General features: G+C 60.4%; 51 protein-coding genes, 1 tRNA gene, 2 pseudogenes and 1 CRISPR repeat array (1 of these 55 cut by a window edge). Of the genes and pseudogenes, 19 read left to right on the top strand and 35 right to left on the bottom strand.

The genetic code is table 11. The features are described 5' to 3' along the window. The first annotated feature begins 146 nt into the window (after positions 1-146). Positions 147-1,194: direct repeats of the CRISPR family, unit length 28 nt; unit sequence TTTCTGAGCTGCCTATGCGGCAGCGAAC. 64 nt (positions 1,195-1,258) lie between these two features. The 3 genes and pseudogenes from cas1f to P8014_RS09080 all read right to left on the bottom strand — a co-directional run. After that, positions 1,259-2,158 (bottom strand): annotated as a pseudogene (gene cas1f, locus P8014_RS09070) (type I-F CRISPR-associated endonuclease Cas1f); the annotation flags it as partial. Positions 2,159-2,225: 67 nt separating this feature from the next. Then, entirely contained in the window at positions 2,226-2,894 is a 669-nt protein-coding gene (locus P8014_RS09075) for a GNAT family N-acetyltransferase (protein WP_337816993.1), read from the bottom strand. Positions 2,895-3,014: 120 nt separating this feature from the next. Next, the gene (locus P8014_RS09080; protein WP_337816994.1) at positions 3,015-4,340 is read right to left on the bottom strand and encodes a cytosine permease; all 1,326 of its coding nucleotides are present in this window, start codon (positions 4,338-4,340) and stop codon (positions 3,015-3,017) included. A 327-nt stretch (positions 4,341-4,667) separates the two neighbouring features. Here P8014_RS09080 and P8014_RS09085 point away from each other — a divergent pair, with 327 nt between their 5' ends. After that, complete coding sequence (locus P8014_RS09085) at positions 4,668-7,499, top strand: DUF2339 domain-containing protein (protein ID WP_337816995.1); 2,832 nt, start codon at positions 4,668-4,670, stop codon at positions 7,497-7,499. A gap of 15 nt (positions 7,500-7,514) precedes the next feature. On the opposite strand, the gene P8014_RS09090 is transcribed toward P8014_RS09085, so the two are convergent. The 3 genes from P8014_RS09090 to P8014_RS09100 all read right to left on the bottom strand — a co-directional run bounded on the left by P8014_RS09090 (position 7,515) and on the right by P8014_RS09100 (position 9,841). Next, a complete protein-coding gene (locus P8014_RS09090; protein WP_337816996.1) occupies positions 7,515-8,099 on the bottom strand; it encodes an SIS domain-containing protein in 585 nt (194 codons plus the stop codon). A gap of 81 nt (positions 8,100-8,180) precedes the next feature. Further along, positions 8,181-9,170, bottom strand: coding sequence for a sensor domain-containing diguanylate cyclase (locus P8014_RS09095; RefSeq protein ID WP_337816997.1), 990 nt, complete (start codon positions 9,168-9,170; stop codon positions 8,181-8,183). A gap of 8 nt (positions 9,171-9,178) precedes the next feature. After that, a complete protein-coding gene (locus P8014_RS09100; protein WP_337816998.1) occupies positions 9,179-9,841 on the bottom strand; it encodes a hypothetical protein in 663 nt (220 codons plus the stop codon). Between the two features lie 287 nt (positions 9,842-10,128). Here P8014_RS09100 and P8014_RS09105 point away from each other — a divergent pair, with 287 nt between their 5' ends. Then, a complete protein-coding gene (locus tag P8014_RS09105; protein WP_337816999.1) occupies positions 10,129-13,290 on the top strand; it encodes an HD domain-containing phosphohydrolase in 3,162 nt (1,053 codons plus the stop codon). Here P8014_RS09105 and P8014_RS09110 read toward each other — a convergent pair. From P8014_RS09110 to P8014_RS09170, 13 genes are all read right to left on the bottom strand, one after another. Then, positions 13,278-13,877 carry an NTP transferase domain-containing protein gene (locus P8014_RS09110; protein ID WP_337817000.1) on the bottom strand — a complete coding sequence of 200 codons (600 nt, stop codon included), beginning with the start codon at positions 13,875-13,877 and terminating at the stop codon, positions 13,278-13,280. The two genes, P8014_RS09105 and P8014_RS09110, sit on opposite strands and share 13 nt — an antisense overlap. A 6-nt stretch (positions 13,878-13,883) precedes the next feature. After that, positions 13,884-14,264, bottom strand: a complete 381-nt coding sequence (hpxZ, locus tag P8014_RS09115) for an oxalurate catabolism protein HpxZ (RefSeq protein ID WP_337817001.1) — start codon at positions 14,262-14,264, stop codon at positions 13,884-13,886. Positions 14,265-14,278: 14 nt separating this feature from the next. Then, entirely contained in the window at positions 14,279-15,670 is a 1,392-nt protein-coding gene (locus P8014_RS09120; protein WP_337817002.1) for an AtzE family amidohydrolase, read from the bottom strand. Continuing rightward, positions 15,667-15,849 carry a DUF4089 domain-containing protein gene (locus tag P8014_RS09125; protein WP_337817003.1) on the bottom strand — a complete coding sequence of 61 codons (183 nt, stop codon included), beginning with the start codon at positions 15,847-15,849 and terminating at the stop codon, positions 15,667-15,669. Before P8014_RS09125 ends, P8014_RS09120 begins: the two co-directional genes overlap by 4 nt. A 9-nt stretch (positions 15,850-15,858) precedes the next feature. After that, positions 15,859-16,842: an XdhC family protein gene (locus P8014_RS09130; protein ID WP_337817004.1), complete on the bottom strand. Its 984-nt coding sequence runs from the start codon at positions 16,840-16,842 to the stop codon at positions 15,859-15,861. Then, positions 16,839-17,936, bottom strand: a complete 1,098-nt coding sequence (locus P8014_RS09135) for a ring-opening amidohydrolase (protein ID WP_337817005.1) — start codon at positions 17,934-17,936, stop codon at positions 16,839-16,841. The genes P8014_RS09130 and P8014_RS09135 overlap by 4 nt, the downstream gene beginning before the upstream one ends. Positions 17,937-17,946: 10 nt before the next feature. Further along, the gene (locus P8014_RS09140) at positions 17,947-18,375 is read right to left on the bottom strand and encodes a hypothetical protein (protein ID WP_337817006.1); all 429 of its coding nucleotides are present in this window, start codon (positions 18,373-18,375) and stop codon (positions 17,947-17,949) included. A gap of 47 nt (positions 18,376-18,422) precedes the next feature. Next, positions 18,423-19,004, bottom strand: a complete 582-nt coding sequence (locus P8014_RS09145) for an ureidoglycolate lyase (RefSeq protein WP_337817007.1) — start codon at positions 19,002-19,004, stop codon at positions 18,423-18,425. A gap of 9 nt (positions 19,005-19,013) precedes the next feature. Continuing rightward, a complete protein-coding gene (locus P8014_RS09150) occupies positions 19,014-19,862 on the bottom strand; it encodes an FAD binding domain-containing protein (protein WP_337817008.1) in 849 nt (282 codons plus the stop codon). A gap of 1 nt (position 19,863) precedes the next feature. After that, positions 19,864-20,316, bottom strand: a complete 453-nt coding sequence (locus P8014_RS09155; protein ID WP_337817009.1) for a (2Fe-2S)-binding protein — start codon at positions 20,314-20,316, stop codon at positions 19,864-19,866. Positions 20,317-20,320: 4 nt separating this feature from the next. After that, a complete protein-coding gene (locus P8014_RS09160; RefSeq protein WP_337817010.1) occupies positions 20,321-21,337 on the bottom strand; it encodes a hypothetical protein in 1,017 nt (338 codons plus the stop codon). Continuing rightward, entirely contained in the window at positions 21,334-23,583 is a 2,250-nt protein-coding gene (locus P8014_RS09165) for a xanthine dehydrogenase family protein molybdopterin-binding subunit (RefSeq protein ID WP_337817011.1), read from the bottom strand. Before P8014_RS09165 ends, P8014_RS09160 begins: the two co-directional genes overlap by 4 nt. A 376-nt stretch (positions 23,584-23,959) precedes the next feature. Further along, positions 23,960-24,823, bottom strand: coding sequence for a diiron oxygenase (locus tag P8014_RS09170; RefSeq protein ID WP_337817012.1), 864 nt, complete (start codon positions 24,821-24,823; stop codon positions 23,960-23,962). 118 nt (positions 24,824-24,941) lie between these two features. On the opposite strand from P8014_RS09170, the gene P8014_RS09175 reads away from it, so the two are divergent. Continuing rightward, positions 24,942-25,018: transfer RNA gene (locus tag P8014_RS09175), tRNA-Pro, on the top strand. A gap of 226 nt (positions 25,019-25,244) precedes the next feature. After that, positions 25,245-30,167, top strand: coding sequence for an ATP-binding protein (locus P8014_RS09180; RefSeq protein ID WP_337817013.1), 4,923 nt, complete (start codon positions 25,245-25,247; stop codon positions 30,165-30,167). A 223-nt stretch (positions 30,168-30,390) separates the two neighbouring features. On the opposite strand, the gene P8014_RS09185 is transcribed toward P8014_RS09180, so the two are convergent. The 14 genes from P8014_RS09185 to P8014_RS09250 all read right to left on the bottom strand — a co-directional run bounded on the left by P8014_RS09185 (position 30,391) and on the right by P8014_RS09250 (position 44,378). Then, on the bottom strand, positions 30,391-33,477 hold the full coding sequence (locus P8014_RS09185; RefSeq protein ID WP_337817014.1) for a phage tail tape measure protein: 3,087 nt from the start codon (positions 33,475-33,477) through the stop codon (positions 30,391-30,393). A 39-nt stretch (positions 33,478-33,516) separates the two neighbouring features. After that, positions 33,517-33,777, bottom strand: a complete 261-nt coding sequence (locus P8014_RS09190; RefSeq protein ID WP_337817015.1) for a hypothetical protein — start codon at positions 33,775-33,777, stop codon at positions 33,517-33,519. Positions 33,778-34,311: 534 nt separating this feature from the next. Then, positions 34,312-34,803: a hypothetical protein gene (locus P8014_RS09195; protein WP_337817016.1), complete on the bottom strand. Its 492-nt coding sequence runs from the start codon at positions 34,801-34,803 to the stop codon at positions 34,312-34,314. 182 nt (positions 34,804-34,985) lie between these two features. After that, complete coding sequence (locus P8014_RS09200; protein WP_337817017.1) at positions 34,986-35,618, bottom strand: hypothetical protein; 633 nt, start codon at positions 35,616-35,618, stop codon at positions 34,986-34,988. A 177-nt stretch (positions 35,619-35,795) separates the two neighbouring features. Next, entirely contained in the window at positions 35,796-37,418 is a 1,623-nt protein-coding gene (locus tag P8014_RS09205) for a hypothetical protein (RefSeq protein ID WP_337817018.1), read from the bottom strand. Further along, positions 37,415-38,437, bottom strand: coding sequence for a toprim domain-containing protein (locus P8014_RS09210; RefSeq protein ID WP_337817019.1), 1,023 nt, complete (start codon positions 38,435-38,437; stop codon positions 37,415-37,417). Before P8014_RS09210 ends, P8014_RS09205 begins: the two co-directional genes overlap by 4 nt. A 1-nt stretch (position 38,438) precedes the next feature. Further along, positions 38,439-38,663: a helix-turn-helix domain-containing protein gene (locus P8014_RS09215; protein WP_337817020.1), complete on the bottom strand. Its 225-nt coding sequence runs from the start codon at positions 38,661-38,663 to the stop codon at positions 38,439-38,441. 225 nt (positions 38,664-38,888) lie between these two features. Next, positions 38,889-39,179, bottom strand: coding sequence for a helix-turn-helix domain-containing protein (locus P8014_RS09220; RefSeq protein WP_337817021.1), 291 nt, complete (start codon positions 39,177-39,179; stop codon positions 38,889-38,891). A 203-nt stretch (positions 39,180-39,382) separates the two neighbouring features. Continuing rightward, positions 39,383-39,766: a hypothetical protein gene (locus tag P8014_RS09225; protein WP_337817022.1), complete on the bottom strand. Its 384-nt coding sequence runs from the start codon at positions 39,764-39,766 to the stop codon at positions 39,383-39,385. 96 nt (positions 39,767-39,862) lie between these two features. Further along, the gene (locus P8014_RS09230) at positions 39,863-41,149 is read right to left on the bottom strand and encodes an integrase arm-type DNA-binding domain-containing protein (RefSeq protein WP_337817023.1); all 1,287 of its coding nucleotides are present in this window, start codon (positions 41,147-41,149) and stop codon (positions 39,863-39,865) included. A 334-nt stretch (positions 41,150-41,483) separates the two neighbouring features. Continuing rightward, positions 41,484-42,245, bottom strand: coding sequence for a tyrosine-type recombinase/integrase (locus tag P8014_RS09235; RefSeq protein WP_337817024.1), 762 nt, complete (start codon positions 42,243-42,245; stop codon positions 41,484-41,486). 216 nt (positions 42,246-42,461) lie between these two features. Beyond that, entirely contained in the window at positions 42,462-42,659 is a 198-nt protein-coding gene (locus P8014_RS09240) for a DUF4224 domain-containing protein (RefSeq protein ID WP_337817025.1), read from the bottom strand. Positions 42,660-42,729: 70 nt separating this feature from the next. Then, positions 42,730-43,128 carry a hypothetical protein gene (locus P8014_RS09245; protein ID WP_337817026.1) on the bottom strand — a complete coding sequence of 133 codons (399 nt, stop codon included), beginning with the start codon at positions 43,126-43,128 and terminating at the stop codon, positions 42,730-42,732. Between the two features lie 32 nt (positions 43,129-43,160). Beyond that, a complete protein-coding gene (locus P8014_RS09250) occupies positions 43,161-44,378 on the bottom strand; it encodes a ParB N-terminal domain-containing protein (RefSeq protein WP_337817027.1) in 1,218 nt (405 codons plus the stop codon). 120 nt (positions 44,379-44,498) lie between these two features. On the opposite strand from P8014_RS09250, the gene P8014_RS09255 reads away from it, so the two are divergent. Continuing rightward, complete coding sequence (locus tag P8014_RS09255; RefSeq protein ID WP_337817028.1) at positions 44,499-44,924, top strand: hypothetical protein; 426 nt, start codon at positions 44,499-44,501, stop codon at positions 44,922-44,924. Positions 44,925-45,791: 867 nt separating this feature from the next. On the opposite strand, the pseudogene P8014_RS09260 reads toward P8014_RS09255, so the two are convergent. Then, a pseudogene (locus P8014_RS09260) lies at positions 45,792-46,388 on the bottom strand (plasmid pRiA4b ORF-3 family protein). Positions 46,389-46,635: 247 nt separating this feature from the next. Here P8014_RS09260 and P8014_RS09265 point away from each other — a divergent pair. The 7 genes from P8014_RS09265 (at position 46,636) to P8014_RS09295 (ending at position 52,520) form a co-directional block, all read left to right on the top strand. Then, on the top strand, positions 46,636-47,076 hold the full coding sequence (locus tag P8014_RS09265) for a lysophospholipid acyltransferase family protein (RefSeq protein ID WP_337817029.1): 441 nt from the start codon (positions 46,636-46,638) through the stop codon (positions 47,074-47,076). A gap of 101 nt (positions 47,077-47,177) precedes the next feature. Further along, positions 47,178-47,513, top strand: a complete 336-nt coding sequence (locus P8014_RS09270) for a helix-turn-helix transcriptional regulator (protein WP_337817030.1) — start codon at positions 47,178-47,180, stop codon at positions 47,511-47,513. After that, positions 47,503-48,753, top strand: a complete 1,251-nt coding sequence (locus P8014_RS09275; RefSeq protein ID WP_337817031.1) for a type II toxin-antitoxin system HipA family toxin — start codon at positions 47,503-47,505, stop codon at positions 48,751-48,753. The genes P8014_RS09270 and P8014_RS09275 overlap by 11 nt, the downstream gene beginning before the upstream one ends. 426 nt (positions 48,754-49,179) lie before the next feature. Further along, positions 49,180-49,596 (top strand): NUDIX domain-containing protein, encoded by a 417-nt coding sequence (locus P8014_RS09280; protein ID WP_337817032.1) that lies wholly within the window; start codon positions 49,180-49,182, stop codon positions 49,594-49,596. Positions 49,597-49,912: 316 nt separating this feature from the next. Further along, positions 49,913-50,422, top strand: coding sequence for a hypothetical protein (locus tag P8014_RS09285; RefSeq protein WP_337817033.1), 510 nt, complete (start codon positions 49,913-49,915; stop codon positions 50,420-50,422). 536 nt (positions 50,423-50,958) lie between these two features. Then, the gene (locus P8014_RS09290) at positions 50,959-51,309 is read left to right on the top strand and encodes a hypothetical protein (protein WP_337817034.1); all 351 of its coding nucleotides are present in this window, start codon (positions 50,959-50,961) and stop codon (positions 51,307-51,309) included. Next, the gene (locus P8014_RS09295; protein WP_337817035.1) at positions 51,306-52,520 is read left to right on the top strand and encodes a hypothetical protein; all 1,215 of its coding nucleotides are present in this window, start codon (positions 51,306-51,308) and stop codon (positions 52,518-52,520) included. Before P8014_RS09290 ends, P8014_RS09295 begins: the two co-directional genes overlap by 4 nt. Here the strand turns inward: P8014_RS09295 and P8014_RS09300 are convergent. After that, positions 52,501-52,884 carry a helix-turn-helix domain-containing protein gene (locus P8014_RS09300; protein WP_337817036.1) on the bottom strand — a complete coding sequence of 128 codons (384 nt, stop codon included), beginning with the start codon at positions 52,882-52,884 and terminating at the stop codon, positions 52,501-52,503. The two genes, P8014_RS09295 and P8014_RS09300, sit on opposite strands and share 20 nt — an antisense overlap. A 298-nt stretch (positions 52,885-53,182) precedes the next feature. On the opposite strand from P8014_RS09300, the gene P8014_RS09305 reads away from it, so the two are divergent. The 7 genes from P8014_RS09305 to P8014_RS09335 form a co-directional block, all read left to right on the top strand. Further along, positions 53,183-54,220 carry a phage/plasmid replication protein, II/X family gene (locus tag P8014_RS09305; protein ID WP_337817037.1) on the top strand — a complete coding sequence of 346 codons (1,038 nt, stop codon included), beginning with the start codon at positions 53,183-53,185 and terminating at the stop codon, positions 54,218-54,220. 12 nt (positions 54,221-54,232) lie between these two features. Next, a complete protein-coding gene (locus P8014_RS09310) occupies positions 54,233-54,502 on the top strand; it encodes a single-stranded DNA-binding protein (protein ID WP_337817038.1) in 270 nt (89 codons plus the stop codon). A gap of 3 nt (positions 54,503-54,505) precedes the next feature. Continuing rightward, positions 54,506-54,748, top strand: a complete 243-nt coding sequence (locus P8014_RS09315) for a hypothetical protein (RefSeq protein WP_337817039.1) — start codon at positions 54,506-54,508, stop codon at positions 54,746-54,748. Continuing rightward, complete coding sequence (locus tag P8014_RS09320; RefSeq protein ID WP_337817040.1) at positions 54,745-54,879, top strand: hypothetical protein; 135 nt, start codon at positions 54,745-54,747, stop codon at positions 54,877-54,879. The genes P8014_RS09315 and P8014_RS09320 overlap by 4 nt, the downstream gene beginning before the upstream one ends. Positions 54,880-55,184: 305 nt before the next feature. Continuing rightward, positions 55,185-56,429: a hypothetical protein gene (locus P8014_RS09325; protein ID WP_337817041.1), complete on the top strand. Its 1,245-nt coding sequence runs from the start codon at positions 55,185-55,187 to the stop codon at positions 56,427-56,429. A gap of 9 nt (positions 56,430-56,438) precedes the next feature. Next, positions 56,439-56,726, top strand: a complete 288-nt coding sequence (locus P8014_RS09330; protein ID WP_337817042.1) for a hypothetical protein — start codon at positions 56,439-56,441, stop codon at positions 56,724-56,726. A gap of 1 nt (position 56,727) precedes the next feature. Next, positions 56,728-56,905, top strand: partial view of a zonular occludens toxin domain-containing protein gene (locus P8014_RS09335; protein ID WP_337817043.1) — the start only. The gene runs 899 nt beyond the window's last position; 178 of the gene's 1,077 nt are visible here — the first part of the coding sequence; it begins with the start codon at positions 56,728-56,730; the stop codon falls past the right edge of the window.

Below are 56,905 nucleotides of genomic sequence, written 5' to 3' on the forward strand. Positions count from 1 at the left end.
CCTGGGCTATATCCCGCCCGCAGAAGCTGAGGCAAACTACTACCGGCAACTCGGGCAGCCAATCCCCATTGCCGCTTAACTTAAACCCAACAGCCTCCGCGAAAACCGGGGCGGTTCAACACCGTCACCTCGCCCGGCATGTACCATTTCTGAGCTGCCTATGCGGCAGCGAACAAGGCGCTCTTTTGCTCAAGGCGTCTGGCTCTTTTCTGAGCTGCCTATGCGGCAGCGAACTTGGTCCCGGCCTGCAAGCCGTACTTACGAGGTTTCTGAGCTGCCTATGCGGCAGCGAACAAAGGGCAACGTCCCCCACCAGATAGGGCCACTTTCTGAGCTGCCTATGCGGCAGCGAACATCAACTACCCCAACGTGCGTAACGTCCTGTCTTTCTGAGCTGCCTATGCGGCAGCGAACAAGGCCTGTGAGGCGCTCCCGTTAGGGTCAAATTTCTGAGCTGCCTATGCGGCAGCGAACAGTCGAACCCCCCTCAGGGCTGAATTCGTGTTTTTCTGAGCTGCCTATGCGGCAGCGAACGTGATGGGCATCAGAACACCACCTTATTTGTATTTCTGAGCTGCCTATGCGGCAGCGAACTTAACCCGCTGAGTCTGATTGTAATCTTTGTATTTCTGAGCTGCCTATGCGGCAGCGAACTCGGTTGGAACCGTGAGTGTGCTGGAATTTTGTTTCTGAGCTGCCTATGCGGCAGCGAACGGTGTTTCGTTACAGCGTAACTCCTTCCTGCCTTTCTGAGCTGCCTATGCGGCAGCGAACTGCGGGTAACGGCCCACATTTCCACGCGATCATTTCTGAGCTGCCTATGCGGCAGCGAACGAGTCAGCGTGCCAACTGTCTCAGAGCCAGTATTTCTGAGCTGCCTATGCGGCAGCGAACATTCTGCTTCGATGCCCGCGTTCGCCCGGATATTTCTGAGCTGCCTATGCGGCAGCGAACGAGTCACCTTCCCGGTCAAAGGGCTTCTCATGTTTCTGAGCTGCCTATGCGGCAGCGAACCGGTCGACGGTCGCGTTGATGTTCGCCGCCCTTTTCTGAGCTGCCTATGCGGCAGCGAACGTAGACCTCATCTCGATACAGGAACCATACGTATTCTGAGCTGCCTATGCGGCAGCGAACACGGGCTCGTAGTCCTTGTGCTCGGACAGCCATTTCTGAGCTGCCTATGCGGCAGCGAACGGTTAATGCGTTTGAGCGTGTCGATCATGAAATCGAGCGACTCGGTGTGAGCGAGGCTTTCGATGCAGGCCTGACGAAAATCCTGCTCGCTGTCGCCGCGTGCGGGGGCTATGAACGCCTGCGGCAGGATGACGGCATCCTTCACCAGGTCGGCCACGTCGAACACCAGCCCACCGCGGCGTGTTTTGCCGTGTAATACGGCCAGCCCGTGCGGCAGACCGAGCACCCAGGTGGCGGTCGCGGCCAGTCCGTAGGCGAGGTAGTTGCCGTGGTCGAGGAAACGGTTGGCGGGATCGGCACCGCTGCCGCGCTTGGCGCGGGTGAAGTTCCCGTAGTCGGTTGCTTTAGCGGCGAGGCGGAACAGGCGTTTGGTCAGGCGCGCTTCTTCTGTGAGCAGGTCGACGGTGTCCGTGGCAGCGTCGATCGCGGCAGTGGAATCGGCGATCAGGCGTTCCAGCGCGTGGGCATCGACGGCGAACCCCGCGTCGCGCAGTTCGCGGCTGCTCGTCCAATGCGTGTGCAGGCGGGCGAGCCGGCTGAACTGGAAACGCTTGGCGGCCTGCAGCCGTTGTGCGTCGTCGAACCAGAAACGGACCCAGGCCTGCAGGTATTCGGTTGGCCGATATTCGCTTTGCGGTGAAAACCAGGCCACTTCCACATCGACTTCGTTGGCACTGAACAGCGGCGTGCCGCCGCCACCGCAGAAGCCGACCAGTACGCCGGCCTTGGCCAGTTCGCGCATTGCGGCCTGAGTGATCGAGGTGCCGGTGCCGAGCAGCACCGTGGTGGTGTTGGCAATGGGGATGTTCCAGTACAGCGAGCGTTTGCCTGCGTCGGTGACGTATTCGACACGACCACCGTTGACGAGTACACGACAGTGTTGAAGGTAGTAGATGTTTGCCCGCTTGGAATGCAGGATGGATTTGAGTTCGGATGGGGGGATGTCGTCCACTGCTGGCGCCATTCGACGATCAATGGTTTTGAAGACTATTGTGTTTTCACGCGATTTTGCAAATGTCGGACCGGGTTGTTCAGGCGGTATCTGTTCGCGCCGACATGAGCGTGTACTTCTCGCGCGCCGCGAATCCCGCGGCGCGATACAGGCCGAGCGCGCGTGGGTTGTCGCGCGCCACTTCCAGATGCACCGCGCGTACGCCGAGCCGCGCCGCTTCGGCCAGCATCAGGCGCAGGGCGGCCTTGCCGTAGCCGCGGCCGCGCTGTTCCGGCGCGATGAAGAGTTCGTCGACGAAGGCATCACGGCCCGCGAACTCGATGGTGTAGCCGAAACACAGTGCGAGGTAGCCGACCGGCGTTGCGCCGGCGTGGATCAGCCAGATGCGCCCGAGCGGGTTGATGCCGAGCAGAGGACGCAGGGCGGCCTTGCGCATTTCATCGTCGAGCGCGAAGGTCTCGGTGGCGTGAAAGGCGCGCACGTAATCCATCAGGCAAGCGAGATCGGGCTCCTCGGTAATCTTCAGGGTGACGGGCATGCGCCTCTCCTGTGCGCGGTTCAGGCGTCGGCGTCTTCTGCGCCCGGCCAGAGGATGGCCTGGGCGACGATCACGCGTTCGCTGCGAAAGTGGTTGCGGGCGAACCGTAGAGGGGTAGCCGAGCGCCAGCGCCTGGCTGACGCGCCGGCAGAAGACCGAGTCGTCGGGGCCGGTGAGCAGTCGATAGGCGGGTAAGTCGTCGGGGCCCATCCATACATTTCTCCAGAGTGTTCGCAAGGCCTGAAGGGTGTGGGGCGCCAGTATAGCTCATCCACATGCGCCGGCGTTCCTGCCGACGCATGTCTGTGCACCGTTGCGGGGCCTGCGGCGTCAATCCGGTTCGATGCCGCGTGCCAGTCGCTGCGGGGCGAAGAGTGCGCTGCGCAGCACGAAATAGCCCAGCAGGGTGGCGAGAAACGCGGCGATGGGTGTCGGGAACGCCGGCATCAGGTGGTAGTTGGCATAGCCCGCCAGTGCGCCGATCGCCCAGGCCGCGAAGGCGCTCCAGCGCCAGGCCGGCAGAAGTTCATCTTCGCCCTGTTGCCGCGTGATGAGCGCTTCGGCGAGGATCACGGTGCCCAGCGGCGGCACCAGGATGCCGAGGAAGATCAGCCAGGGGATGTACAGGTGCCAGAAACCGGACAGGGTGATGATCAGGGCCGCCGCTCCTATGACGATCGCCATCAGCCGCATCGGCAGCCCCGTCGCTCCCGACCAGCCGGTGGCGGCGTTGTAGACGCAGTGCGAGGAGACAGAGCCGGAGTTGACTACGATGAAGGCGAAGACGAGCACGCTGATCATGACCTGGTGGTTGGCGAGCAGGAATCCGACCACGTTGCCGTGGGCGAAGGCGCCACCGCCTTCCAATGCGCCCATGACCAGGATGCCGAGCGCCATCGGTAGCCCGAGGCCGAGCGGGAAGGCCGCGGCGGTAGCCAGCCAGGAACCGCGCGTGTTCGGCGCCCAGCGGTTGAAGTCGGCAGTCTGTGTGCCGCTGTCGAGGAACTTGGCGATGACCAGTGCGACGGCGGTGCCGAAGGCCATGTGGTGCAGCGGATGCGCACCGGGGTAGTTCAGCGCGGCACCGAGAGAACCGTGTGTGGAAATGTCGATCAGCGTGATCCCGGCGACGACAAGGAACAGGCTCACGGAGAACAGGCTGATCCAGTGCAGCGCGCGCACCCCGAGAAAGGCGATGAAGGCGTAGGCGGCGGAGAGGATGACCGCCAGCCAGCCGTAGGAAAGGCCATAGTTGCTCTTGAGTAATTCGGCGCCTATGCCGGCGTTGACCGCGAACCAGCCGATGACGATGGTGGAGAGGAAGGCGGAGGCGATGCGATAGCCCTGACTGCCGAATACATGACGCGCCTGCAGCGCGAAGCTCTCGCCGGAACGGGAGGCGAGCCCGCCGATCAGGCCGACGTAGAGCAGCAGCGCTAGATTGCCCAGCAGCGTTGCCTCGAGTGCCGGTACCACGCCGATCAGCTGCGCCAGCAGCGAGCCGGATACGAAAGTGGACAGCCCCATAGGAAAGCCCGCCCAGATCAGTGCGACGGATAGCGTGCTGCGGCGTTTGTCCGGCGGAACGGGGGCGTGTTCGAACTCCGCACCCAGTTCATCGTCCAGATGTGCGGCTTCGCGGGTTAGATAGCTCATGCGATTCTCCATTCGTGGGCCGATGGAGGGAACAAGCATATTGCGAGCCATTTCCGGAACTGTTGCCACGTTTTTAATTGCTTGAAATAAAAGCGTTTGTTTTTGTGTCTGATCCGTTCGCGAGCTGCCGGTCGGCATCGAAATCGTGCGTATAGCTAAGGCGTGCACCGCCTTGCACCGCATTGCGCTGGCCTTGCCGTTCGGATTCGGCGCATGGGGGCTTAGCGTTGTTGACTCTGAGGTGTACAGTGTGGACGTTAACCTCAATAAATATAAGAGTTACTGGTTGCGTACCCATCGCGGCCGGAAGGCGGGGAAATTCCAGAAATGATATGGATTCTTGTATTGCTCGGCCTTGGGGTGGGGAGTATTGCGGCCGGCCCGCCGGGCGCTTTGCTGGGGGGCGTGCTGGGTTTCCTGGGCGGGCGGATGCTGCGCATGGGCGATCAGATCAATGCTCTGGTCGAGGATCAGGAGCGCCTGCGCTCGGAACTCGCGACGCTGCGTCTGCGGAAGGGTGAAGCCGCGGCGCAGAAGTCGACCGGTGTAGTCGAATCCGAAGATGCCGAATCGGAGGCGATCATTGCGGCGGCACGGGAGAAGCTGCGGGTCGAGGCCGAGTCCTGGACCATTGAGGAACCCTGCGTGGAAGCGGCGCCGGCCGCACGTCCGGTAGAGGAAGAGGTGGCGGCCGCGGCGGAGGACATGCCGCTGGGGTACAAGCAGTGGGGAACCGGTTCGGTTGCGCATGGTACTGGACTTCGATCCGGACCGGTTGCCGATGGTTGGGGGCGCAGCGCCGGAGCCGCGTACCGGTTTCTCACCGAAGGCAACGTGGTGGCCAAGATCGGCGTTGTCGTGCTGTTCTTCGGCCTCACGTTTCTGCTCAAGTACGCGGCGGACCGCAATCTGTTTCCGATCGAGGTGCGGCTGGTTCTGGTCGGGGTGGGCGGCCTCGTGCTGCTGGGCGTGGGCTGGCTGCTTCGCCGGCGCCACACCGGCTATGCGCTGGTGCTGCAAGGCGGCGGTATCGGAGTCGTGTATCTGACCCTGTACGCGGCGTTTCGTCTGTACGGGCTGTTGCCGGCAACTCCGACCTTCGTGTTGATGCTCGCGGTGGTCGCGGGTGCGGCGGTGCTTGCGGTGCTGCAGGACGCGAGGAGCCTGGCCGCGCTGGGTATCGTGGGCGGTTTCCTGGCGCCGGTGCTGGCGGGAACCGACAGCGGCCGGCATACGGAGCTGTTCACCTACTATCTGCTGCTCGACCTGGGCATCCTGTTCGTGGCCTGGCGCAAGGCGTGGCGCGAGCTGAACCTGCTGGGTTTCGTGTTCACCTTCGTCATCGGTACGGCATGGGGCGTGCTGCGCTACGAGCCGGCTCTGTTCGCCACGACCGAACCATTTCTGGTCGGCTTTTTCCTGATTTTTCTGGCCACGGCGGTGTTGTTTGCGCATCACCGCGCCCAGGCCCACCGGGATTACGTGCAATCGACCCTGGTGTTCGGACCGCCGCTGGTGGGGTTTGGGCTGCAGGCTTCGTTGGTGCGTAGTTTCGAATACGGGTTGGCTTACAGCGCGTTCGGGCTCGGCTGTCTGTATCTGCTGAGTTACGTGCTGTTGCGCAAGCGCCGCGGGGAGGAGCTGAAAGTGCTGTCCGATGCGTTTCTCGCCCTCGGGATCGGATTCGTGTCGCTGGCTGTGCCGTTCGCGTTCGACACGCAGTGGACCAGTACGACCTGGGCGCTGGAGGGCGTGGCAATGCTCTGGATCGGCGTGCGCCAGGGCAGGCAACTGCCGCAGTGGTTCGGTCTGTTGCTGCAGTTTGGCGCCGGTATGGTCTTCGTTCTTGATCCGATGTCCCTGATGATTGGTACGACGCCGCTGTTCAATGCCCGATTCCTTACTACCGGCATGATCGGTTTGGCCGGGCTCGCCAGCGCCTATCTGTTGCGGAGGAAGTTCGAGGGCATGCCTCTGCTGATCTGGGGGATGATCTGGTGGTTCGGCAGTGGTCTGTACGATCTCGCGCGGTGGCCGGCGCTGACGCAGCCGACCGGCGCGTGGCTGCTGTTCGTCGGCGCATCGCTGCTGGCGGCCAATGCCTTGCGACTGAAAGTACGCGACTGGACGGCGCTCGCGTTCGTGCCCTTTGCGCTCGTGTCGAGCATGTGGATTTTCTGGCTGGCCTGTATGCCGTTCGCTTGTCCGGCGGACGATCTGGGCTGGCTGGCCTGGCCGCTGGCGTTCGTGCTGCTGTATGGGGCTCTGGCCTGGCATGAGCGCCGTGGCGAAGAGGTGGCGCAACGCGAGGCCGTGCACGTGGGCGGCGTCTGGCTGCTGACGCTGGTGGCAGCGGCCCAGATCGCGTGCTGGGTCCATCTGGGCCTGTTCGGCGTGGAGCCCCGGTTCGGGGCGCTGTTGATTCCCTGGCAGGGCCTGGTCTCTTCCTATGCAGTGCCGGGCGCCTGGTCGGCTTTGGTCTGGGGGCTGGTGCCGGCCGGGGTTCTGGTGTGGATCGTATACGCGCAGCACTGGCCGCTGACGCTGCAGGGCGATCACGGGACGGCTTACCGCGGCGTGGCGGCGCTCGGCCTGAGCGCCTATCTGCTGCTCTGGATCGTGTTGATCAACGGTCCGCTGCTGAGCGATGCGCTATCGACGAGCTGGGCGGACCCGCTGGGCTGGGGGTTCGTGCCCGTGCTCAACGGTCCGGATCTGGTGACCGGCGGGGCGTTCTATGCCTTGATTGCCTATTGGCGTAGGTGCGGATCGATGCTTCCCGGCAGGCTGCAGCGCGACGCCTCGTGGTGGCTCGGAACGGTCGGTTTCGTCTGGTTGAACGGCTTCGTCGCCCGCGTGTTGCACGCTTATGCCGGCCTTTACTATGGCGGCATGTTGGATTCATCGCTGGCGCAGACCACGTATTCCATTGTATGGGCCGTGCTGGGTTCCGTGCTTATTCTGTTCGCCAGCAGACGGCATCTGCGCAGCCTCTGGCTGGTCGCCGCCGCGCTGCTTGGCGTGGTGGTGATCAAGCTGTTCCTGGTCGATCTGTCCGGCAGCAACACGGTCGAGCGGATCGTGTCCTTCGTCGGCGTGGGGTTACTGCTTCTATTGGCCGGTTTCGTTGCGCCGATGCCGTCGAAGCGCAGAGCTTGAGAGGCTGGTGCAGCGTCAGTAGTTCTCGGGATGGAGCCGCCTTTCCACCAGCTCGATCAGGATGTGCAGGACCTTGATATGCAGTTCCTGCATCCGATCCGCGAACTCGCCGGCCGGGGTGCAGATGCAGATGTCGGCCATCTCGGCGAGTTTTGAACCGGGGCGGCCGGTCAGCACGATGGAGACGACGCCGAGCCGTTTGGCGGTTTCCACGGCTTTTACGACATTGGAACTGGTGCCGCTGGTGCTGAGCGCGATCAGGGCGTCGCCGGGCCGGCCGTGGCTTTCGAGATAGCGCGAGAAGACGTAGTCGTAGCCGAAATCGTTGGCGACACAGGTGAGGTGTCCCGGGTCGTTCATGGCGACTGCGGCGATGCCGGGCCGGTTTCGGCGATAGCGGCCGGTCAGTTCCTCGGCGAAATGAGTCGCGTCGCACATCGAGCCGCCGTTGCCGCAGGAGTAGGCCTTGCCGCCCGTCTCGAAGGCGTTCGCAAGCGTTGTGGCCGCTGTTTCGATAGCGTTCAGCGCAGCGTCGTTTTCCAGCAGTGCGTCCAGGGCCGTGCGGGCTTCTTCAAGGCTTGCCCGAATGTGTTCCAGCATGAAACATTCCTTGTTTCCGACGTGATGGGACGTGCGGCGCCAGCGCACCGCACAGGGGCTCAATGATAGCCCCAAGGTGCTTCATCGGGGAGGCTGGAATGCGCTCTGTCCGTACACGCAGTTCTTCCCGGAGGCCTTGGCTGCATAGAGTGCCTTGTCGGCCTGAATGAGAAGATCCCTGAATGTCTCACAGCTCTGTGAAGAGCTTGCGACGCCAATGCTGACGGTGGGGCTGATTACGGTTTCTTCCACGCTGATGCTCAGTTCGGCGACTGCATTGCGCAGACGCTCGGCAAGTTCCAGCGCGCTTGTGTAGCCGGTTTCCGGCAGGACGACGGCAAATTCTTCGCCGCCGATGCGGCCGACCACATCGATGTCGCGGCGCACGTGTGTGGTGCAGGCATCGGTGATTGCACAAATCACCCGGTCGCCCGCCATGTGTCCCCAGGTGTCGTTGACCTGTTTGAAATGATCGATGTCGAGGATCAGGAGGGATATCTCGTGGTCGAACCGTCGGCCTCGCTTGAACTCGTGTTCGCCCATTTCCAGCAGCCTGCGCCGGTTGGCGATGCCGGTCAGAGGGTCGCTGGACGCCAGTGACTGCAGTATGGCGTTCATGTCTTCCAGGCGCGAATTCTGTTCGGCCAGCTTGCGATTGATTAGTTCGAGTTCGGTTTCCCGGCGCTTTCTATCGTCGATATTGAAGGTAACGCCGATAAAGCGGCGCCCCGGGTGTGCGTCGTCGCGGTCCATGATCTTGCCGTAGTTGGCATACCAAAGCCATTGACCGTTCTTGGCCCGGATTCTGAACTCGCAGCGGTATTGTTCGGTATCGCCGTTCAGGTGTTTTTCGACTTCGTTCTTGAGCACCGGAACATCGTCGGGATGGACGATGGTGAATATGTCGTCGACGTAGCGGACCGACTCGTCTTCGTCGTAGCCGAGTTCGCGGAAGATCTTTTCGACCTTGTGGGTGATTTGTCCGCTGACCAGATCGTTCTCCCACAAGTCCAGCCCCCCGGCCTCCAGAGCCAGTTCCAGGCGTTCTTTGTCGCCGTTAAAGCCTGTCATTTGCGGCCTTACTCCGAATAGGGCATCGCGCCGGCATAGCCGATCTCGCGAAGTACTTGCGCGAATGAAGCGACCACGCCGGCTGCCTGCAGACGTTTGAGCGTCGCCGCGCGGCTGAGCAGCAGAGCCTCGTTGTCGAGGTTGTAGAACACTTCCTGGGCGTCTGGCAGGGAGAGATAGAGCAGCGGGCTGCCGGATGAGTCGACGCCGCCTTTTATCAGTCCGACGATGGTGTATTCATGGCGCCCGAGTTGGAGTTTCTGGCCAGGCTTCAGACCGAGCTTGACGTCGGCGACGGCCTGATAGTGGCCGCGCTCGATCGGCCTTCCGGCGACCAGCCGGCGTGGTCCGCCGAGGCCGTCGAACACGTCGTAGCCAATGATCGTGAACTGGCGTTCGCGGTCGCCGACCCGGCGCTGCACGATCAGCCAGACGCCGTCGGCGACGTTGCCCTGGTAGATGCGACCGCTGACGCGGGCGGCAACGGTGGTGGCGATGCGTGCCTGCAGCGTGCCGGGGCCGTGCACCTGCATCGGAAGCCGCCCGGAGTTGGTGAGTGCTACCGGTACCGCGATGGCGCGCAATATGAACCACCAGAAGGCGAAGGTGATCAGGACCAAACCCGCGAGGGCGATAATGGTGATGCGTGCACGTGGTAGAGACAGGCTCATGAGTCTGCGGTGCCCTTGTGCTATCAACGAAGATGTTTCCGATTATGTGGCGCCCCGGAGGCGCGGACAAGTTACCGCCCAGGTGGACGAATCGCGTATGGTTCCGCCCATGGTGATCGGCCTATGGATTTGCTGAATCGCTGGCGCGTACGGGGCCCTTGATATAGTCTCATAAAAAGTGGGTTTGTGAGTGGTCTCCGAAGAATAAACCGGACCAGTCGGGCTGCCTGAGTTTCTGGCCTGGGGTCAATGCCGCCGGCCATTGCGAATCTTCCTGGAGCGGGAATATGGCCGGACAGTCTTTCCCTGGTGGTGGATGGCGCCTTTCCTTCCGCGTGACCGTGGTCGGAATGTTTCTCATCGTGACCGTCTTGACCGCTGCGGTCGCTATTGCCCTGCAGTACCACTTCAGTACCCGCCTGGCTGGTGGATCGGCGTTGTCCGATTATCGCCAGACGGCTGCCCGCACCGGCGATTATCTCGCAGCGACGGACCGCGACGCGATATCGATCATGCGTCTGCTGGCCGCCGAATTCGATGCGAACGGCAAACCTCGCGAGTCACGCAAGACCCTTTCCCTGCTTGCGTCGACCTTGCTCGGTCACGCAACGTTCTATGCCGTTTATTTCGGCTTTCCCAACGGCGATCTCTATGACTTGATCAATCTCGACAGCGGGCAGGAGGTCCGACATCGTCTGCAGGCCGGGCCGCAAGACCGCTGGGTGTTGATGACGATCGGCAACGTCGGCGGCAAACGCGTGCGCCGCTATGCCTACTACGACAAGAACTTCAGGCTGCGTACTACGCGCACCGAAGCCAGCGCTTTCCGTGCGACTTCCCGATCCTGGTATCGGCAGGCGACCCGGACTGCGGTGCATAAGACCGCTCCCTATCTGTTTCAGTCCCTGCAGCGCCCCGGACAGACCTATTCGATCCGACTGAACAGCGGTGCAGTATTGGCGGCGGACGTGATGCTGGCGTCCTTGTCCGTCCGGCTTGCCGGGCAGTTGCACGATCCGCAGAGCCGGGTCTATCTCTATCAGCCCGATGGCGAACTGATCGCGAGCAACGCGGTGCAGTCCGCGCTGCCGCGTCTTCCCGCGGTCAAGCAGCTGCCGCTGACGCCAAACCAGCGGGCGCTCGTCGCCCGGCATCCGGTCCTTACCGTTTCCAGCCTTACCAATTGGCCGCCGTTCGACTATTCCGTGGCGGGACAGCCGCAGGGTTACTCGGTGGACATGCTGTCGCTGATAAGCGGCATGACAGGCCTCAGGTTCCGCTTTGTCAACAGTCCGAGCTGGGCGGAATTCCTCCGCCAGTTTCACGCCGGCGAGATAGACATTCTGCAGTCGGTATTGCGTCCCGGCGACAACACGCCGCTGGGGGTGATGACCAAGGCCTACGTGCATGCGCCGTTCGGTGTGCTGACGCGCCGCGACGCAAGGCCCATACACGATATCAAGCAGTTGTTCGGCAAGCGTGTCGCCATTCCGGCCGGCTGGTCGATTATCGACACTCTGCGCAAACAGTTTCCGCAGGTGCATGTGGTTGAGGTCAACAGCGTGGCCGATATGTTCCAAGCGGTGCGCAAGGGCGAGGTCGATGCAGGCATCGATACCGCGGCCCAACTGCGCTATACGCTGAGCGAATTCTTTTACGGCGGCGTCAGGGTATATGCGCCGTTGCACTTTGGAACAGTGTCGATCCACGATGGCCTGCATTACGCCGTGCAGCCTTCTCTCAAGGGAGTGGCGCAGTTGATGGACGAGGCTCTGGCGCATGTCACGCCGCTGCAGCGTGCCGCATTGCATGCGCGCTGGCTTGACCGGCAAACGCGGGCGCCGAAGCAGGGCGCGCGCGCCACCGTGCCTTACCAACAGTTGATCGATATGGTGTCCGAACCCGGCGCGCTCAACCGCATGCGGCGGCTCTCTCTCGACGGCCGGGACCAGTTCGTCTTCCTCACCAATGTCGGCGGTGCGGGTAATCGCCCGGAGTACTTTGCGGTGGTCACGCCGGTCAGCGCCGTTTATGCGCAGGCCTACTCGGAGATACGGAGGGCCTTGCTGGCGACGGCCGGTATTCTGCTGCTGATGCTGCCCGTCGCCTACTGGCTTGCCGGATTCATCGTGCGACCGGTCAGGCTGCTGGCGGTCGAGGAAGAGAAAATCCGCGACAAGCGCTACGGTGAACTCAAACGCGTCGAGAGCAACATCATCGAGATCGATGATCTGGCCGTAACGCAGATAGCCATGGCGCGCTCGATCGAGCGGCACGCCAAGGAGCAGGAGGCGTTGATGGACGCCTTCATTCAGCTGATCGCGCAGGCCATTGACGAGAAATCACATTACACCGGCGCCCATTGCGCGCGCGTGCCGGAACTCGCGATGATGCTGGTGCGCAAGGCCGATGCCAGCGGTGAGGAGCCTTTCAAGCAGTTTCAGTTCGCCGGCGAGGCCGAGTGGCGCGAGTTCCGCATCGGTGCTTGGCTGCACGACTGCGGCAAGATCACCACGCCCGAACATATCGTCGACAAGGGCAGCAAGCTCGAAACCATCTACAACCGCATTCACGAGATCCGCACGCGCTTCGAGGTGCTGTGGCGCGATGCGGTGATCCGCTACTGGGAGCGGCGCGTGCAGCGACCGCAGGACGAAGCCGCCCTGCGTGCCGAACTGGACAGAGAGCAGGCGGAGCTGCAGGAACAGTTCGCCTTCATCGCCGCCTGCAACCAGGGCAGCGAGCATATGGGCAAGACTGACATCGCCCGGCTGGAACGGCTCGCCGACATCACCTGGCAGCGGCACTTCGACGACCGCCTTGGCCTGTCGCCCGTGGAGGCGGCGCGTTTCAGCGAACCGCCGCAGGCGCTGCCGGTGACCGAGAAACTGCTTGCCGACAAGCCCTGGCAGGCACGGGAGCGGACCCGCGGCGCGGGCTACCCGCCCCATCTGGGCATCCGGATGGAAGTCCCGCCGCTGGAGTACAACAGGGGCGAGCTGTATAACCTGAAGATCCAGCGAGGAACACTGACCGCTGAAGACCGTTTCAAGATCAACGAGCACATCATCAGCACCATCCGCATGTTGGACAGCCTGCCTCTGCCGGAGGATCTCGCGCGTGTGCCGCGCTATGCCTCGACCCACCATGAGACACTGGACGGACGTGGCTATCCGCGCCGGCTCACCGCCGAGGACCTGTCCATGCCCGAGAGGATCATGGTGCTGGCCGACGTGTTCGAAGCGCTGACCGCTGCCGACCGTCCCTACAAGAAGGCCAAGCCCATCAGCGTGGCCATCGATATCCTGCACGAAATGGTGCTGGACAAGCACGTCGATCGCGACGTGTTCGAGCTGTTCCTGCGCAGCGGGGTGTATCTAGACTACGCCCGCCGTTTCCTGCCCGAGTCTCAGATCGATGCGGTCGATCTGACGCGCTATCTGTCTTGAGCCGCCTGCAGGTAGCGCCGCCAGGCCTGTCCGGTGTTCAGGTTGAGGCGGGTGCTGCGTACTGCGAGGCGCAAGTGCCGACGACGTTCCGGCGCCAGATTTCGCAGCTGGACGTCGAGGCGGGCCTCGGGGTTCCTTGGGTCGAGTTGCGTCAGATTCCGCGCGAAACGCTGCGACAACAACACCGGATGCCCACCACGGCCGTCATGTCCCATCGGGACCACCGCATCGGAGCCATGCCGTGTCCGCAGCATACGCCGTAACTCTACAGCGGGCGGTAGCGGAGTATCCACAGGCACTACCAGCACATCGCCGCGCGCCGCGCTCAGACCGTATAGCAGCGATGAAAAGGAGCCGTGCGCAGGGTGCGGATTGCGCACGGCAGTGATGCGCCGGTGCAGGCAGGCGAACACGCGGCGCGGCCGGTGGCCGAGTACCAGCACAATGCGATCCGCGCCGGCCGCACGCAGCACGTCGATTTGGCGGTCCAGCCAGCTGCGCCGCTCGCCGGGCAGGCGTCGGCAGGCCTTGTGGCGGCGGCCGGAGCGCCGCGAGCGGCCTCCGGCCAGCAGCACGGCGGTGGTCACCCGGACTCAGTCCTGCGCGGGCATCAGGCTGACGTGCGCGGCGACCACGCGCCAGCCCTCGGGCGTGCGCGCCCAGGTCTGGCTCTGGCGCCCGTGCACCGTGCCGCGGCGGAACTCGGTGTTGGCCGTGGCGAAGTCCTGGCCGTAGGAGGTGATGGTGGTGTTGAGCAGTTCGCGCTGCAGGCCTTGCGAGGGCCGCGCGGCGCGGAAGGCGGAGATGGCCTCGTAGCCGTAGAGGTTTTCGGCCACGCCGTAGCGTAACGTGTGCGGGCTGTTCCAGAACAGTTCGTCGAGTACGGCGACGTCGTTATTCACCAGCGCGGCTTCATAGCGCTGGAAGGCCGCGGTGACTTCGGCAAGCACATCAGGGAGATTGACTTCGGGCATCGGGACGGGATCCTTCAAGCGAATTCTGCGGACGGGGCGCCAAACCCGTCGGCTTCGAGCTGGGCGGCGACGCGCAGGGCGAGGTCCTCGCGCCAGGGGGCGGCGATCAGCTGTACGCCGATGGGTAGGCTACCCGGCGTATGTACGGGCACCACCACCACCGGCAGACCGACGAAAGAGATCGGCTGGGTGTAGAGGCCGAGGTGCGGGCGAACCAGCATCTCCTGGCCGCCCAGCGTCATGCTGCGCTGGCCGATCGGCGGGGCGGGCATGGGCGTGGCCGGGGCGATGAGCAGGTCGTGGCGCCGGAACACGCGCATCACCTCGCTCTGGTACCAGCGGCGGAAGCGCTGGGCCTGCAGATTCCATGTGGCCGGCAGCAGGGCGCCTGCCAGCATGCGATCGCGCACGTCGGGATCGTAGTCCGCGGCGCGCTCGCGCAGCCGCTCGAGGTGCAGGTTGCTGCTCTCGGCATTGGTGATGAGATAGGCGGCCGCGCGGGCGCGGCCCGCCTCGGGCAGCTCGGCCTCGTTTTGCACGCCGAGGGCGCGGGCGACGCGTTCGACCGCTTCGAAGGCCTGCTGTGTGCCCTGCTGGCGGAAGTAGCCTCCGGCGACGGCGATACGCAGCCCATGGGCTCCGCGATCGAGCAGCTCGGAAACCGGCTCCGGCAGGCGCGTCTGACACACTGGGTCGCGGGTGTCCGGTCCCTGTATGGCGTCGTAGGCGGCGGCCAGATCGGCGACGTTGCGTGCCAGCGGGCCGACGTGGTCCAGACTGGGGCAGAAGGCGAAGCTGCCGGCGCGAGAAAGCCGGCCGAAGGTGGGTTTGAGTCCGAAGATGCCGCACAGCGAGGCCGGCACGCGGATCGAGCCGTTGGTGTCCGAGCCCAGGGCGAGCGGCAACATGCCGGCGCCGACCGCGGTGCCGCTGCCGCCGCTGGAACCACCGCTCATATGGGCGAGGTCGTGCGGGTTGCGCGAGGGGCCGACGTGGGCGTTCTCGCCGGTGAAGTCGTAGGCGTATTCGCCCATGTTGAGCGCGCCGCAGAGCACGGCACCGGCGTGCTTCAGACGTTCGATGAGCGTGGCGTCCGCTGCCGCGGGCGGGTCGTCGCGGTTGATCCTGGAGCCGGCCAGGGTGGTGACGCCTTCGATGTCGAACAGGTTCTTGACCGCGTAGGGAACGCCGGCCAGTGGTCCGACGATCTCGCCGTGGGCGATGGCGCGGTCGACCGCGGCGGCTTCTTCCTGGGCGCGTTCTGCGGTGATTTCGGTGAAGGCGTTGAGATCGGGATTGAGGCGTTCGATGCGCGCCAGCGTGTGGTTGATGGCCTCGACGGCGCTGAGTTCTCCGCCGCGGATGGCGGCAGCCAGCCTGGCGGCGCCCTGCGGTACCGCGCTCATGCCGAGAATACCGGTGCGGGTTCCTCGACCGGCGGCAGGGGGTGCTCTTCAAGCACTGCAGCCATGCGTGCGCTGAGACGGTAGTAGGCGATGACCGATTCGCGCCAGGCGGGGTCGATATCCAGTCCCTGCTGGGCGGCAGCGAGCTGAATGTAGGTTTCCAGGTCTTGGTCGTTCATGGGGTGCGTTCACTCCTCGCAGACGTCGCGCGGCGCAACGGCGGCCGCGGACGATGGTTGTCCGGATCGGGTCCGCTGGCGCAGGGCCAGCAGCTCGGCCAGCACGCTGACGGCAATCTCGGCGGGGCGTTTGCCCAGGCCGGGCAGACCGATGGGAAGGTGTAGATGCGGAGCGCTGCGGCCGCTGCGTTCCAGGGCGTGACGAAAGCGTGCAGCCTTGGATTGGCTGCCGATGACGCCGAGGTAGGCGAGCGGCCGGGCGGCGAAGTGTTCAAGCAGTTCGTAGTCCAGCGTATGGCTGTGGGTCATGATCAGCACCACGGCGCCGCGCGGCGGCTGCGGCAGCGCGGCGGGTTCGGCGCCGCCGCGCAAGTGCGCGGAGGGCGGGAAGGCCGAAGGGTCGGCCCACTCCGGGCGGTCGTCGAAGACTTCGACGGCGTAGTCGAGTTCGCTCGCCAGCCGCGCGACGGCGCGAGCGACGTGTCCGGCGCCGAACAGCCACAGCGGGGTGCGGCGTGTCGCCGGTAGAGCGAACCAGCGCGCGTCGGCGCTGTAGCCCGGAACCGTGGCATTTTCCAGTTCGGCACGCGCAGCCGGTTCACCAAGCCAACGCCCCTCGGCAGTGATGCCTCCGGCGAGCTGCAGCGTCCGGCTGTCGGCGGCGTAGATGCGCGCGGCGCCGGGCGCGTACAGCGTGCCGAGCAGCGGCGGTACGGGCACGACGCAGGCATCGGCGCGCCCGCCGCAGCACTGGTCGCTGCCGGCGCCGAGCGTGAAATCGAAATCGCGCGGTGCGCTATCGGTCGCGCACTCGCGCAGTGCGGCGCGCAGTGCGTGTTCCATGCGCCCGCCGCCGACCGTGCCGTCGAAGCGGCCGTCGCGCAGCAGCCGCATGCTGTCGCCGGCAGCGGCGGGCGCGGAGCCGCGTACGCGCGTGACCAGCGCTTCGGCGGCGGGCGGTGCGTAGCCGAGTTGGCGGGCGGCGGCGGTCATGGCACGCGCGCGATGATGGCGACCGGGCCGCCGCCCAGCGGGCCGTGATGTTCGGCGCGGGTGGAAACGTATACGGCCGTCTCGCCGGTGAGGCCGGCGAGCAGCGCGGAGACCACGCAGCGCGAATAGCGCATGTCGGAGATGTCGGCGTCGGTCCACATGGTGTGGCGCCGGCCGCGGATCGCGTTGCGCGGGTCGGCGTCGGACTTGGCGAAGATGCCGACCAGGCGTTCGGTCTGCTCGGGGGCGAGCTGGCCCGGCGCCTCCAGGCCGAGGCGGGCAAGCACGCCGCGGATGGCGTCGAGGTCGATGATGTCCCGCATCACGCCGTGTTCGATGATCAGGTCGCCCTCCCACCAGGCGGAGTTGGCGAACAAGGTGATCTCAGAGCGCGGCAGCCCCGGCTTGGCGGAGACGCTGGCGCGGGTGGAGTACAGCGACCAGTCGTGGCACACGGCGCGGTCGCCGATGCGATCGGCCGGCGCTTCGTCGAGGGCCAGCGCCACGCCCAATGCTGAAGCGGCGCGCGAACCGACCATATCGCAGCGCAGTGGCCGTCCCTCGGCTTCGGCCTCGGTCCGCTGCTCCTCGTCGACCGTCGGAATCGCGCCCTTGATCTGCACCAGATGCACGTCGGCGGGATCGTCGATCCCGAGCTGCTGCATCAGCTCGCGTACCACGCGTGCGGTTTCCTCGATCATCGGCCGGTAGCCGACTTCCCACGGTTCGAAAGCGCGCGTGTAGCCGGTGGCGACGGCCAGGCGCTTCTTCTCCCCCGGCGCGGCGAGCGCTTCGCCGGTGCGCGCGAGTACGAGCAGGTGTGGGCTGACGACGCCTTCCGTGCCGCCGGAAAAGGACAGCACCACGCGGTCCTCGATGTCCTCCGGCGCGCAGCCGAGCTGCGGCGTGAGCAGGTCGCCCAGCGCGCGCATGGCGAGTTCGCGGGTGAAGTCGTTGACGCCGCCGTTGCCCTCGGTCTTGCCGATGACGGCGAGAATGTCCTGCGCGCGCAGCTCGCCGGCGTCGAGCAGACCGGCGAGGCCGGAGACGTCGCTAGGGCCGGAGGTCGGGAAACGGTGGGCGATGACGCGCATACCTAACCTGTCAGCTGTTGTGTGCGACTACTTTTCTGCATAGCTCAATAAACTCGTCGAGGCTCATATCGTTCTTTGCATCGTTTGTTCTCCAAGCGCAAATTTTGAAGTCTGCGGCACCTGTACCGTCACCTACATGATCAACGGATGGCAGAAGGGCAAATTTCTTTTTGTAGCGCCGGCCATGCTCTTGGGACTGTTCGTTGTCGTATTGACTCAGCAGAGACCAATCGAGGTTCTCGTTCGTATAGGCGTCTTTCCCGTCCGATTCACAAACCGCCCGATGGATTGCGAGTTTGTATTCTTGATTGGTCGCGTCAACGTTGCCTCGTGCACGATCACGTTTGACGTGAGCCATGGCTTTTCTATGCAGCCATCTTTCGTAAGTGGCTTGATTGACGAGAAGTGATAGCGCTTCATTTAGCTGGTATTTACGCATCCCTAAATCCACAGCCGGCTTTGCATGATTGCTTTGCCGATGTTTTGTCAGAACGGCACGCGCAGCGTCTTGCCGGTGTGCTTGGCGATGTCGATCTTGTACACGTCGCCGGTGTCCATGTCGGCGGGTTCCTTGGCCTCGGCCAGCGCCTTGACCACTTCCTCGGAGTTCATGGTCAGCACGGTGACGGGCTGGCCCTCAAAGGCCATGGGGAAGTCGTGCCAGGTGCCGCGATGGATCATGATGCCGTGGCCCGGCGGGATGCGGAAGGCCATCACTTCTTCCAGCTCCGGCACTTTGGCGCCGGATTCCAGGTTCGGCTTGCCCAGCACCATGGCGAAAGGGACACTGCCGAGACCGACGAAGAGCTGAGTCATGCGTACGTGGCGCTCCAGCCAGGTGATCTCGGGGCTGCGGCGGGAGATGCGAGCGGTGCGCACCACGGCGTGTTCGTTGTAGACGAAATCGAGATTTTCGCCTTCCTCGACGCTGCCCTTGTAGAAGGGGATGCTCAGACCGGGCTTGTGCACCTGATCGCCGATCATCAGGCCGTAGGGCGCGGTGTTTTCGGGCGTAGCGTCGACCAGCGGGACATCGACGTAGTCTTTTTCCAGGGTGGCGGCTTGCATGGTCATTCCTCACGTGTTGGCGATGCCGGCGAGCGATTCCTCGATTAGCCGGGCAGCGGTTTGCAGACGGTAGGTTCCGGTGGAACGGATGTCGTCGATGGGCGCGATGTCGCGGGAGATCTGCTTGCGCAGCGCGGCCGGATCGACGGCGGACGGACTTTGGCCGAGCAGCCAGCTGGCGAGCTGCGGCAGGACGGTGGGGGTGGGGGCAACGCTGGCCATGCCGAAGCGTACGACGGCGATGTTGCCCGCGGCGTCGAGTTCGTACAGCGCGGCAAGGCTGAGTTTGGCGATGGCCTGAGCCTGGCGCGTGCCGACCTTGCGGTAGTACTGGCGGGCTTTCTCGTCCGGCGCGGGCAGGTACACGGCGGTAACCAGTTCGTCGGCGCCGAGCACGGTCCGGCGGTAGCCGGTATAGAACTCGGCGACGGGCAGGCGGCGCGTACCGCGGGCGCTGGCGAGTTCGAGTTCGGCGCCATAGGCGAGCAATGCGGGCGGGTTGTCGGCGGCGGGGGAGGCGTTGACGAGGTTGCCGCCCAGGGTGGCGCGGTTCTGGATCGGCGTGGCGCCGGTCAGCGCCGCCGAGGCGGTGAGCATGGGCCAGCGCGCTTGAACGCCGGAATGCCCGGCGACGGCGCGCAGCGGCGTGGCGGCGCCGATGCGCAGCGTGTCCGCGCCGGCATCGATGCCCTGTAACTCGGGAATGGCGCTCAGGTCTAGCCAGGCGTCGGGTGCAGCTGCGTTGCCGAGCTGGCGCTCGACCATCAGGTCGGTGCCGCCGGCGATGACGCAGGGGCGCGATGTCGCTTCGGCGAGCAGCGCGAGGGCTGCGGCAAGAGAGGTCGGTTTCTGCCACATCTCAGCCCATCTCCTCGGCGGCTTCGGCGACGGCGGCATAGATGCGCGTGTAGCCGGTGCAGCGGCACAGGTTGCCGTCCAGGCCCGCGCGGATCTGCTCCAGGCTGGGCCGAGGATGCTCGGCGAGCAGGGCGGTGGCGGCCAGCAGCATGCCCGGCGTGCAGATGCCGCACTGCGTGCCGCCCGCCCGGCCGAAGGCGCGGGCGAGCGGCGAGTCGGCCGGCAGGCCCTCGATGCTGGTGACTTCGGCGCCTTCGAGCTGGCCGAGCGGGATCAGGCAGCTGTTGACCAGCTGCCCGTCCAGCAGCACGGCGCAGGCGCCGCATTCGCCTTCGCCGCAGCCCTCCTTGGCGCCGGTCAGGCGCAGCTCCTCGCGCAGGTAGTCGAGCAGCCGGGTTTCGGGCGCGGCTTCGCTGACGCGCGGTTCACCGTTGACCGTGAGCCGGATCGTCACGGCCCTACTGTCCCATCGCTTCGGCGGCGGTGAGCGGGTAGTGCGTCGCCGGCACGGAATCCGCCGCAATGGTTTTGGCGATGGTCTTGGGATGTGCGAGTGCGTAGCTTACGAAGGCTTCGCCGACGCGGTAGGCATTTTCGAAGGCGATGTGGCCGCCCGGATAGTTGTGCGAGAGCAGCATGGCCGCAGCGGTCTGGCCGGCCGGAGGCTGGTCGAAGTCACTGATGGTGCGCAGGCTCAGGTAGTGCGAGAGCAGGCCGCGGCGGGCCAGTGCGCCGGCATCGCCGGTGTCTTCCATGGCGGTGGTGGCGTAGTGGGCTTCGCCGTGGGTGTAGTGGCTGACGATGCGCTGGGCGATGCGAGAGAGTTTTACGCCGGACCAGAAGTCGTCGCCGGTGATGGTGGCGCCGATGGCGACGTTGGGGGTGCGGTTGGCCTGGGTCGGGTAGAGTTTGCGGTCGTTACGCGCGTTCTCGTCGTCGGTCAGCTTGGTGTCTTTGGTTACGCCGTAGGCGAGCTTGACCAGCGCCGGGTTGAGATGGAAGGCGTGCGTGCCGAGCGGCGGCTGATCGTCGCCCAGCGGCAGGAACAGCGGTTCGGCCGCGCCGTGCGACAGCGCCGTCAGATGATGACCAAGATCCCAGGACACGACCCAGTCGGCCCAGTAGGCGCCGCCGAGCGTATCGTCGCCCCAGGGCGGGCCGCCGGCGATGCCGGCGCGCAGGAACACGGCGTGCGCAAGCTCGAGTTTGGGACTGGCGAGAATGGCGGCGACGCTGGCCGTGGAATTGACCTGGGCCTCGCCGGTTTCCGTGACGCAGACGCCGGATTTTTCGCACCATACGGGCGAGTACGCACCGGCCACCATGATCTGGGTGGGATGCTCCATGTGCTTGAGCCAGGGTGCCAGTTCGGGCGGGAAGGCGGTCAGTACCATGACCTTGACCGGGATGGCGGCGAAGACGGCGGCCGGGGCGGCAAGCAGCAGAAAGAGCGCAGTGCGCAGCAGGTGTTTCATGCAACGTCCTTTTCTTGTGTGGTGAGTTGTTCGAGCAGACGCTCGGGGAACATCGGCAGTCGGTCGACGTCGACGCCCAAGGCATGGCGCACGGCGTTGGCGATGGCCGGGGCGGGGCCGTCCATGGGCAGTTCGCCCAGACCCTTGGCGCCTTGCGGACCCGGCGCGTCGGCGGCGGTCTCCTGGAAGTAGACGCGGATCGGCGGCAGGTCGGCGCTGGTCGGGACGATGTAGTTGGTGAGGCGGTCGTTGCTCATGAGCCCGTCGGCGCCCCACACGACGTCTTCGTACAGCGCGTATCCGATGCCCTGCGCGACGCCACCCTCGATCTGCCCCTTTGCGATGACGGGGTGGATGGCGCGGCCGATCTCCTGTACCGCGACGAAATCGGTCACCCGCGTCTCCAGCGTGGCGAGATCGATTTCGACCTCGGCGACGTAGGCGGCCCAGGCATAGGCGGCATAGGCCGGTCCGCTGAAGCTCTTGTCGTCCCAGGCCTCGCCGGGTGGCGCCTTGTACTGGGCGATTTCGACCAGCGGGCCGTAGTCTTCGTGATGACGGCGGCAGGCGGCCGCGAAATCCTCCGGCGTGTAGTTCGGTGACAGCGCGGCGTCGCGCTGCAGACGGTCGATGAGCTGTGCGGCGGCGTCCTGCACGATGCGCCCGACCACCATGCAGGTGCGCGAGGCGACGGTGGGGCCGGAATTGGGCACTTGGGTGGTGTCGGTCGGGGCTACGTTGACGCGGTCGAGCGGCAGTTTCAGCGCTGCCGCGGCGATCTGCGCGAAGGTGGTGGTCATGCCCTGGCCGATCTCGGTGGTCGAGGCGAGCACTTCGATGCGTCCGTCGGAGGACGCGCGCAGGCCGGCGCGCGAACGCAGATTGAGTTCGCCGTTGCCGGTGAAGCCGGAACCGTGGGCGAAGGTGGCGATGCCGATGCCGCGGCGGGTGCCGTGCCCGGCCCGGTTCCAGGCGTCGTGCGCCGCGCGGCGGGCGCCGTAGCCGCTTTCTGCCAGCGCCTGTTCCAGCACGGCGTGCATGGCGGCGTCTTCGCCCACGGGATTGCCGGTGGGGAACGAATCGCCGCTCTGCAGCAGGTTGCGCCGGCGCAGTTCTGCCGGGTCCATGCCCAGGGCGTCGGCGAGGCGGTCCATGGCCGCTTCCATGGCGAAGATGCTCTGCGGCGCGCCGAAGCCGCGGAAGGCGCCGAATGGCGGGTGATTGGTGGCGACCGCGCGGCCGAGCACGCTGATGTTGTCGCAGCGATAGGGGCCGGGTGCGTGGATCACGCCGCGCGACAGGACCACGGGGCTGAGCGTCGTGTAGGCGCCGCCGTCGAGTGCGAAATCGATGTCGATCAGCGTCAGGCGACCCTCGGCATCGGCTCCGAGGCGGATATTGGTGCGCGACGGATGGCGCTTGGGCGTGGCACGCATGTCCTCGCCGCGCTCGTAGATCAGTTTGACGGGTCGTCCGCCGGCCTTGAGTGCGAGCAACGCCGCGTGGCAGGCGATCATCGAGGGATAGTCCTCCTTGCCGCCAAAGCCGCCGCCCGTGGTGGTCTGCACGACCTGGATGCGTTCGGAGGGCAGTCCGGTGGCGAGGACCAGAGCGTCGAGCACGTAGTACGGACATTGCATGGAGCCGGCCACGCGCAGGCGTCCGTCAGGCAACTGCTGCGCGAGCATGCCCTGCGGCTCTATGTAGAGATGTTCCTGAGCGGGGGTATGGAAAGTGCCCTCGACGACGACGGATGCAGCGGCAGTGCCGGTGGCCAGGTCGCCCTTGTGCAGGCGGTATTCGGTGAAGACATTGCCGGGCACGATCTGGGTGTCGGCGGACAGTGCCTCATCGATGTCGAACAACGGGGACGCATCGGCATCCTCGTCGAGTTCGATGGCGGCGAGGCCCTCGGCCAGCCGTTTCGGGTCGGCGTGGGCGAGCAGTGCGACGGGCTCGGCCGCGTGTCGGAAGGCGTCGGCGACCAGCAGCGGTTGGTCGCGCTCGATCATCTTTACCGCATTCTCCCCAGGGATGTCGCCGGCGGTAATCAGCACGAAGCCGGTCCATTCGAAGTCCGCGCGCTGGCGCAGGGCCCTCAGACGACCGCCGGGAAGGCGTGTGCGCACGGTCGCGGCATGCAGCAGCGCGGTGCAATGGACGTCGTCGACGTAGCGTGCGACGCCGCCAGTCTTGTCGGCGGCGTCGACCCGTACCGGAACGGTTTCGTCTCCTAGGTGCTTCATTGCGTGGCATCCCTGCGTTGGTACACCTCGAAAAGCTGCTCCGTGAACCGGCTTCCGTGTGTATTGCCTTTGACGGAAAGCGATGCGTGGCGGCTATTGGGTGTCGTTGCTTGTTTCGCCGCGCCGGTCCGGCCGTGGTTCCCACGGCAGCCGGTAACGGCGCACGCCATGCGTGCTCAAAAGCAGATTGCATGCCAGGGATACGGCGGTGGTGGTGGATGCGACAAGTGGCCTGAAAATACAGGGTCCACGGCGCACCGCTATGGTGCGAAACAAGAGGCGACTGCGCGTGTTCAGTGCGTATGCAGGGGATGGGGAAAGTCATTCCACGTTGGTGGCGCGCGTATGGCTTACGGACGGCCCAGTGGCGCGGGAATCAGTGCCAGTTCAGGTTGACGTCGTGGCTGGCAAGCTGTTTCACGGTGCTGGCGACGCAGCGGTCGACGAAGGCGGTGCGCTGCGGGTTGGAGTGAGCTAGCTTGCGCCAGTGTGCACCATTGTCCAGCCCCGCCATTTCGTAGAGGCTTGGGGTGGGGAAGTAAAACGCCCCGACGAACTGGCGGAAGATGCGGTTGAGCAGCGGAGGATAAAGCCGCATGAGCATGCTCCAGCCCCTGTGCATGCTGCCCTTGAAGGTCTCGCGCGCGTGTGCGATGTGGCGCGCCTCGTCGATGGCGTGCGCGGTGATGATGTCGTAGATGGCGGGGGATATTTCGCTGCGGTGCTTGCGAATGAAACGATTCATCTGATCCGGGACTTGTTCGCCGATCAGCACGGCGACCCAGAAGGCGGCCGAGCCGTATGGTGCGAAGCGTCCGACCCAGGTCGCCAGTTTCGGGCGCTCGAAGGCCTCGGGGCCTATCGGCAGGCCGCTGCGACGGATCAGGTCGAGGAACATCAGGCTGTGGCCGGCTTCCTCACGCAGTTCGTGCAGCCGGTAGGTGGTGGCGGCAGGATCGCCCAGAGAGTCGGCCAGGGCACGGCTGATGCGCTCCATGAAGATGCCTTCGAGCCACAGCGCCTTTTCGATGAAATTGACGAACTCGAACTGCGACAGGCGGATGCGCTGCACTTCCGGCAACGCATCGAATTCGGCGACACCGTGCAGGCTCACCGCTTCTTGTGGTAGCCACCACCCGTTCAGGTCCAGCGAGGCCCAGTCGATGCGGGCGAGGGGGTCAGCATACGGCACGCTGCTACGGTTGAGTTGTTCAATAAGCGCGGTCGCGTCTTGTCCCATGGTCCCCGCCCTGTGTCTTGTCTATCAGCAAGCGCTGATGCTATCGCATTCGCCCGCTGTGTAACAGAGTTGCAGGCTTTACGCCCGTAGCCGCCTCGGGTAAGATTCACCTCCTTCACGGGGCGTAGCGCAGCCTGGTAGCGCACCTGAATGGGGTTCAGGTGGTCGGAGGTTCAAATCCTCTCGCCCCGACCAAACAAATCAAGGGGTTAGGTGTTTATCGCCTAACCCCTTTTTGTTTATTAACATCTCACGTAACCCACCACGTAACCATCCGACAGAGGCTTGCCATAGAAGCCGGCGCATCTTGGTGCCCCTCAGTTAAGGGGCGGATCAAGGGCGCTCTTTGTCTAACGGGGACAGATACCTCCGCTGCATGACATGATTCGGGTTTTCTAGCAGTTACCCATAGGACGGTCCGATGGCAGCGGAACAGTCACCTATGCGTGCTGGCGGGCGCGCCACAGAGGCTGGTATGGCCTTTCAGGCTGCGGTAGCAACTTGGTTCGCAGCCCACATCCTTGCGCGGATCCCGGTAGGTGGACGATTCGGAATCAACAATCAGGCGCTTCCAATCGCCATCCGTCTCGAGACCGGTGGTGCCCTTGACGACATTGAGGTGTCGCAGTCGGATGGTGGCGCGCTCTATCTTCAGTGCAAGACAACTGCAAACCTCGGTACCGGTCCGCAGTCGCCGCTCACCAAGACCATTAGACAGCTGGCGCACTGGGTTGCTGATGCAAAGGCAGAGAATGGCCTTCCGGACCTGGCCCGCAATGCTGGGCTGTTGGCGGTGCAGGCCAATGCCCCCAGAACGCTCGATAATCTAGAGACCGGATGTCGGGCGTTTGATCTGGGCGGCAGTTGGGAAGAAACACGTACGCAACGCAATGCTGCGGAACGTGACGCCCTCATCGCGTTCGAGACGATCGCAACTCCAGCATGGACCACACATCGTGGTATCGCACCAGATCATGCCGATCTCGTGGACCTAGCCCGCATATTTCATATTGCACGCTTCACTATGGATGAAGGCGGCAGTGATTGGCGCGAAGCTTCACAGCTGCTTGGTCATCGTCTTTTCGGAGACGCCGCGGCCGGCGACGCAGTGCTTCGTGATCTTAAGGGCATCATGCGCGAACTTATCGGTAGCGGCGCACCAGCTGATCGTGCTGGGCTTCTGGGTGCGCTCCGTCAACTGGGGCATCAAGATGTCAGCGCCCCAGGATTCGAAGCCGATATCGCGAGGCTGCGGGAGGTGACAAGGAGAGAGCTTGCGAGGCTTGCGGTTCACGGCAGATTGCCGCTCGGCATGGGTATGCCGATCACGCGCGAGAGCGATACGCCGCTGATTACGGCCATTCGGGCAGGTTCTCTACTCGTCGTCGGAGAACCGGGCGCAGGTAAGACTGGAGCGCTCGTCCATGCTGCCGAGGCAATCGAAGCCACGGGCGACACGGTAGTGTTCCTCTCAGTCGATCGCTTTCCAGGAGTGGCGACTGCCGCCGATCTCGAATCTGAACTAAGGCTTACCCATCCGGTGATCGAAACTCTCGCAGCCATGCCTGGCACTGGCAGCAAGATACTCATAATCGATGCGCTCGATGCCGCGCGAGGAGGTCCTTCCGAAGCGGTATTCGCAACGCTGATCGAGAGCGTGCGTGAACAACTCGCAAATGATTGGATCGTTATCGCGTCAATCCGCACCTTCGATCTCAAGAACGGTCGACGCTTTCGCCGGATCTTTGGAGGCACGCCAGCCGATGGCGAATATGCCGCAGCCGGATTGACCACGGTACGTCATTTCCTCATTCCGCGCTTGAGCGAAAGCGATCTCGCCGCAGTGGGAGAAGCATCCACTGAATTGGACGCGTTGCTGGGTGCAGCGTCATCGCAATTAACCCAGCTGCTACGCAATATTTTCAATTTATCGCTGGCAGCTCAGTTACTCAGCGACGAAATAGACCCAACGGCGTTCGCCACAATCCGCACCCAAGCGGGGCTGATCGATGCATATGAAGGTGCCAGACTAGACACGACACAGCTGCAGCAGGCCGCTGGCGCCACGGTTGCCTTGATGGTAAGCCAGCGTCGCTTGTCGGTGCGAAAAATCGCGATCGAGCATGCGGAGCTCGATGAAGTCATCCGTAGCGGCGTGCTGGCAGAATCTGGGGACTTGGTGAGTTTTGCGCATCATGTCCTATTCGATCATGTCGGCGGTCGTTTCCACCTTGCATGGGACGATCCAAATGCTTTGCTTGACCAGCTCTCCGGCGATACTTCTACCGCCCTTCTACTCGCGCCGGCGCTTCGCTTCGGGATTGAGCGGCTTTGGCGTATTGACGGCGAGGGCCGACCGCTTACGTGGAAGCTGATCACCAGTATTTTTTCGGAGACGAGCATAGATCCAGTGCTTGGGAATATCGCTCTGCGAGTCGTAGTCGAGAATATCGAAGACGAGAGAGACGTCGTAGGGCTGACGGCATACATCGCAGAGTCAGCTATTCGACCAGGGATCACAGCACTACTCGGACGCCTCGCAAGATTTGCAGCGATGGATATCGAAGGAGGGCGCACGGTAGACCAGGCCAAAGCGATCACTTGGGCTCGGCTCGCCGAAACGCTGGTGGTTACCGACGAGCGATCGTTGATTGATCCAGGGTTCATCCTGCTCCAAACACTGTTCAATCATGGCGATCTTGCCGCAGTACTTCTTGATGTGTTCGGGCGGGCAGCGCGAGCGCTGCTGGAGTTTGCATGGTCGACCCAGCCTCCGCTGACCTCAGTTTGCGAACGCGCTATTCGATTCGTCGGTAAAAGCTTCGCCTCGGATCCAGCCGCATCGCGATCTTTGCTTGATCGTATCCTGCGCGAACCTCATTTCTCACAATATGCCGATCGCGAGGCGGGATGGCTCGCCGAGCAGATTCTGCCGATCACACGCGCTGACCCTGAATTCACCGTCGAAATCTATGCCGCTCTCTACGGTCAGATGATCACCGATAGTGCCACCACTACATGGATTGGAGGAGGCCCGCCAAGTCGGATCCTGCCACTTTCGTCTAATCGAAGGCAGGATTATGAGCATTGCTGGTGGCAACTTGGTAGCGCCATCGGGGAAGTTCTCACAATCTCACCAAGTTATGGCACTCGTGCGCTGATTGATTCGCTGATTGGCAAAGCTCGTACCCAGGGCTACGGCAGCGATCGCGAACCCGACGTCATCAAGGCGGGCAATACAACGATCGAGCTCCGCGGGTATGAGATCGAATTTAACGCATGGGAGGAGGAGAACGGCGGACGGGACCGGCAGGATGATTTGCTGCGCCATTATGTTCACTTCCTACGCAGCAGCGATGCTCAGATTTTTGTGACTAGTATGAACGCAGCGTCGTGCGAATATGCGACTGCTTCCGTCTGGACGCGGATTTTTGGTGTTGGCAGCGAGCGTATCGATGAGGTTGGCGATCTTCTCTGGCCACTGATTGAGGAGCCAGATTTTCTGGAACATTACGGTACCTCGCGCGATGCTATTCGTTTTGTCGAGGCTGCCTGGCCGTCACGGTCAAGCGAAGCACGCATACGATTCGAGACGATGGCGCTCGACGAGACGCGCTTCACTGACGAAGACGAACTACATCGATGGCATCGTATCCTCGGCCGTATCCTTGCACTGGTGCCGGAGTACATGCTTGAGCTAGAGGAAATGCGAGCGCTACGTCGTAGGTTTGATGTCGAAGGCCTCTTAATCGGGAACCATCCAAGCCATAGCTATACCCACACTTGGGACGATGACCACGATTTTGTGCGTGAGGATCTGCGTCGTGCAGGGGTCAATCTGGATGCCGGCCCCGACCGGAATGTGTTTGACGCGTCTGAGGCGCTTTCCTCCTTTATCAAGAACACAACTTCCAGCAGTCCGATGTCTGAACTCGCGGCGCTATGGAATGAAGCCACTACGCTTCTCAATCTGATCGATCAAAACCCTGGCCTACACGACAAGGTTGACGAGCCCGCCTGGGGTCGTGTGGCTAATGCGGTCGAGCGAATCGTATCAAGCGAGAACTATATTCCGGGCATGGATGGCCTGCCGAACCTTGGGGCAATGTTCGCGGTCCTAGAGCGTTTGTCGTCGAGCCGTTATCCAGAATTGAGCGATGCCGATGAGGGTTGGCACATTGGCTGGGGAAGTTGGGCGGTGCGTGTCTATGCCGCTCAAGCCTGGGTGTCGCTCGCGTCACGCTTTGCTGAGGAGTATCCGACAATCGTCGATCATATCGAGGCGATTCTGGAGGATCCGGTACCAGCGGTCCGACTTCAGGCAGCACAGAATCTGCAAGTTATCTGTATCGCGGCGCCTGAGCGCATGTGGGAAATGGGTAAGGTGATCGCCTCCCAGGAGGCTAATACCCAGATTCTGGCCTCCTATATAAGGAACTCGATGTGGCGCTTCAGCCATTCCGAACCCATGCGATGTGAGGAAGTGCTAGCCATCGTCAAGGGACGTCTAGATGGACACCTTATCGAGGACCATGATGGACGCGACTATCTGCAAGAGTCGCTCGGTAGCTGGACGGCACAGCTATTTTCCGGGCAGGGGCGGCCACTCATGCGCTCCTGGCTCGATGAATGGGCCACCGATCCAGAGCGCTATGGTACTTTGCTGAATTCCTATGCACTTTCGCTGCGAGATGCGTTCTTTTATCGCTATGCGCAGCATCCCGAAGCTGAAGCGTGCGCAATGTGTAATCGCGCACAGGAAGGTTTGACGCTGATTCTTACGCGGGCGATTGCACTCTCTGCTGAGGCACATGCCATTCTGACTTCCGGCGATCCCGTAGAGGCCGAAAAGGAGGCGGAAAGCAAGCGATACGGCGCAGCCGAAAAGGTAATTCACATCGCGATGAACCAACTCTATTTCGGATCAGGTGCCTATAAAAATGATAATGAAGCCAGTCCAGGCTTATCCGACACCGCTGCTATGGCGCGCTTCCTTTCAGACTACGCCGATATCCTCGCACTGCTTGCGAACTCGCATGAGCCGGCTACGCATCACCATCTGATCGAACTCTATGAATTTCTAATCCCAGGTGCCCCGATAGCTGTGTTCGAGGCTATTTATGCTGTCATCTTCGGGAGCGGCCGAGACGAAGGCTATCATTATGAAAGCCTTGGCAATGATGCGGTCGTGCGCATAGTGCAATGCTATCTTGCTGACTATCGCGCAGTGTTCGAAGATGTAGGTCTGCGAGCTAAACTGGTTGAGATGCTTCAGCTCTTTTCCGATGTCGGATGGACTTCTGCGCTCAAGCTTCTCTATGAGCTTCCGGAAATCTTACGTTGAAGCCCATGCTGATGTGATGAACGACATACGATATTCATTTGGATTCACATCACTATTGCTTGGTTGGCTCGCTGTCGGCATGTTGATTGCCCCCAAAGAGGGATTTGCGCTGTTCGTTTTACTCGGACTGCCGTTGTTCATCATCGTTGGGCTGTTTTGTGCGCTCGTGATCCTGTGTTGCCTCTCTTGGTGGGTTCACCTCCGTGATAGCTAAAATTGGTAATCAGGCCTTGCTGCGCCCTTGCTTGCGCGCCTGCGCGCTGAACAGGCGGCGCAGATCCGCGCCGACATCGGCCGGTGCGCTCAGCGGGCCGACCTGGCCACCGCCGGGAATCTGCAGGTAATAGGTGTCGCCGCTGCCACCGGCGGCGATGGCGCCGCTGCCGCGGAAGGACGGCAAATTGGAAACCGCTGCGCCGACCAGGCCGCCGCTGGCGAACTTCGGCAGCTTAAGTTGGTTAATCGCTTCCATGAAGCCAACGCCGTAATGCCGCACGGCACGGGCCGACTGCATATATTCGCCAGCCGAGCCATACATCAGCACGCTGTCGCTGGTCCCCGTGCCGGGACCGACGATCTCGCCACCGCCCGCCTTGGCCGGCAGCGCGGCCAGGATCTTCGTCGCTTCCGTGGTATCGCTGCTGCTGCTTTGCTTGTCGAGCTGCACCGGAATCTTGATCGGGCTCTTGGCCAGCATGGCCTCGATTTCCGCCCGCAGTTGCTCCGCGCTTTGCTTGGCCTTGGCTTCGTCGAAACCGATCGTCAGGCTTTTGAGGAATTCCGCGGAGCCGACCAGCTGCTCGATATTCTTTTTCAGATTGCCAACCTGCGCCTGCGCCGAGGTCTCCTCGGCCTTGGCGGCATCGTCGGCGATCTTGCGCGCCTGATCGAGATAGGGCTGCAGCGAATAAGCGCTTTCCTTGCCGGATCGAAACAAGGCCTCGATCACTTGCCGGGCCTGCTGCGCCTGGCTGATCGCGGTTTTCAGATCGCCTTCCTGCAACGATCCGCGCGCGGTCTGCAGCGTATCGAGCAAATCCACGAAGTTCTGCTGATCGATCGGCTTGGGTACGCCGTTGGTCAGCAGATTCTGCGTCGAGGCGAAATCGGATTCGATCGCCTTGCGCGCTGCCTGAACGGTCTCGAGCTGCTTTTGCGCATCCCGATAGGCGGAGATCTGGCTGGCCAGCTGCGACTTGATCGCGGCGGTTTCCTGCTTCTTGATCGTTTCGATTCTGGCCGCGAAATCGGCCTCGTCCGTCTGGCGCTTTTGCAGGATGCCGTCCAGCTGCTGCAGGTATTGCTGATGCACGCGCAGCTCGCGCTGGGCGTCCAAGGCGGCCTGCGACGAAGTGCCCGTGGCGCCGCCCGTGTTGACGTCCAACCGCGCCTGCAGATCGCGCTGCGCGCGCCAATAGCGCTCGGCGGCGGCCAGGCGCTGCCGGTACGAAGCGATCTCGTCGGCCGTCATGCTATTCAACGCGTCGGCGCTGACAAGTTGTATGTTCTTGTATTCGCCGCTGACGGCAATGAGAGCTCGCTGGCTCTCGATGAAATTGGAATTTTCCCGGGAAACGCTTTCCTGTACTTTCTTCAGTTCGCTCATTGCCGCAGCTAAGCGGCTGATTTGCGCGATCACGACACCCCACATGCCGAAGCGGATGGCGCTCAGCAGGCTCAGGTTCCGCGCCAGGCCGCCGGCGGCCGCAGCGGCGGCCGGCGCTTCCTTGTTGACTTGCTGCAGCGGATTCAGCAGGCCTACCAGGGCCAGCTTGCCGACGCCAGCGGCTTTACTGATCGAATTGATGGCGAGAGCTACAGGCACGATCGAGGTGGCCAAGGCTGCCGAGGCGGCAATCGTCGAGCGCAACGGAGCCGGCAAATCATTGAAGGCGTTGAGCAGGCTCGCCACGCTTTCCAGCAACGGCGTAAAGGCTGTAACCGTATCGCCCAGGGTGAGCTGCACATTCTGCAGCGCGGCCTTGAAGCGCGCGACGCGCTGCGCCGGAGCATCCATCATCTTAGCCACGGCCGCATCCGTGGCGCCCGCCTTCTCGCCCATGGCCCGCAGCGTCTCGCCGAACTTCTGCGCGCCAGGGCCGGTCAGCGCAAGCACGGCATTCAAGCCCTCGACGGAGCCGAACAACTGCCCCATCTGCTCGACATTGCCGCCGGTCGCGCGCCTGACATCAGCGAGGAATCCGGCCAGCCCCCTGGCCTTGAGCGCTTCGGCATCGAATTCCAGGCCGAGCTGCTGCGCCAATTTCGCCGCCTGTGTCTGCGGCTTGATGATGTTGGATATGGCCGAGCGCAAGCCGGTGATGGCGACCGGCGTTTTCAGACCACTGGCGGTCAGCGCAGCGACGGCCGATAGCATCTCGTCAAGGCTGACGCCCGCCGTCGAAGCCAGCGGCGCGAGTTGGCCGATGCTGGCAGAAAGTTCCGGCACTGTCGTCTTGCCCTGCCTGACCGCGGTAAAGAACGCATCGGATACCGCCACTGCATCCTTAGCTGACAGGTTGTAGGCGTTGAGTACGCTGGTCAGCCCGTCGGCCGCAGTCGAAACGTCCGTCACGCCGCCGATGGCTAGCTGATTGGCGACGTCGAGCTCCGTCATGGCGTCGGCGCTGTCGGTGGCGCCCGCGGAGATGATGTCGTAGAGCGCTTTGGCATTGACGTTTACGTCGCTGCCGTATTCGCGCGTCAGCGCCCGAACCCGCTGCGTCAGCTGCGCCATGCCGCTGGTATCGTCGAGCAGCGTCGAGACTTCGGCCATCGACCGGCCGAATTTCAGGGATTCGTCGCCGGCGCGGCCGAGGCCGTAGGCGATGCCGGCCAGAACGGCCGTGGATGCGATCAGCTCGCCGTGCATACGGTTTAGCGAGCCGGACCAATCGTTGGTCTCGCGCCTCAGCGCACGAATGCGCTCGCGCATTACCACTGAGGCCTGCGACAATTCGCGGCTGGTCAGCTTGCCGCTGACGCGTAGCGTGTCATACGCCTGGCGGATCTGTTTGATGTCGCGCACGACGCTGGCCTGATCGCGCAGACCAAGCATATCGCGCGCCGAAGCGACGCTGCGGTTGGTGTTGTACGTCTTGAGCAGCTTGAGGGTTTCGGCGTCCAGGTCGCGGATCGCGACCTTGCCTTGATCGACAGCCTTGACCAGTTGTCGAAACATGCCGACGTCAAACTGGCTTTGACCGATCGAACGCAATCCCTTGGCAAACGCACTTTCGAACGACTGCAGGTTGGAACGTGCCTGTTTGGTATCAAAATTCAGTTTAAAACTGAAATTCAAATCACTCATGATCCCTCTCCCGATTCTATGGATGGTCCCGGTGTAACGCTAGTGAAGGCAAGTATCAGGACGTATTTCACGTGGTGCTTTGCTCAGCATCGCTTTTGTCATTTCAAATGACATATCCGGATGATGTAATGCGATGTGGATGGCCATTTGGATTCTTCCACGAGCTTCTGGCTCATCAAGTAGTCGCAAAATGCGTTCGCGCTCCATCTTCCTCCCAGATTCGATAGCCTGTGCAAGTGCGTCAGGTTTACCTTCATCCGTTTCAATTGCGTTGATCTGGTTTTGATCTAAATCAGTCATTTCAGTCAGCCCTCTTAAATGTGCTTTCTATTTACTATCACTCCCGCTCTCTGGTTCGAATTGCAAAGCGTGAACGATGTAATTCATACCGCTGGCAAAAAACCGGAGATGCGCATTCTCGGCAGGTCAAGATGCGGAGGTGGCAATGCTTTCAGCGAAACGGTTAGCAGTGGGTGGTCCGTTAATAGGTGGTCAACGAGGTGAGTGGATCCACCTGCGCGAATACCTATCTGACGTGCCAATGACTTCGTTGTATCTGTCGAGAATCCTGCGAATCTGGCGTACAAAATGAAGCCATTTAAGGTAGTAAGGACTGGAGGGAAGTGTGTGTTGATACCCAGTATCTGTGCGAAAGTGCGTCCAGCTCGCCAGTACAGGGCTACGGTGACGTCATAGCGAAACGTTGCCCCCATACATATGGACGGAAGACCTTGCTTCCGCATTTCAGAAACGTCCGTGGGATGAATGCCAAGAATTTCAGCCAGGCGAAAGCCACGTATATTTCGCATCCAAGGCTCCCATGTGCGCCATCTGCTATTGATTTGAGTCATCATGGATGTCCTGTTCCTCGTCGAGCATATGCATGTCGGGATACGCTGCTATTGCTTTAAAGGCTGAGATCCACAAGCTATCTAGTGAGGCGCGATCGATTTCAATTCTGTGCGCCCCCTCAATTTCCAGGAGCGTGCGGTCGAGTGAATTTTCAATTTCCGATCTGGCCATTGCTGCCCATCCGGCTAACTGGGGCTCAAGTTCGGCTACAGCCACCACCGAGCCCGTGCGCTGGCAATAGTCGAGCTCCTTTAGATCCGCATCGGCCGATGCTTGTCGAGCTCGTGCTTGCGTTAAATCGACTTGGTTGTCCTGTCCGCCACGGCCGGCGGCGACCGCGCGAAGGTGCTCACAATAGGTCATCCGTGCTTGATCAATGTCACCGTCGGCAGGTAGCACACCACGCCGTATTAAATCGGATACGGCTTGCTGACTAATCCCGAGATGAACACCAATTTCAGCTTGGGTGGCCATCGAGAATTACCCTTCTTACCAACACAACCCCCTTATAGAGAGCACCTTTGCAAGAAAGCTGCGCGGCTTCGCATCCGTATGTCTCGAAGGTGCCAAGTAGTACCTTTTTCCGAACGCCACCTTTGGGTGAGGGCAGGGCGGCCCGAAGGCCGCCGACCATTTTCGTTCGACGTTCAAAACTATTAGCGGACATAACGCGACGAGGGCTCGGCGAATGGCACGTCGTCAACGGGTCCTACGAGTTCTCTCCCAGCGGTACTATGGAGACCGATTTCAAGCAAGAAACCGCGGTTGTAGTCAGAACCACGCAGGAAGGTATCCAACGAAGTCGCGGGAACATACGCTTGACGGGCATGGAAGGCTTCGAGTATCACCTGCGCAGCGTTGGCAGCTCGCTTGGTTGCATCCGCTTCGACGGCCTGCCAGAAAGCAGAATGAGCGCCCCGAGCTCTATGCTGAGCCGGCCCTACATCTTCTTTCGCTTTAGCGATCACGCGCTCGATGGCGGTGAGTTGCTCGGTAGCATCTTCGATGCGTTGCTTGGACGTGGTCAGCTTGGCGCGGGCCTTATCCAACGCTGCACTATCGCCATTGACGACCGCATCCTCGGTTGCTGTTTCCAGCGCCTCGCGGGCGGTTTCGATTGCATTGGTCGCGCTTTCTTTCTCGCGTTCCAGTTCGTACTGGCGCTTGATTAAGCGGTCTACTTTCGCTTCTGCTTCTTTCATTTCCTGGATGGCCGCCAAGGCGTTATCGCGCAGTTGCTCGCGCTCGGCATTGGTCGTGTTCTGTACGGTATCTAGCTGGGTGGACATGGTTCTACTCCATCGAGTGGTGCCCGTTCGGGCGGTGTGTTTCTCGGGAAATGTTTTGAGGGAAGCGAGGGACTCGAGGATTTTTCCAACCTATTATTATTTTTTGTCTTGACACTTTTTCACGTAGGGTAGGGAAGTCCCTCGTGTTCCTCGTATCCCTCGAAAATATCCCCGTACTCATGGTCTGCGAATCTTCCATGTTGCGCATCGGGCTACCGGATCATCTTCGCCGCGGACAAGCTGGAGCCCATCGACCAGCCGATCTTGGTGGCGTCGCAGCCAGCGGCCGAGCCGGATAGCGGTGATCTTTTCTGCGGTCACACCTTGGAGCGCCGCATGCATATCAGGGGAACTGGGGGCCGCGCCGGTACTGTCGAAACGTGGTGCCATTGACATGGCGTCAGTGACAACCTGATTTGCGGTAATGAGTCGGTCACCATACGCAGCCGTCCAGGCGGCAAACAGTGCGCGAGTTGCTTCAAGATCAGGATCTGCATCACGCAGGCTTTCTGATGCCGCGAAGGGATCTGGTAAACCTGACCAGATCAGTGGTGCGCGGCACATGGTGTGCCATTCACGAAAGCCACCGAGGACTGGCACACCCACATCGGGTTTGCCGGCGGCGATGTACGCTCGTACTAACGTCAATGACGCACTGAGGATCTCGCCACGACGAGCCTTGACCTCGCTGAGCAGGTCTCCGGCGTGGGGCGCTAGTTCGGGGCGCTCCACGCCAGCGTCAAGGCGCACGAGAAGTGTGCGGCGGCGTAGGTCGCCAACCACTGCGAGGTTGTTGCCGTTAACGATGAATGCGGTGCTTGTTGGCAACGTGAGCATCGCTGAAACACCCAGCGGCCTCGCACGTATGCTGTCCTGTGTCAGGATTTGGCAGAGTAGATCGGACGCCAAGGGGCGGGAGACATTATCGATCACAACCATCGGATCGCCCGCGATTAGGACGCCAACAAGCCGTTTGTCAGCCTCGGCGTCGTCATCTCCGAGCGCAAGCACTGTGGCTCGTCGGCCAAGCCCAATCGTGGCTAGCGCATCCGACAGCAATGACTTGCCTGTACCCGGCGTCGGGGCCGTAATTGCAAGCATAGGGGCTGCTGGTATGGCGCGGCGCAGCAGGACGGTGAGCAGACCAGCAAGGGCTGCGGCGCGATCGGCTTCGGAGACGAACGGCAAACTGCCAAAAACCTCAAGGAGCAGCTCGCGAGCCCATGTGATAGCTTCATCTACGGGTTTGATTGTAGGTCGCGTATAGCCAACAGGTGGCTCCGATGCGAGGTAGAGGCCGCTCAATTCGTCATAGCCCTGACCGTCGATGATCTCGCCGCTGGACAAGACAAGCGGCGCTTCAACTACGCCAGTTAGATGACGAATCTCAGGCCATGTGCCGCGCGACAAGATTGCATCGCAGTAGCGCCGCGACAAGTCACGTGGCACCCATTCGCCGCGCCGCGCGTCGAAACGTTCAAATCTAATATGACGTCCGGCAAGATCGGCGAGACCAGCGCTGTCCAACGTATGCAAAATGGGCGCATGAGCCGGCCGCTCGATGCCTCGGCTTGGCGCAGTCTTCGGGCGCAGCACCATCACGAGGCGGTCGCCGTGCACATACAACCCATGAGTCCGCAGGCTTGCTAGAATCTCGTCGCCGATTTGCGGCGCCTCGCCATCGATCAGCCGAATCACCGGACGTCCCGGCGGCACCGTATTACCACCACCTCTATCACCGCCATGTCCGTCGAGAACTCTTAGCGGAGGTGCGGCGCGAAGTCCTTCCACATTACTCATGATGAGGCCTCAACCAGCGCGTCAAGCCAGTCGCTGCCATCATCGGGTGCGGCCAGACGGACTGTGCGTCCTTCGGCCAGCAACCGCTCAGCGAGCCCATGCGCCGCACGCTTGCCGGCCACATCCGCGTCTGCCGCGATCAGTACATCTCGCACATCTCCTGGCAATTCGAGTGCGCCAAGGTTTCCTGCAGAGAGTGCAGCCCAGGCTGGGCGCCCAGTTATCAAATGTGCTGCGAGCGAGGTTTCGATGCCTTCCGCCACAACCAGCTCGCGGTCGGCTGGCTGAAGACGTACTGCGGCGCCACGTGTCGCACCACGCCAGGCAGCGCGAATCTTTTTTGCTGGTAAGTTTTTGTTCGAATTGATTGGATCGGGGATTGTGAGTTTCCGGCCATCGACGATGTACGTCAGATGGATGCCAACCATCTCGCCGTTCGATGCTTGAATCGAGGCCAACATCGCGTGGAAATTGCCCAATTTGATTGGCCCGCGGTCGCTGGCGGTGAAATACCCTACTCGCCCGCATCGCAGATTCTGCGGGAAATCGGCAAGCAGGAGGCCGCGCCTCCGTAGGTAATGGACAGCTTCGTCCTTTTTATGCAGCGGCGCGCCGCGAGCGAACAACTTGCGCATGCGTTCAGCCCCGATGTGTTTTTCGTCGGCAGTTGGCGTATCCGCCCTTTTGGATGCTATCGGATGGTTAAAGGCGGCTGACGAGGTCTCCCGACTAATTTGCAGAATGTAGCCAACCTCGCGCAGCACGCGCTGCGCACTCCAGCCATGGACATGGCGCAATAGTTCAAATCCATCGCCAGCCAGTGCCTCGCCGCCACCTGAGCAGAAAAATGTGCCCGCGCCTTCACGATCGTCGAATCGAAATCGATCTTTTCCGCCGCAGCCAGGGCATGCGCCATGCCGGTTACATAGATATTTCGCCTCAACCCCAAGTGTTGGCAAAATTTCGCACCAACGGCCGCGCGCTGCTTCACGCGTTTTGGCAAATGTCTGGCCGGACATATCAGCGCTGCCCGGTATTGCCCTGAAGGGTCGAACAGTTAGCTCTGCGCCGTCGCTCGATAAATTCGTCGAGCTCGGTTTGCCGCCAGCCAGAGGCAGTTCGGGTGAGCTTAATCGGCGCCTGCAGTTCGCCGCGTTGCACGAGGCGGTGTAGGGTCGGCAAACTTATTCCTAAATATTGCGCGGCGTCGATGCGGCGAACTATTGCGTTCGAAATATTCAACATCTTTAGATCCTCGGTGAGTTGGCTGCTGGTGTTGTCCGAATGCAGGGCACAAAAAAGGCCGCTGGTTTCCCGAGCGGCCTAATCCTGAAACGAAAAAGCCCGGCACATGGCCGGGCTTATATTTTTGTGGCTCAGCGCATCAGGCGCAGTTGCCACAGGTTGGCTGAAATATCACACTTTTCCGGCGCCGTTGTCAATAGGGTGCTGGGTGAATCACTCAGGCGTTTATGTTTCTGGAAGGTTGGGTAGTGTTGGGGGAGGGCGTCTCCGACCGCCACCAGTGCGCAGTTGAGTCTTTGAGTCAAGGCGTTGATGCCGCTGGCGTTCTACTTCTAAGCGCAACCATTTGACCAGGTCGTCTACGACGAAAACCCAGGCCCGACCGATCTTCGCACCTGGCAACTTCCCTTTCTCTGCAAGCTGTAGCACCGTGTTGCGGTGGACCTTGAGCATATCCGCCGTTTCGTCAACATCGAACGTGATTTTGCTGCGGTCGTGCTCTTTCTTGTCGGGCATTGGCATTTCTCTGGTGGAGCTGCTGCCTGTGATCAGGTCGTTTTCATAATTGCTTTATACAACTTAATAAGCTGCATGCCATGTCGTGTTGAGTGAGGCTCTTGGTCCGTCTGCTATGTAGAATCTGCTGGTGTGGCCTCAATGAATTTTGAGTATGCGTAACCCGGCTGACGTCACGCCAGCCGGGGTGGCGTATTTCAACGCTAGGCTGCGACTGAGTTGTTTTCGAGAAGGCAGCTGACGACTTTGTATTCAAGCTGTTCGAGAGTTTCGGTCAGCTCGAGCAGCAAGGAAAGTAAGTCTTGCGCGCCGGCAATATCGTAGAGCTCGCTTGCGTCGGTCACGTTGGAGGCTCCTGTGAGTGCGCGTTGCTTGATGCCTCTAATATTTCCTAGCGTTTCCTTTAATCGCTCCAGTTGGCTTGTCTCGAATCCGTGGGTATCGATCGCTGTGCCGAAGAGTTCATCAAAAGGTTGGTTTGGGTAAGAGCAGTAATCACTCGTTAGTGCGTTGGTGTCTTGAGGGTCGGTTGCGATTTTCTCGTTGGCGCTTGCGGTGCCGTTCTGATTACCATTCTGGGTAGCCATAGCTTCGCCTCCTTGTCAGGCGGGGTGTGGTTAGGGTCGCATGGTGTTGCCGCACCATGCGGTCCGCTTCCCGGGAAACCGCCCGGGCCGGTTTCTTCATCGTCGGGCGCGGAGGTCGATTACCGCGCGTGCCTTGTGGTTCAGTAGTTCGTCCAGGTAGTCGCCAAGCCGGCGCCAGGCGTCCCGTTTCTCCGCGGTGTATTCATGGCGTTGGTAGGTGCGCTTGATCTTGCTGGGCTCAACGTGGTTGAGACACCGCTCGATAATCTCGGACAGCACGCCTAACTCGCCCATGAGTGTGGCGCCCGTCCTGCGCAGATCGTGCGCCGTCCAGGAACCACCCGAGAGAATTAGCGCGCCTGTCGCCTTGGTGCGGTTGGACATGGCCGTGTCGCGCATGCGGTCGCGCAATTGTCGGGTTATCGACTTCATGCACACGTGCTCGCCGTCTTTCATTGTCGAGGGCAGGCACCAGTCGCTCCACTTGGTGCGCTCGTGTAGCGCTCGGAACTGGCGCACGGAGTGGGGCGACAGATAGACGATGTGCTCCTTGGCGTTCTTCGAGTTGCCAGCCGGGATGCGCCAGATGGCCGCATCGAGATCCACGTCTTCCCAGCGCGCCTGAATGAGTTCGCCCACCCGGCACAGCGTGGAGAGCATGATCCAGATTGCGGCGTCAGTTTGCGGTTCGAAGTGCGCCGCGGGGAGCTTGTCGCGCAGTTCTACCAACTCGTCAGGGCTCAGGATGCGGTCACGCTCGGTTTCTCGGCCTCCGATCCGTTCCTTGCTCACGCCGCGCAGTGGGTGGCGTTCGATCCAATCTCTGGCCTCGCACCAGTTGAAGAACTGTTTAAGATCGCCGAATACATGGTTGGCCTGGACTCGGGAGCCGCGCGACACAATGCTATCCAGAATGTCCACCAGATCGCCGCGGCGGATCTCATCCAGTGGATGGTCGCCCAGCGTAGGCAGTACGTCCTTGCCCAGCGAGCGCATGCACTCCGCACCGCGGTCCTTTCGTCCTGCTGCAAGTTCCAGTTCTGCCCAGCGCTCGACTGCCTGCCCGAAGGTGCGGCGGCTCTCTTGTGCCTTGCGGATGGCTTCCCGCTCCGCCTCGCGGCGCTTCTGTTCCTCGATAGGGTCTAGCCCTTGGTCGATCAGCTTGCGTGCGTCCTGCGTGGCCGTGCGGGCTTGCTTCAGCGTGACATGCTCGGCGCGGCCGAGCGGCATGGTGTGGCGCTTGTCGCCGAAGCGGTAACGGAACTGCCAGGACCTAACGCCGCTGGGGTAGATGCGAAGCTGTAATCCGTCGCCATCGATCAGGACAACTTCACGTTCCCCCGGTTTTGTGTTCTCAACCTGCTTGACCGTCAGCTTGCCCATGCTCGGATCCCCATGCGGCGGCATTGCGGGTTACACGGCGCAGCAGGTCGCTCATCACCTGGTGATGGGTTACGTGTTGTTCCACGTAACCCGATACGTAACCCATCAGCTTGCGCTGTGTTGATTCTAGATGAGACGCTTAGAAAAGGCTAGTCATTGAAAAACAATGAGTTGAGGTTTCTATTGAGGCCAAGTGAGATTGCCTGAAATGTAATTTCACTAGAATGGGGTTCAGGTGGTAGGAGGTTCAAATCCTCTCGCCCCGACCAATTGCATCAAGCACTTAGCCGATCCTCAGCTGGTCGGCTAAGTGCTTTTAGTAGCAAGCTTGCTACTATTTCAGCGGTCGGACCTTCGTAAACTCCCTTCCACGTATGTATGTTTCGGTCATGCTGCCGTCTGCATGGCCGGCCATCGCTTGTGCATAATCCCGTCCCTGAGCGTTTTTCGCGTCGGTCAGCGCGCGAGCCCGCAGGTCGTGAAAATGTGCGTCCTCGACCTTAGACTTGTCGACGATCCGCCGCCAGGCGCTGTTCCAGCCGCTTACGCTGTACGGATACCCGTTGCGGGTGCAGAACAGTTTGGGTTCCTTGACACGCCGGCGCAGCAGTTTGATCTTGGCCAGCAGGGCCGACAGGTAGGGTGTTGCTTCGAATTCGATGCGGGATCCCGTCTTGCTGGTCGTTACATGCAGTCCGTCCGTGGCGTCGTCTTTGGTCAGGTTCATCAGGTCGCCGCGCCGCAGGCCGGTCGTGAGGGCGAGTTCGATGATGAGCTTCCACTGATCGTCTGCTACGCACCAAAGTGCCTGGATCTCCCAATCTTCGAGATGGCGTTTGCGGCTGCGTTCCTTGTTTTTGCGCACGCCCAGACAAGGGTTCGCCTCGACCAGTCCCCACCGGATCGCGCAGGCGAAGACGGACGATAGAACCGCTATTTCGCGGTTCGCGGCGACCTTCGCCGTTCGCTTGTCCAGATAGGCCGCGATGTCCGTGCGTTTTACCGATCCGATGGGCGCGGCGCCAAAGACATCGTCCAGTTTGTCCAGGATGCGCTTGTATTCGGGCTGTGAGCCTGCGGCGAGGGTAGGTAGCACGTCGGCGTGGTATCGGATGATGGCCTCGGACAGCGTGCCGGCAGAGGTGTTTCCTTCGATCTGCGCCCACTTCGCCAGCGCTATCGCGTAATCCGTGGACAGGCGTGTCCATACTTTTTTCCGCCCAGGTAGGCGGCATGGTAGTAGGTGCGTCCGCGCAGATACATCCGTGGCGGCAGCCCTTTGTTCGTTTGGCGGCGGCGTCCCATCATGGCGTCATAGCACCTTGTCCCACCTGATGCCAGATTTTTGCTCCTGACCGCTCGACAAAGCGCGCTCGACCTCGGATTTGAGCACCAGTACGCGCCCCGGCCGGAGTTTGAAGGCGACTCCCAGGCGTCCCAGCATGCGGGCCTGGGCGCTCGGCTTCACTTTGCCGGTCAGTTCGACGATTTCGTCCGCGGTCAGGAACATCGGTCCGCCACAGCGTTCGTCTTACCCGACTGGCGAGGCATTCCATGGATCCATACGGCTGTGCAGCACTTCATTGGCTCTGAACCTCTTCAATCCTCTGCATCAGGCGCTGCAGCCGGTATCGGCCGCCGCGTTGGGTGAAACCGAGCATTTCGGAGATGCGCGACGACGGCGCTCCCGATAGGACTAGCCGCGCCCAGGTGCGCTCGGCCGGGGGCAGGGACGAGAGGAGCCGGGTCACGCGCTCGCAGCGGAGCGCTTCGGCTTCGAGTTCTTCCTCTTCGCCAAGAAGCTGTTCGAGCGGGCAGGCCAGGTGACCAGCACGGTCCTGCGTCGCTGCATGTCCGCCGGCTTCCAGCCAGTACAACGTAACCAGCCCGGTATCGCCGCCATCGTTGTCGTCGAGCGATATGCCGGGCGCGTAGCGCTTGCTCAGGCCCCACAGTCGGCCCATGACGTACTGGCGCACGCTGCCTTGACTTGGATCGAAGTCGCTTTGCCCTAAGCCGATCGACCAGCAGATGAGTCTGGCTTCCTGCTTGATGTCGTCGAGCGCGAGGATCGACTTGCGGGCGACGGACGCCAGCTCGCTTTCGTCGAGTTGGGCGTAGAGCTGCGCCGCGGCGGTATTCCGGTCCTGGCAATCGTCACTGAACATGGCGCCTCCCGGTGGGGGGGCGGCGGTTTCGGCATCCAGTGGCTGGGGGTTACGCGCGTGGAGCTGCGGCGCAGTATCCAGTCCCGACAGCCTGGACCTTCGAAACGAGCAAAGTCGCAATCGTCGTCAGAGGTTCCGGGAAGAAAGACAAGGGTTTCGACGCCAACATCTGGCAGGCGGTCCGATACTTCGATCCAATCGGTTGTTGGTGAGTTGTGGCAGCTGAGACTTGGCTGGTCAGGTGCGGTCTGCTCGATCGAGCTTTGACGGATCAGCTCGAAGACGGCGCCTGCTGCCCCGGCATCCTCCGCGAGTTCGCTGGCATGCGTGCGGATATATCTCGCAGCCTCTTTTCCCAGGCCCTCTTCGACAATCCTGGATTGGACGTCCTGCGGAACGGCCTGCGCGATGCTTGCCGCGGCTGATACGGCCAGATCGCCGCGTTCGACGGCTTCGGCGAGGGAAGGGGAACCTAGTTCTCGGACCTTGCGGGCATTGCGCAAGGAACGCTCGCTGACGTTCAGCAGTCCTGCAGCCTGTTGCTGGGAGACTTTTTCAACCTTCGGCAAATTTGCCGAAGGTTTCATGTCCAGCAGATCCGTCCGTTCGCCCTGGCGCATGTTGGCGATGCTTGCCGCGACCATCGCCCGCTGCGATTCGGTCAGGTGCCGCCGGCGCAGGTTCCTCGCTACGACGAAGGCCAGAGGATCCTTGCCCGTGTATTTGCGGCGGGGCGGATCGATGCCCAGCTCGATGCATGCCCGCTGGCGGTGTTTGCCGTCGATTATTCGACCTTGATAGAGCCAGATCGGCTCCTGTACCCCGTTGGCGGCAATGTCGTCGCGCAACGCTTCATACTGCTCCCTGGTCATGGCTGGGAACAGATCGGCCAAAGGATGGACTTCGAGCAGGGCGCCTGCGGTGACGGTCTGTCCGCTGTCGAAGCAGCGCCGGCGTACCTCGGCTGGCGCCTGCAGGTAGGCGTCGAGCAGTTCCGAGGGAACCAGCCCCGAATCGACCAGGGCATTGGCCAGCGGATCGACGGGAGCGGCGGCGCTCATTCTCAACCCCGTCAATATCCGTGAGAGGTCAGGACATGGCGCATCCCAGCGCCTTCCCAAGAGCCGGGGCGGATCACAAGTGAAACCGAGCATCAGACATTGGAGTCGCAGCTAAGCAATTTGTTGGAGCGTTACAGACCGGACCTGTGCGTCCACACCGGTCAGGCGCCACCGTACAACAAAATCACCATCGAAAAGATTGCAACAAACTCCTTTAGGCGGGAGATCATCGATCCGAAAAGGCCCGTTGCGTACTGGTCCACCCTACCGGGCATAGACGATTTGAAATTGGTGCTGGAACGGGCAGGCATTCCTGCTTGTTATTCCTTCAATTGTGGGCAACACACGTGCAATCACATTCTGTTCTCAAGCCTGCATTTCTCAGAGCAAAATGGTGTGCCCTACAAGGCTGGCTTTATTCATATTCCCGTATTGCCCGAGCAAGTGATAACGGAATGTCGCGACTCGCCGTTTATGCCGTTGGAAATGTCGAGAAAGGCACTCTCATTAGTAATTACCCATACCGACGTTTCGCCAAGCCTATGAGGCTAGCTTTACCCGTGAAAAGTTGGAGGTGGCGCGAACTCGCGAGAGCACGATCGACGAATTACTCAAGCTGTTGATCGATCCTAGTTGACACTCTTCCCACGGCTATAGTTGAGGCGCGATCACTGGAAGCGTATGAATCCGCTACTGAATGTCCAGACACTACAAAGCTGTTTGCGGATTCCGTTATTTACTGACCATCGTTCCGGTAACCACTGACCAGTGCGCTGGTGCTGACCAACCGGCCCAGAGCGCAGGCGACTTGATTGCGAGAGGCCACCGGCCACATCCGGCCGTTCATGCTCCTTCCATATCAGTCCGATAGACGGAAGGAGTGCGGCGGGGACCAGTCGTTAGCCTAACTCTGGATGGGTGTCAGCTTCGCGTCCCCGTTTTCATACATGCATATAGAGACAGAGCAATGATAAAGTTATGAAAAATCAGTTTTTTAATGTCTATCTTCATGGGTCTCTATAGTTACTGTTAGGCCGTACTGACATCCCAGAATGCCACTGCCATCCATCAGCGCAATCACAACTTGGTCCTCAGTGTCGCATCCAATTACTTCGCTCGCCCAGGATTGAGATGATACGAGTAGTCGATGGGGTAAGAATCATGCGGTCGGATCGCCATCGGTGCCCTCGGCACTTCAGCGTTATTTTCAGTTCCCGGTGTCCGCAATATGCGATATAGCCGATTATCGAATGGAAGCCTTCAACGGACCGGAGTGAGTCGATTTCTGCCCAACTGCCACTTTTGGTCAATGATTGCTTCAGGCAAACCATGTGCGGTGTGTTGATTGTAATGGATTGATTCCACGCCATTAAATCGGCTAGACACAGCTGAATTCGGATTCCTACTTTACGTTCAAAAGCGGAAACGTGCCAGTTTCCGGTTGATGGCGTCGATATCGACGAAGCGCGGGTCAAAGCTCTTGCCACCACCCCAGTCGCGCATAGCTCGATGCTCGGGGTATGTCGGATCAAGGATAGCCTCTAGGTAGTTCATATAACCCGGTAGTCCTCCAATGTCTTCCAGCGGGCAGGCATTTTCGGCCGCGAAACATTCGGTTTTTGGGGGAGTGGCGCCGATGGGCAAGATTTCTTCCACGGTTATCAGGTGCCGCCAGTCATCCCCGAAGTCATAGACGTAGGTGAAGGATTTTGATCGACCCAAAGCCGTGTGCAGGGTGACGTTCTTTTCCGAGACGAGACCGTCCTGTGGCTATTCCGGATCCGGCGTGCCGTAGCGCCTGCCGGCGAAGTCGAACTCGTGCTGGTGGCGATCTTCCCATCCCATAGTGATCTGGATGATGCGATGCAACTGCAGCAGTTTCGCAGAACGCGGTACCGCGAGCCGTCGCCAGATCGTTGGCTGTACGTCCTGTAGTTCCAGCTTCAGCTGCAATCTCTCGCCAGGACGGATCGGGTGTGCGGTGGTCACCATGTGACGGTTCTTCCTCATTGGATAACGGGGATCCCATGGTAGCAACTCCTCAGATCTGGTTGATCGGATGCTAGCCGATGACGTGTGTGAGGGAACCAGTCTGCCGAGCCTTGTGCGAAAAGCTGGTCACGCACCGGAAGCCCGGCGCTACCGAATGTGCATTCATATAGGGCATACCAATGCGAAGTAGGGTGCCTCCCAGGACATGGCATTGGACGGTTTCCCTGGCAGCGGATTGTCTTCGCCCCGCCCTCGGAGACAATTAATGCGCAGAGACAGATCGCTCTGGCCTATGCACGAGCAGCCAAACATTATCGTCGCCAACCACACAAGCCTACTCGACGGGCCGGCGCTGGCCTGGCTGACGCCGTGGCCGATACTGTTTAGCGTCGATTCGGCGTACGCGCGTCACCCCGTATGGAGCAAGGTGCTGCTGGGCTACGCCAGGCTAATCGGTACCGGATGTGAGATGGTTCCGATGATGCCGGGATCGGCGCAGGGCCTCCGGACATTGGCGCGACGTTTGGAAGAGGGCGGTTGGGTGTGCCTGTTTCCGGAAGGCGGAATCGGTACGGGGCAATCGTATCCCGGCGTCGATTGGTTGGCTGGCTGCACCTCGGCGCCGGTGCATCGGTTGCACATCAGTACCATTGGATTCGGGAAATATCGTTGGCCGTATCGGATCGAGTCAGATCTTCTGGGTTAGATCAGACCGGGAGAGTTTCACAGCAGACTGTAGTTTATATTTGATTTAGTGGAATCTTCGTATTACTTTATTTGCAGTTAACGAAACATGAAGATTCCATTATGGCGACTCCCCATGTCCCTTCGCTGGCCGTACGGCGTGCGTTGCGCAAGCTGGGATTCGATATCCGTGAAGCACGGTTGCGCCGTGGCCTGCCGGCTGAGGTCGTCGCTGAACGCGCTTTCACCAGCAGGCCGACGCTACGGCGGATAGAAAACGGCGACTATCGCGTCGGCATCGGCATCTATGCGGCTGTTCTTCAGGCGCTGGGGCTACTCGACGGACTCGGGCAACTGGCGGAACCTTCCAAAGACGAGGTTGGCTTGGCGCTTGGTGCAGAGAAACTACCCAAACGCGCGCGTATCCCCCGATCCCAAGGCGCTAAGCATGGCAAGTGACATCGAGGTTCATGTTGATTTTCAGGCGGGCTTGAAACGGGTCGGTACCTTGCATCGCCATGCACGGCGAGATCGTGAGGCCCTGAGCTTCGAATATCACCCTGATTGGCTCGAGGATGGGGATCGTTTTTCTCTGGAACCTGCGCTCACGCTTGCTCGTGGAGCGTTCACGCCAGCAGCAGGCATGTCGATCTTCGAGGCGGTCGGCGATTCTGCGCCGGACACCTGGGGGCGGCGGTTGATGCAGCGTGCGGAGCGCCGTGCTGCACAGCATGAGGCGCGCACAGTGCGTACGCTCCTAGAACTCGATTACCTTCTCGGCGTGTCGGATGTTTCGCGTCTCGGCGCCCTACGTTTTCGCGTGGTCGGAGATCAAACCTTTCTGGCACCGGTAGCGGACGGTGTGCCCGGCATGATCGAATTGGGCCGCCTGCTTCAGGTGACCGAACGAATTTTGCGGGACGAGGAGACGGACGAGGATCTGCAGATGATCTTTGCGCCGGGCTCTTCGCTCGGTGGCGCCAGACCCAAGGCCTCCGTGCTGGATCAACAGGGACGTCTGTCCATCGCCAAGTTCCCGAAGGAAACCGACGACTACAGCATGGAGCTCTGGGAATCGGTGGCGCTGCAGCTCGCGCAACGGGCGGGTATTCGTACGGCTGCGAGCGAACTGATTCGGGTTGCCGGCAAGCCCGTATTGCTATCGCGCCGGTTTGATCGCGCCGGCGACACCCGGATACCGTTTCTGTCGGCGCTCTCCATGCTGGAACTTCGGGACGGCGAGCGCGGCAGCTATCCCGAACTGGTCGACGTGCTTACGCGACACGGCGCACAGGCGCAGGCCGATGCGCGCGAACTCTATCGGCGCATGGTGTTCAATGTTCTGATCTCGAACGTGGACGACCATCTGCGCAACCATGGCTTCCTGTGGACGGGGCGCGGTGGTTGGACCCTATCTCCAGCCTACGACTTGAACCCCACCCCGAGCGACGTTCGCCAGCACATCCTCACCACCAGCATCAGTCTCGACGAAGCGGCCTGCGACCTCGACCTGGTGCTGTCGGTTGCCGAGTACTTCAACCTGATGATGCCCGAAGCCAAGCGCATCATTCGGGAGGTTGCCGCCGCTACGGAAGGATGGCGGGTAGTGGCGCGGGCGCTCGGAGCGAGTAATGGCCAGATCGATAGGATGTCGAGTGCGTTCGAGCATGAGGCTGCCTCAGAGGCTAAGGCTTTATGACTGACTACAGTATCTTCGGCCAACAGCGGTGGCGATTCGATTTTTGTCGACGGGCTTAAGGTGCTGCGATATATTGAGAAAAATTTTCCAGACCTTGCGAATGATTTGTTTAATGAAAATCTTATCTGTCATCGTTTTGATAACTCAATAGTAAAAGTTCCTCTGTTTAAAGATTAGAATCAGGGTTGGTGTCCTTGAAGGCAAGGTTCGATGAGCTGGCATACATTAGGATATCATCCATAGACACTTTAAATGCAATTACAGAAGCATTGGATGTCTTGAGAACTGTTATTCGACTGAACAAAATAACCGATGGCTACATGGTAGAACTATCATAAAAGAGAATAGGGTGGTAGCGCGCGCACTGATACATGCACGCGAGGAGCTTTTCGGACCATTTGATGGTTTTCAACTATAGGATTAGATATGACCGATCAAAATGCAGCCCATTTTCCGATATCTGTAAAGGGAGTATTAATTAACGATGGAATGATCCCTTTGCTGAAGAATGAGCGAGATGAATGGGAATTACCGGGCGGAAAGTTAGAGCTTGGCGAAGCGTTCGAGGAGACCTTAAGACGTGAAGTGATAGAAGAACTAGGGGTTTCTGTTGAAGTAATGGAGCCGCTTAATAACTGGATTTATCATGTGAATAATGTGCATGTCGCAGTTATCACATATCGAGTTGAAGTGGTTGACATTGAATTCAATCCAAAAGTAAGTCATGAGCATAAAGAATTGAGATTGTTTCGGCCCGAAGATATTGCCGTATTGAAGATGCCAGATGAATATAAAAACTCAATCGCATTAGCGCTACAGAGGCAAAGCCATGAATTCACTTAGTCTTGTGGATTCCGTTCTGGATCCTCCAGTTCCTGAAAATGCAGATTGGTTTGTGTCCGAAGCGCCATTCCACATACTGATGGATGGTGCAGGGCCAAAAAATAATCTTGAATTCAGGGGGTTTCCAAATTCAGCTGTGTGGTTGGTAAGGCAGTTTGCGTCAGAGTTCGTTAGATCTCTTAAGCGTGAATTCCCCACTTTTACGCATAGGCTCGAATACTGTAGAGAAAAATTATGCGATGAATATTCGGCGGTAATGCAGCTCAATGTAAAATAAATAGATAGAGCGCTAGTTCCAATAGCCTGTCTGATTGCGTTGCAAGAACACGAGTCATTTTATGAGTTGTTAAATATCGGTGACAGTGTATCTTTAATTAAATATAAAAGCGGCGAGATTGAAAAATTTGGTTGGAATCAAATCGCCTTGCTTGATCAAAAAGTGCTGGCAGAGCTCAATAGATTAAAAAATAGCATCTCACTTACTCATGATCAGGCAGTAAAGAGAATTTGGCCGTCGATTGAAAAAAACCGTATGCAAGCTAATGAGATGCCAGGGTATGACGTAATTTCACCATGCGTTAGCATGTTTGGTCGTTTAGAACGAAAGATGATCGAGAAAAGTTCTGTTGAATCAATTCTTTTAATGTCTGACGGATATTGGAGGTTGATAGATACATTCGGTCTTTTGGAGCCGTGGCAATTATTTGAGGGACTGACAAATAACACAACGCTTCTTAGAAAACATGAATCCTTAGATATACACTGTGATAGAACGATACGTATTAAAGTTTCAGATGATGTGTCGGCAATGCTTCTGAGTACTTAATTTAAGCATTGATCCGCAACAGAATAACGCTTTCGATATCCGCAGCCCCAGATACTCGTTGAGTGCGGCGCGAAGGGAAGGAGTCACCATCGGCAGATCACGGGATTTGCCCTTGTGCTGCTTCAATGGCGGATAGAAGTCCTTCGGGTCGATTTTCGCCCCAGCCTTAGGGACACGCTGATTTATTGCTGATTCAGCCGGCGAGGTGTTTGGCCCCTCACGTATCCGTCCACGGTGGCGCGAACCACGACGTCATCGTCGTTGACGCCGGCCTATTGGCTTCTGAACGCTTCTGCAACTGAGGTGCTCGCGTCCCCGGATGACTAGGTTCTGTTATGGGCACCTGGATTGAAGGCGTAGTCAGCATTTCCACGGAACACCTCGCTGGCTACCATCTCCGAGATCAGCGATAACCAATGCCGTTTGTGTCCCATCTGCTGCTAACAATCCATTTGCGTTCTAGTGAGTGCTTCCGACGCATAGCCATTCCTATCGAGGCGGGTTCAATTCACTGGTTGCACGATTTACCGATTGTCTTGGCCGGCTGGCGCTTCCATGAGGGCAAGCTCTGGTCGCCGGAGAACGCCTCGTTCACGGCAGGCCAGATCCGCAGCTTGCAGATCCTGCAACAGTCGAGCCGGGGGCGAACCATGATCCATGCATTCAAGCCCTCGGACATCGTGGGCGTAGACGAACGCCTGGGCAATCACCTGAAGTTCCTCGGCAAGCTCGACCTGATCGGCATGCTGCTGGCCATCACGTACACCGATCACCTGACCTACGACGAAGCCAAGCAGGGCGACCAGCTCGAGGACGGGCTACGCAAGCTCATCGCGGGCGTGCAGAACGTGCAGCGTGGCCGTCAGCTCGCGGAGGTGAAGCCATGAGCGACGACATAGGCAAGGTCACCGTGCTGCGCCGCCTGGGCATCCACACCGGCGATTACAGCTTCGAACGGCTCAAGCACTTGGTCGGCAAGGACGTGCAGGTCGAGAGGTCACTAGAGCAGACCTGGATGGGTCAGACCTACTCAGAGGCGATGGGCGGGCAGGATTGCTGCAATCACCAGGTGCACGAGTACTGGCCGGTCGGCATGTGGGGCATCGTCAAGTGCCTGGTGTACACGGGCACGAACGACGGCAGCAACAGCGGCTGGTGGGTCAGCGTGCTACGGGGCCAGGCATTCGAGTCGCCGTTCGAGGACGACTGGAAGGGGCTGGTAAGCGGCGACGCGGTGGACATCAACCTGCGGGCCGAGGAGTTCTTCGAGTGCATGCGCCTGGACGCGCCGGGGGTGGCGTCGGGACGCCTGCGGCGCGTCCAGCGGCTTCTACGAGCCTCTGAGCGGGGCTACGGCCCAATGGTCGTCCAGGCGCGCACAGAGCGCCTGTGGGGCGTTGGCGGCGGTAAACGCGGTCACGGCCGGGGTTCGCAAGCCGCCGAGGTCGTGGCGGCTGTGCCGCCGCGTGCCGAGGGGGTCAAGGAGACGCCCGGAACGAACGCCGGTGCGCCGATCAGCCACCAGGTGCCGGGCTCGTTACGGCGTAACGGTTGGCGGTTCACGCCCGCAGGCACCAGCGTGCCCGCGGGGTTCGAGCAGTGCAGCAAGACCCTTTCCCAGAACCAGTATACGGCGCCGGAGGCGCGCCAAGGAGGCAACGATGGTGCAGATGTACTACTTTACGTTTTTCGTGCTGGGGGCCGTGTGCGCGCACACGGTGTTCGTGCGGTTATGAGGGCGACAGCGGTTTTGCATCCCGCCGCCCCAAGGCGGCGGGATGCGGTGTTGAAGGACGCGAGCAGACTTTTTGCCGCCGTCAAGTGGACAAATTGCGCGCCGACCGCTCAAAGTGAGCGCATCGCGATTCAGACCGTCGAGCGGACCATGCGAAAAACAGGCATCAACCAGGGGTGCTCAGGGGGCGAAAACGGTGCCCAAAATGCACCGTTTGCCCCTAGCATGGAATGGTGCAAAAAGCATGGCGAATGCTCACCCATGAGCATAAGTGGGGGTGTTACAGAGGCCCCCACCAAAAACCGGCCTCAGAGCGGCCCTGATTCGGAGGGCTGCTGTGATGTCACTTCGCATAATGTATAGTCTTGGTAATTAAAGAACTCGCGCTAATCGTTTGATTAGCATCTGTTTTTGTCGGTAAAAATCCTGCGCCGGCACCGCTCAAAATGAGCGCTCCGAATGCCGCCGCACTCAGGCCGGCGCCGATGCGCTGCCAGACCTTTTGAGCCTTCGGGCCTGCTTTAGCCGTGTGTCTTTCGATCAGCACCTGAACAGGGTCGATGCCTGCTAGCTCTGCTAGTGCGACGTAAACTTCGTCGCTATATGTTCCTTTCCCGTTTTTCATTTGGCTAAGGCTTGGTTGCTTTAAGCCCAGCTTTTTAGCAAGTTGGTTCTGGCTGCAACCAGTTGATTTCATAGCTTTTTCGATTAGTTCCTTTTCATTCATCTTGCAGCCCTCCGCGTTGGGTTATACACGATAGTGTATTGACTCACTTGTACGCAATCGTGTATAGGCAGTTATACGTTTTCACGTATAGGTGTCCCATGGGTCCAATTGTCCGATCAGTCATTGAAGCGCAGCGCTTCGCTGTCCTGGCCAAGCGTCCAGCGTATGCCGACCTTTGGTACGCCACTCTCACCTCCGGACGCCTCTACCGAGCCGTTCGCGCCAACGTCGAAATCGAGCGCAGGGGAGTGGGGGCGTCTGTAACACCCCCACTTAGTCTCATGAGTGAGACTCCCTCATGCTGATCGACTGGGTTTCTGCCCGCCTCGAACTTCGGCATCTACCCGCCGATGCTTACAAGCTTTTGACCGCTGACGGCGAGTTGATTGTCCGTTACTCGCGCAAGAATCAGGACATCGTGTGGCAGTCCCAAGCCTGGGACTCTGTCCGATCCGACTCTCACCAGCTCGCCTACCGCGTTAACGAAGATTACTTCTATCTGCAGGGCTCGCCTGCACGCGTGATGGGCGACGGCGACGCCGTCTTCGGCTCCGGCGCTTCTGCAGCCCTCGACCTGCGCGGCTGTCTCGAACGCATGATTCAGTTTGTGAACGCCGCGCTACCTATCAAGCTCCCGGCGTTGATGCCGCTGTGGAAAGTCACCCGCATAGACGTTACCCAGAACCTCCTGCTGGGTTCGCTGACCGAAGTCAAAGACGCGCTTTCCATCCTTCGCAACTGCGAGGGCGGCCGCTACCGCGTCAGCCAGCAGGCCGGCGACACCGTCTATTGGTCCCACCGTTCATCGCTTCGCAGCGGCAAGGCATACGCCAAAGGCCCACATCTCGCGTACTGCAACAAGGAAGAAAAGGGCCGCCCCTATCAACCCGAATACGTTACCGCCGCCGACCGCCTTCTGCGCCTCGAACTCAGCCTCAAAAACGAATATTTCCGCCGAGTCGATCAAGACAATCGCGACTGGTACGGCCTCACACCTGAAGACCTCCGCGCCGAGTGGGAACGCTACTTCCTGCGCATGATTGGAGACACCGAAATGACCAGCGACAACGTGATTTACCAGCGCCTGCATGAGGTAGCTAAAACCGAGGGCAGGGCACGTGCCGCATTTGGTTGCTGGCTCCTTATCCAGAAAGAGGGCTGGGAACGCGCTCGCGCTTTCCATTCCAAGCCCACTTGGTACCGAAACCTTCAAGTTCTGAGAGCTGCCGGCCTCTCGGATGCTGACATTTCAGCCGGCCAAGTGGTGCCGCTACGGCGGCGCATTCTCGAAGCCACTCCCGTGAACACATGGGACGACCTTTTCCAAGCTGCCTGAGAGGGCCAACCGATGAAAATCGAAATCCTGCAAGAACCGATCGATGAACGTAAAGGCATCGCACGTTCCACCCAGAAGCCGTACCACATGCGCATGCAGAACGCGTATCTGCACAACGGCAACCGCTACCCGGTGCGCTTCCAGATCAGCCTGCGCGACCAGCAACAGCCGTATGCCGCCGGCATGTACGAACTGGAGCCCGACGCGATTTACGTCGACCGCGACAACCGGCTGGCGATCTTTCCGCGCCTCAAGCCCGCTGCCAAGGCCCAGGCGGCCTAAGCCATGTCCTTTCTCGCTGCCTGCAGTGTCGCATGGACCGCAGACGCCACCACCGGTGCGCTGCAGTGCGGCGGGACCATTTCGCAGGTTGACGTGTCCACGCTATTGACCACGTTCAACCTCTCCCAGCTCGACCCGACCGTTATTGCTCAAGCGTTCGGAGCGGGGTTCGTCCTAGTCGGGACGTTCTCAATCGTCGGCATCGCTGGTGCCGCCGTTCTTAACTCCATAAGGGGAAAAAAATGAAGCATCTTTCCGTTCTTCGTCGTTTTGGTCGCAAGGTCGTTGCGCCGGTTTCCGGCCTGGTTCCGTTCGCCTGGGCCGGTCTCGCCTCCGCTCAGACCACCGGAACCGACTACAGCTCGCTTGTCAGTTGATTATTCCTCGCTCGTTTCGTCAGTTTCCTTTACCACGGCTATCACTGCCTTACTCGCGGTTTTTGCCGCTATCGGGGCCTTTTATGTTGGCACACGTGCTGCCGAACTCATCCTTAGTGCCATTTCCGGTCACGACTATGACCCCTATTAAACAGCCTCTGACCGTGAATACACGGATGAAGAGTTGTTGTGTATGTCGGATGAAGAATTCGACGAATGGGAGGAATACAACGAACGACGTATGCGTGAGGATTAGGCCACGTGATTGAACTTTACTACTTCGCTTTTTTCGTCCTGGGGGCTGTATGCGCCTACGTCACTTTCTCGCGGCTGTAATCTTTCTCTTTCCCCTTGTCGCTTCGGCCACTACGCCCTCCTGGTCGGTGTCTGATGGTTCCTACTGGCGTCATTCCACTTTGCATACCCACTTTACTTCTTCAGGCGAAATGGATTCCTTCGCAGAGTCTCAAGGAGAGCATAGCTGCGGCGCTGCCCATTTCACTTCCAATTACAATTACATCTATATGGGTGCCGGATCAAATGGTGTCTGCGGTAGCATTGTATTTACTTTCTACCCAGCGACTTCGACCAGCGCCCCACAAGCAACATGCCCTACTGGCTCTGTCCTCGATCCAACCTCTAATTCCTGTCTCGATGCTGCTGGCACGAAACAGCCTTATGCATGGTTGCCTTCAAATTGGAACCCTCAAACTAATCCAGATATTTGTCTTAATGGCACTGATTACACTTGGTCAGGCATTGCAATGAATGAGCCTGATCATGTTGTTGTTACCGATCTCGTAAGTACAGGTCAACCATGTTCTTCATCTGTTTCGACGAATTCTCCAGGTTCTGTACCATCTACTACACCGTCCCCTCCTGTTAAATCTGATGGTAATGGTGGTGCTGTGATCAACAACACCACTTTTCCGGCCATGCCTAATGGTTGTGGCGAATACAACGGTCAAGTGGTTTGTGGTGGCGTCGATCCACAATCTCCACCTGCACCTGATTCTGGAAACGTTGGAGTACCGGCCACTCCAGACTTGCGTTATTACGCCAAACCCACCCAGTCCTCACCTGTCTATAATCAGAATTATTACGACAATAATACCGTTAATCAGTCCACCAATTATGGTCAGGGCGGTGGCGGCACTTCTACCTCTAATGGCTCTGGTAGTTCCACTTGCACTACTGACTCAAATGGCACTCAGACTTGCACCACTCAGGAAACCACCCAAAGCAAGCAAAGCGGCTTTACACCCCCCAATTCAGGGCAGCCCGCACCTGATAGTTACTCCAAAACGCTTAGCAATTTCTATCAGTCAGTTTCCAACTCTCCAATTGCCCAAGCTGCTAATGGAATATCAGCATCGGTACCTTCTGGTGGTACTTGCCCCACGATTTCTCTAGATCTCTCTGCATTTCAGCTTGGCACCGTCACCACTGACGTTCATTGCCAGCTCTGGCAACAGATAACCCCCACGCTCGAGACCGCGATGCGTATTGTCTGGTCACTGCTCGCCGTCATCATCTTTCTCAGCGCTTAGGAGACTCCCATGCCTGATATCGGCGGTCTTTTATCGTCTTTCGCCCAATGGGTCTGGCAGTTCATCAGCAATCTACCGCTGCGCATCTTCCAGGGCCTGCTCGATGCCCTGGCCGGCGTCGTCAACGCACTTCCCGTGCCCTCGTTTTTTGCTCAGGCCTCCGGCGCTTTCGCGGGCCTTTCTTCTGGCGTCGTCTACTTCATCACATCCTTTGAGCTGGGTTATGGCCTCAGCGTTGTGCTTGGCGCGTATTCGCTTCGCTGGATTTTGCGTCGCATCCCTTTCATAGGGGGCTAGGGTGGCTATCACGTCCTATGTGGGTCTGAACGGCTCGGGCAAGACCTACGGCGCCATGGAGTTCGTTGTCCTGCCTGCAGTCAAGCAGGGTAGGGAGATCATCACCAACGCCGCGATCTACCCCGACAAGCTTCAGCAGCTCAACAAGAAGGCCGTTATCCGCAAGGTCGATAACGACG

It is taken from the genome of Acidihalobacter sp. (assembly GCF_037381185.1).
Classification (GTDB): domain Bacteria; phylum Pseudomonadota; class Gammaproteobacteria; order DSM-5130; family Acidihalobacteraceae; genus Acidihalobacter_A.

Excerpts from the sequence above, each read along its gene's own strand:
- P8014_RS09075 (WP_337816993.1), bottom strand. The coding sequence starts at position 2,894 with ATGGGCCCCGACGACTTACCCGCCTATCGACTGCTCACCGGCCCCGAC.
- P8014_RS09080 (WP_337816994.1), bottom strand. The coding sequence starts at position 4,340 with ATGAGCTATCTAACCCGCGAAGCCGCACATCTGGACGATGAACTGGGT.
- P8014_RS09085 (WP_337816995.1), top strand. The coding sequence starts at position 4,668 with ATGATATGGATTCTTGTATTGCTCGGCCTTGGGGTGGGGAGTATTGCG.
- P8014_RS09090 (WP_337816996.1), bottom strand. The coding sequence starts at position 8,099 with ATGCTGGAACACATTCGGGCAAGCCTTGAAGAAGCCCGCACGGCCCTG.
- P8014_RS09095 (WP_337816997.1), bottom strand. The coding sequence starts at position 9,170 with ATGACAGGCTTTAACGGCGACAAAGAACGCCTGGAACTGGCTCTGGAG.
- P8014_RS09100 (WP_337816998.1), bottom strand. The coding sequence starts at position 9,841 with ATGAGCCTGTCTCTACCACGTGCACGCATCACCATTATCGCCCTCGCG.
- P8014_RS09105 (WP_337816999.1), top strand. The coding sequence starts at position 10,129 with ATGGCCGGACAGTCTTTCCCTGGTGGTGGATGGCGCCTTTCCTTCCGC.
- hpxZ (WP_337817001.1), bottom strand. The coding sequence starts at position 14,264 with ATGCCCGAAGTCAATCTCCCTGATGTGCTTGCCGAAGTCACCGCGGCC.
- P8014_RS09120 (WP_337817002.1), bottom strand. The coding sequence starts at position 15,670 with ATGAGCGCGGTACCGCAGGGCGCCGCCAGGCTGGCTGCCGCCATCCGC.
- P8014_RS09125 (WP_337817003.1), bottom strand. The coding sequence starts at position 15,849 with ATGAACGACCAAGACCTGGAAACCTACATTCAGCTCGCTGCCGCCCAG.
- P8014_RS09130 (WP_337817004.1), bottom strand. The coding sequence starts at position 16,842 with ATGACCGCCGCCGCCCGCCAACTCGGCTACGCACCGCCCGCCGCCGAA.
- P8014_RS09135 (WP_337817005.1), bottom strand. The coding sequence starts at position 17,936 with ATGCGCGTCATCGCCCACCGTTTCCCGACCTCCGGCCCTAGCGACGTC.
- P8014_RS09140 (WP_337817006.1), bottom strand. The coding sequence starts at position 18,375 with ATGCGTAAATACCAGCTAAATGAAGCGCTATCACTTCTCGTCAATCAA.
- P8014_RS09145 (WP_337817007.1), bottom strand. The coding sequence starts at position 19,004 with ATGCAAGCCGCCACCCTGGAAAAAGACTACGTCGATGTCCCGCTGGTC.
- P8014_RS09150 (WP_337817008.1), bottom strand. The coding sequence starts at position 19,862 with ATGTGGCAGAAACCGACCTCTCTTGCCGCAGCCCTCGCGCTGCTCGCC.
- P8014_RS09160 (WP_337817010.1), bottom strand. The coding sequence starts at position 21,337 with ATGAAACACCTGCTGCGCACTGCGCTCTTTCTGCTGCTTGCCGCCCCG.
- P8014_RS09165 (WP_337817011.1), bottom strand. The coding sequence starts at position 23,583 with ATGAAGCACCTAGGAGACGAAACCGTTCCGGTACGGGTCGACGCCGCC.
- P8014_RS09170 (WP_337817012.1), bottom strand. The coding sequence starts at position 24,823 with ATGGGACAAGACGCGACCGCGCTTATTGAACAACTCAACCGTAGCAGC.
- P8014_RS09180 (WP_337817013.1), top strand. The coding sequence starts at position 25,245 with ATGGCAGCGGAACAGTCACCTATGCGTGCTGGCGGGCGCGCCACAGAG.
- P8014_RS09185 (WP_337817014.1), bottom strand. The coding sequence starts at position 33,477 with ATGAGTGATTTGAATTTCAGTTTTAAACTGAATTTTGATACCAAACAG.
- P8014_RS09190 (WP_337817015.1), bottom strand. The coding sequence starts at position 33,777 with ATGACTGATTTAGATCAAAACCAGATCAACGCAATTGAAACGGATGAA.
- P8014_RS09195 (WP_337817016.1), bottom strand. The coding sequence starts at position 34,803 with ATGGCCACCCAAGCTGAAATTGGTGTTCATCTCGGGATTAGTCAGCAA.
- P8014_RS09200 (WP_337817017.1), bottom strand. The coding sequence starts at position 35,618 with ATGTCCACCCAGCTAGATACCGTACAGAACACGACCAATGCCGAGCGC.
- P8014_RS09205 (WP_337817018.1), bottom strand. The coding sequence starts at position 37,418 with ATGAGTAATGTGGAAGGACTTCGCGCCGCACCTCCGCTAAGAGTTCTC.
- P8014_RS09210 (WP_337817019.1), bottom strand. The coding sequence starts at position 38,437 with ATGTCCGGCCAGACATTTGCCAAAACGCGTGAAGCAGCGCGCGGCCGT.
- P8014_RS09215 (WP_337817020.1), bottom strand. The coding sequence starts at position 38,663 with ATGTTGAATATTTCGAACGCAATAGTTCGCCGCATCGACGCCGCGCAA.
- P8014_RS09220 (WP_337817021.1), bottom strand. The coding sequence starts at position 39,179 with ATGCCCGACAAGAAAGAGCACGACCGCAGCAAAATCACGTTCGATGTT.
- P8014_RS09225 (WP_337817022.1), bottom strand. The coding sequence starts at position 39,766 with ATGGCTACCCAGAATGGTAATCAGAACGGCACCGCAAGCGCCAACGAG.
- P8014_RS09230 (WP_337817023.1), bottom strand. The coding sequence starts at position 41,149 with ATGGGCAAGCTGACGGTCAAGCAGGTTGAGAACACAAAACCGGGGGAA.
- P8014_RS09240 (WP_337817025.1), bottom strand. The coding sequence starts at position 42,659 with ATGTTCCTGACCGCGGACGAAATCGTCGAACTGACCGGCAAAGTGAAG.
- P8014_RS09250 (WP_337817027.1), bottom strand. The coding sequence starts at position 44,378 with ATGAGCGCCGCCGCTCCCGTCGATCCGCTGGCCAATGCCCTGGTCGAT.
- P8014_RS09265 (WP_337817029.1), top strand. The coding sequence starts at position 46,636 with ATGCGCAGAGACAGATCGCTCTGGCCTATGCACGAGCAGCCAAACATT.
- P8014_RS09270 (WP_337817030.1), top strand. The coding sequence starts at position 47,178 with ATGGCGACTCCCCATGTCCCTTCGCTGGCCGTACGGCGTGCGTTGCGC.
- P8014_RS09275 (WP_337817031.1), top strand. The coding sequence starts at position 47,503 with ATGGCAAGTGACATCGAGGTTCATGTTGATTTTCAGGCGGGCTTGAAA.
- P8014_RS09280 (WP_337817032.1), top strand. The coding sequence starts at position 49,180 with ATGACCGATCAAAATGCAGCCCATTTTCCGATATCTGTAAAGGGAGTA.
- P8014_RS09295 (WP_337817035.1), top strand. The coding sequence starts at position 51,306 with ATGAGCGACGACATAGGCAAGGTCACCGTGCTGCGCCGCCTGGGCATC.
- P8014_RS09300 (WP_337817036.1), bottom strand. The coding sequence starts at position 52,884 with ATGAATGAAAAGGAACTAATCGAAAAAGCTATGAAATCAACTGGTTGC.
- P8014_RS09305 (WP_337817037.1), top strand. The coding sequence starts at position 53,183 with ATGCTGATCGACTGGGTTTCTGCCCGCCTCGAACTTCGGCATCTACCC.
- P8014_RS09310 (WP_337817038.1), top strand. The coding sequence starts at position 54,233 with ATGAAAATCGAAATCCTGCAAGAACCGATCGATGAACGTAAAGGCATC.
- P8014_RS09315 (WP_337817039.1), top strand. The coding sequence starts at position 54,506 with ATGTCCTTTCTCGCTGCCTGCAGTGTCGCATGGACCGCAGACGCCACC.
- P8014_RS09320 (WP_337817040.1), top strand. The coding sequence starts at position 54,745 with ATGAAGCATCTTTCCGTTCTTCGTCGTTTTGGTCGCAAGGTCGTTGCG.
- P8014_RS09325 (WP_337817041.1), top strand. The coding sequence starts at position 55,185 with ATGCGCCTACGTCACTTTCTCGCGGCTGTAATCTTTCTCTTTCCCCTT.
- P8014_RS09330 (WP_337817042.1), top strand. The coding sequence starts at position 56,439 with ATGCCTGATATCGGCGGTCTTTTATCGTCTTTCGCCCAATGGGTCTGG.